Raw genomic sequence first — 55,567 nt, 5'->3', positions numbered from 1 at the left:
CTCACGGACGACGGCGCCTGGTTCACCAACTCCAAGTACAACGAGCTGTACCTGGTCAAGGTCAGCCGCTGGGGTGAGGTACGCAAGAATGTCAGGACGCTGACCGTGCTGGGCGAGGCAGGAGCTGCCCTGGCGCCTGAGGACTTCGGCATGAACGGCATTGCGTCGGCCAGGGACGGCCGGGTGCTGATCGTCGCCCACAGCAAGAACCAGGCCCTCTACACAGTGCATTCAAGGAGCGGGGAAAGCAACAGGATCAAGGGACCGAACCTCCAGTTCGTGGACGGGATCCTGGTGAAGCGCCACACGGTATGGGCAGTCCAGAACATGTCCAACCAGATCAGCCGGCTGGAGCTCGCCGATGACCTGTCCTCGTTCACGGTCAAGGACGTCATCACCAGCACGCACTTCGACGTCCCCACAACTGTTGCCAGGTTTGGGGACACCCTGGCCGCGGTCAATGCCCAGTTCGGTCGGCCGGCCAGCCCGCATGAGGTGGTCCTGGTCCCGGCCTGGGGCTAGATCCAACACAAACCGGCTGCCAGCAGACGCGCGTTCGCGGGGCTGCTGGCAGCCGGTTTCCGTGTCCGGATACAGGGCTAGACGGTCCGCGTTGCTTTGGCCAGGTTGTCCTTGAGCTCCTGGGCGTTTTGCCGCACCACATAGGCCGGGCGGTCCCGCTCAACCCGCCAGCTGTCCTCCAGCAGGCCGATGTTCACGGTGTCGAAGCCGAACTCGTCGTACAGGCGGGTCACCAGTTCGGCGGCTTCCGGGTAGTCGCTGGCTGTTGCCAGGGCACGCCGGTCCTCGCTTCCGGTGGGGGTCCCGTCCGTGGTGATGTCGGAAGCCATGATGTGGTTGAAGCCCTTGGCCACCTTGGACTCCGGCAGGTGTTCCTGCAGCAGCCCGGACGTGGTGGCTTCGCCGTTGTCCAGGGCGGGGATCCGGCCGTCCCGCTCCCAGTAGTAATTGTTGGTGTCGATCACGATTTTGCCAGCCAGCGGCTCCACCGGAATGTCCTTGTAGTTCTTCAGCGGGACGGTGACCACGGCGAAGTCGCCGGCCGCTGCTGCCTCTGCGGGAGTGGCGGCACGGGCCTTGGGGCCGAGTTCTGCCACCAGGTCCGCCAGCGTCTCCGGCCCGCGGGAGTTGCTGATGACGACGTCGTAGCCCAGTTCCACCGCCTTCCGGGCGACTTGGCTTCCAATATGTCCTGCACCGATGATTCCGATTGTTGTCATGTGGGCGGCAACCACGGCCCCTCCGAAGATATTTCTGGCCGTTTCGGGGAATAAAGGGGCGGCCCGGCAGCTACTTTCCCAGGTAGCGGCCGGGGCGGTGGTTCAGGGCGACGATGAGGTTCAAAAGGGTGGCGCCGGCCGCGGACAGCAAAACCATCAGCGGTGGCACCAGTGCCAGGGCGGCCAGCACGATGGCCACGTCCAGCACCATCTGCACATACCCGGCACGCCACTTCAGTTTGTCCTGCAGCAGCAGGGCCAAAATATTGAACCCGCCCAGGCTGGACTTGTGCCGGAAGATGATCAGCAGTCCGACGCCGGCCAGCAGGTTTCCGCCCAGCACCCCATACACGGGATCGATGTCCAGCGCGCCGAGCGCCGCCGGATGCATGCTGGCCATGACGGAGACCAGGGCAACGGAGGCCCCGGTCCGCAGCGCAAAGTTCCAGCCCTTCTTCCACACCGCCAGGCCGAAGAACGGCAGGTTCACCGCCATGAAGATGACGCCGAAGGGCAGCGGAATGGTGTAGCTGAGCAGCAGGGCCAGGCCGGCGGTCCCGCCGGTGACGGCTTCACTGGATTTGAGCAGGTACAGGCCCAGCGACGCAGCGAACGTGCCGGTGAGGATGCCCAGGACGTCCTCAGCCAGGGAATGGCGGACGGCCGACGGCGGCGCGGCGTGTGCCGCCGTCGTCCCTTCTTCCCGCGTGGCGGGGACAGCGGTGGTTACGGTCGAGGTGCTCACTGGGCGGCAAACCTCCCGCGGTCCGCAAGGACGGCGAGCACCCGGTCATTCGTTTCCCTGTCCGCCAGGGTGATCCGGACGCCGTCGCCCGCGTAGCCGCGGACCAGGATGTCTGCCGCGGTAAGGGCGTCCAACAGCTGCTCCCGCAGCTCGTCGGAGGCGCGGAGCCAGTAGAAGTTGGCCTGGCTGTCCGGGACGTTCCAGCCCAAGCCGCGGAGCGCTGCGATGACGCGGGTGCGTTCCTCGGCCACCGCGCTGGTGCGGGCCAGAATCTCGTCACTGGCCGCCAGTGATGCGACGGCGGCGGCTGCGGCCATCCGGTTGACGCCGAAGGGGATGGCGGTGCGGCGGAGGCCGTCGGCCACGGAAGGCCGGGCAATGGCATAGCCGATCCGCAGACCGGCGAGTCCGTAGGCCTTCGAGAAGGTCCGCAGGATGCACAGGTTGGGATACCGCCGGTAGAACTCCAGGGAGTCCACACCGGGCCCGCGCTGGTATTCGATGTAGGCCTCGTCCAGGACCACCAGGACCCGCGGCGGAACGGCCCGCAGGAATTCCTCGAGCGCATCGGCTTCGATGGAGACGCCCGTGGGGTTGTTGGGGGAGCAGAGGATCACCAGCCGGGTGCGGTCCGTGATGGCGGCGGCCATGGCGGCAAGGTCGTGCTGCTCGTTGTCCAGCAGCGGTACGGGGACGGGCGCTGCGCCGGCCACGGTAACCAGGATGGGGTAGGCCTCGAAGGACCGCCACGCAAAAACAACCTCGTCTCCGTGGTCACAGACCGCGGAGATGATCTGCTGCAGAACCCCAGAGCTGCCCGGCCCCGCCGCAATTTCGTCGGCTGACACCGCGTGGTGGCGGGCGATCGCTTCGCGGGCATCCACTGCTCCCATGCTGGGGTAGCGGTGCATCCGGGCAGCCTCTGCCGAGATGACGTCGACGACGGACGGCAGGGGAGCGAAATGGCTCTCATTCGAGGCCAGGGCAGCGGTCAGTGCCGACTCTGCGCTCTTGCCGGCAACATACGCGGGAAGGCTGGCGACGGCGGCGCGGAGTCCGGGCGCTGCCGCTTCGGGGAGGGTGCTGGTCATACAGGCATCGTGTGACACGGCGTGGAGTCTGCGCAACACAGCCGTTCCCGGCAGGACAGATCCGGGCTTCCGGATGGACTGAGGTGGCAAAATGCTCAGTATGCACCTCATTGATGCTCTTGATGCCGAGATCCTCCTCACACTTGACCGGGATCCGCAGGCCACGGTCCTGTCCCTGTCTCGAACACTCGGCGTGGCACGCAACACCGTCCATGCCCGGCTCCGGCGGCTGGTCAGCGACGGCAGCCTGGCTCCGTTCAGCCAACGGGTCCGCACCGAGGCGCTGGGGCTCCCGCTGATCGCGTTCATTTCGATTTCGATCAGCCAGTCCTCAAGTGACGAGGCGGTGGCGGCGCTGCGCACCATCCCGGAAATCATCGAGATGCATGCCACCACGGGCGACGCCGACCTGCTCGCGAAGGTGGCCGCGAAGGACCCGGCCGATCTGCACAGGGTCACCAACAGCATGCTGGCGATTGCCGGCGTCGTCCGCACCAGCACGGCCATGTCGCTGGTGGAAGTGATGCCCACCCGGACCCTGCCGCTGCTGCAGGCGGCGGCAGCGAAGGCACAGTAAATAGAACAAATTCTCCCATTTAGTACCGGAAAGTCCTTGACCGCGTCCAAGGGCCGCTGATAAACCTAAAGGGCAGAAAGCGTTTTCCACGCCCCTTGAACTCCCCAGTAGATCAGCCTTGGAGGACTTTAGGGCCTGAGTGAAACGTTCCAAACTGTCGTGCGGCAGACTCAGCTGCCGCCGCATCAAAGGAGATGTTCTTTGCCTTATCCCTCGAAATGCTCCCTCCGATCCAGGGCCAGCAGGGCCTGGAAAGCTGCACCCCTTGCCGCTGCCGCCTCCCTGACCGCAGCCACGCTCGCCTTCACCGGGGTTCCCCTGGCCCAGGCAAACCCCAGCCTTCCGGCTGCCTCCGGCAAGGCCGACCTCAAGCGCCAGGTGGAGAACCTGGACCGGGCGCCGGTAGCCGTGTTGACGGACCAGGGTGTCTCCCTGGGCTGGCGCATGCTGGGCCTGGACCAGGACAGCGTCGGGTTCCACGTGATCCGCGACGGCGTCCAGCTCACCGAAGAGCCCATCCGTAACACCACAACGTACGTTGACCCGGCAGGAACCGCAGCCTCGAAGTACGTCATCAAGACCGTGGGCAACGGCAACGGGCAGGACAAGCTCAGCCCCGAATTCACGCCGCTGGCGCAAAACTACCTGTCCATCAAGCTGGACAAGCCGGCCGACGGCGTCAGCAAGGATGGAAAGCCGTACACCTACACCGCCAATGACGCCACCACGGCGGACCTGGACGGCGACGGCAGCTACGAGATCATCCAGCTCTGGAACCCGTCCAACGCGCAGGACAACTCGAAGTCCGGCTACACGGGCAACGTCTACGTTGACGCCTACAAGATGGACGGCACGAAGCTCTGGCGCATCGACCTCGGGCACAACATCCGCGCCGGCGCCCACTACACGCAGCTGCTGGCCTACGACTTCGACGGCGACGGCAAGGCCGAGGTCTCCTTCAAGACCGCGGACGGCACCAAGGACGCTGCGGGCACCGTCATCGGCGACGCCGCGGCGGACCACCGCAACAGCGGCGGCTACATCCTGTCCGGCCCCGAGTACCTCACCGTTTTCAACGGTGCCACCGGAACGATCATGGACACTGTGCCCTACGACCCGCCGCGCGGTACCGTGTCCGCCTGGGGCGACGGCTACGGCAACCGCGTGGACCGTTTCCTCGCGGCCGTGGCCTACCTCGACGGCGAGAAGCCCTCCCTGATGTTCAGCCGCGGCTACTACACCCGCACCGTCCTGGTCACCTACGACCTGGTGGACGGCAAGCTGGTCAAGCGCTGGACGTTCGACTCCGACGCCGCGGGCAGCGAGTACAAGGGCCAGGGCAACCACAACCTCTCCGTGGCGGACGTGGACCAGGACGGCAAGGACGAGTTCGTTTTCGGTTCCATGACCATCGACGACAACGGCGCCCCGCTGTACAACACCAAGCTGGGCCACGGCGACGCCATCCACACCAGCGACCTGGACCCCTCCCGGCCCGGCCTGGAGACCTTCGCCGTGCACGAAAGCATGAGCCAGAGCGGCAACCGCGGCGCCACCTTCCGCGACTCGGCCACCGGCGAGGTGCTCTGGAGCATCCCGGCCACCCGCGACACCGGCCGCGGCGCAGCCGGGGACATCGATCCCCGCCATGCCGGAGCTGAAGGCTGGGCAGTGGGCGGCGACGCCGCCTGGAACTCGCCCGTGGGCCAGCTGCGTTCGGCCAATGGTGAACTCATTGCCAATAAGATTCCTGCCGCCAACTTCCTGGCCTGGTGGGATGGCGACCTGCTCCGCGAAATTGTGGACCACGACTTCGACGCCGTTGCCGGCGTGGGCGTGCCCACCATCTCCAAGTGGAACTGGGAAACCGAGTCCAGCGACAGGCTGCTGACGGCCACCGGCGCCCGCACCAACAACCACACCAAGGGCAACCCCTCACTCCAGGCGGACCTGCTGGGTGACTGGCGCGAGGAGCTTGCCTTCCCGTCGTGGGACAGCACGGAACTGCGGATCTACACCAGCACCTCACCAACCGAGGTCCGGCTCCGCACCCTCATGCATGATCCGGTGTACCGCACCGCCGTGGCCCGGGAAAACGTGGCGTACAACCAGCCGCCGCACCCGAGCTTCTTCATCGGCGAGGGCATGGAAACGCCGGCCATGCCGTCCGTGACCTATGCAGGCACGGACAAGTAAGGAAAGCAGGAACGGCAAAGCGCCGCCCGCCTCGGGAAAGAGGCGGACGGCGCTTTTGCTGTGCGGCTACCGCGGCTCAGCCCGGTCAGTGCTGGCCGAGGTTGCCGCCCACCGGCGGCAGCCCGCCGTCGGGACGGCGGTCCTGCTCGCGGCGCTCGCCGGCGCTGAGGTTCTCGCCTTCCAGCGTCTCGTCGGATTCGCCGGTGGTGTCCACCAGCCCATTGGTCTGGTCGAAGGCGTGCCCGATCCTGTCATCGCCCAGGTCGGCGACCGAACCGGTGGAGCCGGCTGCCGCCGTCGTACCCGTTGTTGTGGTGCCGGTGACGGTGGTGTCGGTGGTCAGCGGCGTGACGGTGGCCGGCTCCCCGGGAGCCACGGAAGTTACCGTTTCGTCGGCAGCTGCAGGTTCGCCCTTGTTGCCGCCGGCGGCCATGGCTGCTGCTGCGCCCGCTGCTGCGGCAACGCCCAGCCCGGCTGCCACCTTGCCCGAGACGCCTGCCTTGCCGGAGTCCCCGCGGGATGCCGCGGCATCCTCAACGCCGGGCGTGCCAAAGGTGGCGCCGGGGTTGACCGTGCCGCGCCAGGCGCCGCTGGCGTACCCTTCATCCTCAATGAACTCCTTGAACCGCTTCAGGTCTGCTTCGGCCTGCCGGTCCACTACGTTGAGCTTGTCGCCCACCTTCTCAATAAGTCCTTCGGGCTCGTACTCGAGCGTCAGCTGGATGGAGGTCTGGCCGCCGCCGATGTCCTCGAACTCGACAACGCCCGCGTTCGTGGCGCCTTCCGTAGCTGCCCAGGCAACCTTGCGGTCCGGTACCTGCTCAAGGATCTTCGCTTCCCACTGCCGGCGGACGCCGCCGATTTCGGCAACCCATTCCAGCCGGTCGTCACTGAGCTGGGTGACGCTCTTGACGCCGCCCATGAAATGCGGGAATTCCTCGAACTGGGTCCACTGGTTATAGGCCGTGCTCACCGGTACGTTCACCAGAATGCGTTTTTCCACCTTCGTGCTCATAACGTCTCCTTTACTTGTCACCGGGAACTGATGAGTCGATAAAAATCATCAGCATGCTTACCAACATACCTTTTGGGCGCGTTGGTTTCCAGAGCATGGGAAAGACGACGGCGGCGGTGCCTTCCGAGGTGAGGTTCCGGTGAGTGCCGCTAGGGTGAGCCGGTGAAGGGCGGGATGTAGCCTCCGCCCTCGCGCCGGTACCGGCGTTCACCGGAACTGTATTTCTCTCCGTCGGCCGTCTCGTCCGACTCTCCTTCCAGGTCGACCAAGCCGCCGGTCTGGTCGAAGGGGTGCTCAAACCGGTTGTAGGGCCGGGGCGCTGCCTGAGCCTCTCCGGCGCTTGTCTCCGGAGCGGCACCGGCGCCCGCGGCGGTACCCGCAGTGCCCGGAATAGATTCGCCCCAGGCTCCGGTGGCGTGGCCCTCGTGCTCGATGAATTCCTTGAACTTCTTCAGGTCGTGTTCCGCCTGCCGGCCCACCACGTGGAGCAGGTCGCCAACCTTTTCCACCACGCCTGCCGGCTGGTACTCCAGCGTGAGTGCCAGTTCGGTCCTGTTCGCGCCGGCATCCCGGAATTCGACTTTTCCCGAGTTGGTTGCTCCTTCGGTGGATGCCCAGGCCACCCTGCTGTCCGGGACCTGCTCAAGGATCTTCGCTTCCCATTCCCGGCGGACCCCGGCGATGTGCGCCACCCACCGGATGCGGTCGCCGCTGAGCTGCGTCACCCTCTCCACGCCGCCCATAAAATGCGGGAAATCCTCGAACTGGGTCCACTGGTTGTAGGCGGTGCTGACCGGTACATCGACCACAATCCGCTTCTCCACTTTCGTGCTCATCATGTCTCCTTCGACTGAACCGAATTGATGAGAAAATTGAGGTCATCAGTAGCTTCACGATAGACCCGCCGGTACCCCCAAACCAGCCCGACGGCGGCACCTGGCGGGGTGCCGCCGTCGGGTCCGCGCCGGGGGTTGCGAAGGGGTGTGTCAGTGCAAGCGCCAGGGTCAGCTCGCCGATCGGGCAGGCTTGGCGGCTTGGACCGTGCTGGGGCCCGCCGTCGTCTTCCGGAGGACCAGATGCGGAGTTCTAACGGTGCTCGCGGGCGGCTCGTTGCCCTCTATCCGGTCCACGGCCCGGTCAACCGCAGCAGCGGCGAGGAGCGGTGCGTCCTGGCTGACGGATGAGAGTTGGACATAGCTGAGCTGGGCGAACTGGCTGTCGTCGTAGCCGAGGACGGACACGTCCTTGGGGACGTCCATGCCCGCGGCCCGGAGACCCTCGATAATGCCAAGGGCACACCTGTCGTTGAAGGCGACGACGGCGGACGGCAGGTCCTTTTGGAGCAGGCTGGCGGCCTGGATGCCGTCCTCTTCATGCGGACCGCCAGGCAAGGTGGCCGGTTCCAGGCCGTGGCGCAGCATTTCGGTGCGGAAAGCGGCCCTGCGCTGCTCTGAGGAAACGGCAGCTCCGCCGTCCACATGGACGATGCTGTGGTGTCCCAGGCCGATAAGGTGCTCAACTGCCAGCCGAATGCCTGCATGGTCGTCACTGCTCACGGAATCCACGGACTTTCCGGCGTCGGCGCGGAGAAGGCTCACCACCGGCACCTGGCGGGCATACAGCGCAAGTTCCTCAGCGCTGAGCGTGGGGGCGATCAGGAGCAAGGCCTCAGATCCAACGTCCAGGAGCGATTCGATGGCCCTCGCTTCGGGCCTCCCGGTGGCGACGGCGCTCAAAGCGATTTCATAACCCTTGGCGGCTGCTTCGGCGTAGGCGGCGTCAACAAGTTCGGCATGGAAGGGCTGGGAGCTGGAGAAGGTTAGGCCGAGGAGTTTTGTGCGGCTGCTGCGCAGCAGCCTTGCCCGGGAATCCGCCCGATATCCCAGTTCCCGTGCCGCTTCCAGTACTTTTTGCCGCGTTGATTCCGAGGCGCCCGGAGCACCGCGCATCACGATGGAGACCAGGGCCCGGGAGACGCCGGCGGCGCTGGCTACGTCCATCAGGGTGGGGCGGCGGTGCTGTTCCGTCATAATTCCTCCTCCAAGGAATCAGTCTATAGAACGATCTAGACATGACGCGCATCACATGCCACTATGAACGGACTAGAACGATCTAGAGAAGAATTCCAGGAGTTGTAATGAGCTATCTTGAGCACCCGGTCAGCGAAGACCGCCCGGTCCGCCTGGGCCTGATCGGAGCGGGGTGGATTGGCAGTTTCCACGCCGAGTCCATCGCGCAGCGGATTTCGGGCGCCCGCCTCGAAGCAATCGCCGATCCGGCCCTTTCCGCGGTTGAGGCTCTGGCCTCCCGCCTGCGGGTCACCAGGATCAGTGCGGACCCAGCAGATGTGATCAAGGATCCCGATATCGACGCTGTCCTGATCGCTGCACCGGCACGGTTCCACTCGGAGCTGATCGCAGCCGCCGCGCGGGCAGGCAAGCATGCTTTCTGTGAGAAGCCAGGTGGGAGGACGGTGGAGGAGCTGGACGAAGCCCTGGACGCAGCTGAAGCCTCCGGAGTCCTTGTCCAGTTCGGTTTCAACCGCCGCTACGCCGCCGATTTCGCCGCCGCCCGCAAGCTCATCGATGATGGCACGGTGGGTACTCCGCAGCTGATGCGCTCGTTGACCCGCGATCCAGGCAGCAAGGACGGAATTCCGAATCCGGAGCGGACCCCGCCGGGCACCATTTTCCTGGAAACCCTGATTCATGACTTCGACACGTTGAACTGGCTGAACCCGGGCGCCGTGCCGGTCCGCGTCCATGCGGTGGCCGATGCGCTTGTTGCCCCGGAAGCGAAGGCAGGCGGATTCCTTGATACGGCGGTGGTGACGGTGACGTACAGCAACGGTGCCATCGCGGTGGCCGAGGCCAACTTCAACGCACTCTACGGCTATGACGTCCGCGGCGAAGTGTTTGGGTCCGCGGGCATGGTTACAGCGGGAGGACCGCAGGCCACCAGCACCACCAGCTACACCTCGGCCGGCATCAACTCCACCACCGTCCGCCTGAACGTGGATCTGTTCCACGACGCATACACAGCCGAACTCGCCCACTTCGTGGACGCGGTCAAGGCGCACCGCGACGGCCTCCAGGCCCCGGCCACCGCGGGTCCGGGCGGCATCGACGCCCGGAACGCCTTGGCCGTAGCACTGGCCGCTGTCCGCTCGGCGGAAACGGGACTGCCGGTGGATGTTTCCTCCATCGCCGACCTCCGTGCTGCTGAACCCGGGCTCCACCTGGTGGGGGAGACGGCGTGAGCCTCCGCCTGGCAGTATGCGCCGAAATGGTCTACGGAGCGCTGCCCCTCATCGAACGGGTGGAGAGGATCCACACACAGGGCTTTGACGTGGAGCTCTGGGACACCCGGGCCCGGGATATCAGCGCCCTCGCAGCAACGGGCGCCCGCTTCTCCTCCATGAGCGGGTACTTCGGCGGGAGCCTCATTGATCCGGACGGCGCGGACGAGGTCCTGGCCTCTGCTGAGAAACTGATACCTGTGGCACAAGAACTTGGCGTCGAGCGGATGGTGGTGCACCCGGCAGAACTCGGCGAGGGCGGGCAGGCTGTCAACCCCACCCACCGGTCCACCGGCCAGATGTGGCTGACCGGCCTGCGCACCCTTGAACGGCTGGCCGTTCTGGGGGAGAAGCACGGTGTGACCTTTGCACTCGAAAATCTGAACACGGTTGTGGACCACCCCGGCATCCCGCTCGCCCGCGCCAAAGACACGCTGGCGCTGGTTTCGGCCGTTGACCATCCCAACATCAGGATGATGCTGGATCTGTACCATGCACAGATCGGTGAGGGGAACCTGATAGAACTCGTCACGGCCTCGCTGCCATGGATCGGGGAGGTCCAGGTGGCCGACGTCCCGGGACGGTTCGAGCCGGGAACGGGGGAAATCAACTACCGCGCCGTTGCCGCCGCCCTGCGGAAAAGCGGCTACGACGGAGTGGTGGGCCTCGAAGCCGGAGCTTCCGGCGGGCCGGGCATTGAGGCAGGGGACGCGGCCCTCGAAGCCTTCCGCGCAGCTTTCGACAACTGACCGGCACGCGTCCACCCATCCCTAACGCAACCAGTCCGATCGCTGCCCGATGAGGCCGGCGAACGGACCCAACTCAGGAATCAAAGGAGATTCGCCATGAAGAAAAAGACCCTGCGGCAGCTGGCTGTGGCCGCCGCCGTCGTACCCCTTATCGCGTTGAGCGCATGCTCCAGCCAGGGTGGAAGGCCAGCCGATACCGGCGGCGGGGCCGGCGGCGGCCAGATTGCTTCGACTGCCCGGATCAAAGTCGCAATGGTCACCCATGCGCCCGCCGGTGACACCTTCTGGGACATCGTGCGGAAAGGCGCCGAAGAGGCTGCTGCCAAGGACAATGTGGAGCTTCTCTACACGTCCGATGCCGAAGGCGGCCGGCAGGCACAGCTGATCCAACAGGCTATCGACCAGAAAGTCGACGGCATCGCCGTCACCCTGGCTAAACCCGACGCCCTCAGGGAGGTGCTGAAGAAGGCCACCGACGCCGGCATCCCGGTGGTCAGCCTCAACTCCGGTGCGGACGTGTGGAAGCAGTTCGGGGCCTTCACCCACTACGGTTCCAACGAAAATATTGCCGGCAACGCCGTGGGTGAACGCCTCGCCAAGGACGGCATCAAGCACCCCATCTGCGTCATCCAGGAACAAGGCAACGTCGCACTGGAAGCCCGCTGCCAGGGTGTGAAGGAAAAGGTCCCCGGGACCGAGAACCTGTACGTCACGGGAACGGACATGAGCAGCGTCTCGTCGACCGTGACGGCGAAGCTGCAGGCCACCGCTGATGCCGATGCCGTGATTGGCCTGGCGGCGCCCGTCACCCTGACCATCGTCAAGGCCGTCGAGTCCGCGGGGAGCAAGGCCAAGGTCGCTTCCTTCGACATGAACGCCGAGCTTGGCAAGGCCATCACCGACGGCAAGGTTGCCCTCACCGTGGACCAGCAGCCGTGGCTGCAGGGTTACGGCGCCATCGACGCTCTGTGGCAGGTAAAGCGGGGCGGCTTCCACATCGGCGGCGGCCTTCCCGTCCTGACCGGGCCGTCGATCATCGACAAAGACTCGGCCGCCCAGGTACTTGAGTACGCCCAGCAGGGCATCCGCTAAATGACCACGCGCAGGCCAGGGCCAGCAGCCCCGGCCTGCCTTCAGGAGACCCAGATGACCCAGACCATAGCCTCGACCCGCCTTCCGGCAGCCGATGAGCGCGTTGCCAAGCGCAACCCGTTCCAGAAGCTGCTGGGCCGCCCCGAAGTCGGTGCCCTCGTAGGTGCCGCCGTATTGTTCGTTTTCTTTGCCGCCGCCGCGCCGGTGTTCCTGCAGCCTGCTTCCTTCGCTACCGTCCTCTACGGGAGCTCCACGATCGGAATCATGGCCGTGGGCGTCTCGCTGCTCATGATCGGCGGGGAGTTCGATCTCTCCACCGGCGTGGCAGTCATCAGCTCAGCGCTGACCGCTTCTCTCTTCAGCTGGTACTTCACCACCAATGTCTGGGTGGGGGTGGTCCTGGCCCTGATCGTGTCCCTGTCCGTGGGGTTCATCAACGGCTGGCTTCTGATCAAGACCAAGCTGCCGAGCTTCATCATCACCTTGGCCAGTTTCCTCATGCTCACCGGCCTGAACCTCGGACTGACCCGGATCATCGGCGGCGGCGTCTCCTCCCCGTCCATCTCCACCATGGACGGCTTCGACTCCGCCCGCGCCATCTTCGCCTCCTCCCTGAAGATCGGTGGGGTGGACGTCAACATCACCGTTTTCATCTGGATCGCCTTGGTAGCGGTCGCCTCCTGGGTGCTTCTGCGCACCAAGGTGGGGAACTGGATCTTCGCCGCAGGCGGTGACGCGAATGCTGCCCGGGCCGTTGGCGTGCCTGTCACCAAGACCAAGATCGGCCTGTTCATGGCGGTGGGGTTCTGCGCCTGGATCCTGGGCATGCACAACCTTTTCGCCTTCGACGCCGTGCAGTCCGGCGAGGGCATCGGCAATGAATTCCTCTACATCATCGCTGCAGTGATCGGTGGCTGCCTGCTGACCGGCGGCTACGGCTCGGCTGTTGGAGGTGCGATCGGCGCCTTTATCTTCGGCATGGCCAACAAAGGCATCGTGTACGCACAATGGAATCCGGACTGGTTCAAGTTCTTCCTGGGCCTGATGCTGCTGCTGGCCACCATCGTCAACCTCGTGGTCAAGCGCCGCGCAGAACAGAAGTAGGAAGGCAAAGCAATGAGTGCCAGCCAGATTGACCAGCGGACCCTGCTTCGGAACGAGACGGACCCCTTGACCCATACCCCCGTGCACCTGCTCTCGCTGGACAAGGTGGGCAAGAACTACGGCAACATCCTTGCGCTGAGCGACGTCACCATGGCCGTGGACAACGGCCGGGTCACCTGCGTCCTGGGCGACAACGGTGCCGGCAAATCGACCTTGATCAAAATCATCGCCGGCCTGCACCAGCACGACGCCGGGGTGGTCAAAATCATGGGGGAGGAACGAAAGTTCAACTCGCCCCGTGACGCCCTGGACGTGGGCATCGCAACCGTGTACCAGGACCTGGCCGTGGTGCCCCTGATGCCCATTTGGCGGAACTTCTTCCTCGGCTCGGAGCTCACCAGCGGTTTCGGTCCGTTCAAGAGCCTGGATGTCCAGAAGATGAAGGACATCACAAAGCATGAGCTCGCCGAGATGGGCATTGATCTGAGGGATGTGGAGCAGCCCATCGGCCAGCTCTCCGGTGGTGAGCGCCAATGTGTCGCAATCGCCCGCGCGGTGTACTTCGGCGCCAAAGTCCTGATATTGGACGAGCCGACGGCGGCCCTTGGGGTCAAGCAGTCAGGCGTCGTACTGCGCTACATCCTTCAGGCCCGCGACCGAGGCCTGGGAGTCGTCTTTATCACCCACAACCCGCATCACGCCTTCCCGGTGGGCGACCGGTTCCTGCTGCTCAAGCGCGGCAAATCGATCGGCTACTACGAGAAGAAGGACATCACGCTCGAAGAGCTCACCGCCCAGATGGCCGGCGGCGCGGAGCTTGCCGAACTCGCACACGAACTCGAGCAGCTCGGCGGGCACCCCGACGTGGTCGCCGAGGTCGAGTCCGAAATGGGAGGAAAGGGCGACAAGTAACCCACGGAACGGGTGGCCGGACTGCCAGCCGGGGGTGTGCCGGTCACCCGGCCTAATCGGTGGCCGCGGGAGTCTCAGGCACGTCCGCACCTTCGGCCGGATCCTGGGTGTGGACCCGGATGTCTGTGGGGTCAGCGTCCGGATCGCCCTCGGCAGGGGCCTCGTTATGGACGCGCTGGTCCTGCAGTGGATTTTCGGTCATGGCTGCTCTGCTCCTCCGGAGGGTGCGGTGGACATGTGGGGACTGCGATAGTGATCATTGAGCGCTTCCGGAAAGGGCCTGTCAAGAACCTTCCGTCCGCTCTGGCCGGGGCCGTTCTTCTGTGCTGGACTGGTGATGCACTGAGCACCAACCGCCGCCGCTGGTTCGGTACAGCGGCGGCACCTTTTCCAGACGAACATGGACGGCCGGCGTGACCGGCCAGTGGAAGGAAACACTCATGGCACCGTTCAAGATCGGATACTTCGTGGGGAGCCTGGCTACCGGCTCCATCAACCGTGTTCTCTCCCAGGCGTTGATCAAACTCGCTCCGGAGGACCTGGAGTTCACGGAAATCCCCATCAAGGACCTCCCCTTGTACAGCTACGACTACGACGCCGACTTCCCGCCCGAGGGCCGCGCCCTCAAGGAGGCCATCGAAGGGTCCGACGGCATCCTGTTCGTGTCCCCGGAGTACAACCGGTCCATCCCCGGCGCACTCAAGAACGCGATCGACTGGGGCTCCCGGCCCTGGGGCAGCAACTCGTTCGCCCGCAAGCCCACCGGCATCATCGGTGCCTCCGTGGGCAGCATCGGTACTGCGGTGATGCAGTCCTCGTTCCGCAGCGTCCTCAGCTTCCTGGATGCCCCGCAGCTAAATGCTCCGGAAGCCTACATCCATTACAACGCCGACGTGTTCGGTGAGGGCGGCGAGGTCAAGGACGAAGGGACCGCCAAGTTCCTGCGCCACTACATGGACGAGTACGGGGCCTTCGTGGCCCGCGTCCTGGCTGCCAACGCACCCGGCCACATCGGCGACCTCGAGCACGACTCCGCCAAGCTGACGCGCTAGCTTCCGCGCAATCCCGGGACATGCAGATGCCCGCCGTCCCAGCGACGGCGGGCATCGGTCTTTCGACTGGTGTCCTCAGTCCAGCGGCAGGGTAACGGTCACGCTGGTGCCCTGCCCCGGCGAGGAGCAGATGTCCACGCTGCCGCCGGCTTCGTGGACGGCCACGGACATCAGCCGAAGACCGTAGCCGTGGTGGCGCCCGCAGGTGGCGAGCCTGCTGTCAAAGCCCGAGCCGTCGTCGGCCACCACAAGGCGGATGCCGTGGTCCACCGCGGCAAGCTGGACGGTAAGCTGCGATGCTTCCGAGTACTTGTAGGCGTTGCTGAGCGCCTCGCGGGCGGACTGGTAAAGCAGGGACGCGCAGTCCGCCGGAATCTCGATGCCCCAGTGCGGAGTATCCCAGCGGACCGCGGTCCCTTGCTGACGGAGGGGCACGGTGAGCCGGTCGATGCAGCCGGCAAGCCCCAGTGTGTAGAAGTCGAGCGGATGCTGATCCGTGAGCACGCCTCCTACGGCGGTTACTTCATCAAAGGCTAATTCGTTTCCCATGACGTCCTGCTCCCCACAAGCTGTTGGTCCTTATGCGTCCAGCATGGACCTGCAACTGCGGGGGTCAGCAAAGTTTTAATCAAGATCGCATCAATTCTGGGTGCGGCATCCGGTCCTGCTGGTTGTGCTGCTTTACGGGCAAGGAACGACGGCGGAGCGCCGGCTTCCAGCCGCACCCCGCCGTCGATTTTTGCCTGCTTAGTCGCTGCCGGCCGGGAGGCCCTGCCGGGCCAGGTCCTCCACCACCAGGCGGGCCAGTTCGGTGGCGCCGGCGCGGTTGGGGTGCAGCGTATCGCCGGCCATGAACAGGGCGAGGGTTGCCTCCGGACCGATCTCCGTAAAGTAGGCCGAAGCCAGGACATTCAGGTCCACCAGGTGTACGCCCTCCTCCTGCGCCAGGGCCACGGTGGAGTTCCGGTACCAGCGGTTAGCGGAGGTGTGCACGCCGTCCACAAAGTCGGTGGCGCGGCCCTGCGGGGTCACCAGCACCGGAGTGGCTCCGGTGGCCGCCACCTGCCGCACCATGTCCCGCATAATCTCCTTGAACTCCGCCTCGGTGGTGGCGTTCTTGGCGGCGGTATCATTGATGCCCATTTCCAGCAGGAACAGATCGCCGGGCTTGATGTACTGCAGGATGGCCTCGAGCTGTCCGTCATTGCGGAAACCGCGGGCGATCTGGCCGCCCGTGGCCATGTTCCGGACATCGAACTTTTCCGGATCCACGTACTGCGGCAGCATCTGGCCCCAGCCGCCCTGCACGCTGGATTCCAGAGGGTAGTAGCTGGCCACGGTGGAATCGCCGCCCACCCAGATGGTCGGATCCATCTCCGCGTGGCGGGACACCTTCTCAATCTCCAGCGCGCTGAGGGTGAAGGCAGTTCCCACCTTGCCCTCGGTAACCAGGAGGTTGAGCTGGCCGTCCAGGACCGGGAGTTCGAAGGAGGCAGCGGCACCGTTGCCGGTCAGGTTCATCTCCTGGAACACGCCTTCGGCGGCGATACTGGCCCTGGAGGTGTCACCCAGCGTGACGCTCACCTTGTACAGGCCCTCCTTGAGGTCCACATTGAACGTGTTGGCGCTCTTGGTGCCGAACTGGAGGAAACGCACGGCGTCGCTTCCCGCTCCGGTGCCCTTGGCAGGCACGTCCACCATGTGCTCCGGCGTGCTGAAGCCGTAGCGGATTTCGGGGCTGTAGGCGTCCTTTGCGCTGACGCCGGTGTAGCCGTCTTCCACCGGGCCGTTGCCGAAGTCGAAGCGGTAGTTGCTGGGTTCAGCACTGGCTTCCGGGGCTGCCAGTGTCAGCCCGGCGCCGCTAAGCAGGACGGCCGCAGCCAGTCCGACGGCGGTGGTCCGCTTCGAGGTTTTGCCCGGCTGTGTGGGCATGGCGGCGCTGATGATCAAGGTCATCTCCTTTGATGGGGTGGGGGCTGCCCGGAGGGGCTCGGGAGCCGTTTTTGTAACGATTCATTGCGATGTATTACAGCATTTGTAACAGCGCCTGCTGTTCGGAGTCAAGAGATTTTGTGCGCTTTGTGATTGCTTTTGGTTGGTCATGTCATGCGCTGGCCAGTGCGGCTGGTGGCGCGGGAGTCTGCGGTTGTAATCCTGATCCGCGTGGCGGCTTTTTGCCCCGCCAATTTTTGTCCGGCATATTCGCGGGCGTATCGGAATCCGGAGTGTGGTGGAGCAATATTGGAATGAGTGTGCGCTGCGCCGCATTTTGTACGACGCTTTTGATGGCGCTCCTTGCAGCGGAATGAGGAGCAGGTGACGGTGCACAACCCGCGTGTGACCTGCGACTACGTCACCGGCCGAAGCCGATGCGGCCTCGAGAAGGCGAGCGAAAAATCGTAAAAGAAATGCCATATTTGCGAACCTCAAGAATCACTCAACCTGTGCCAAGGAAAGCAAATTTGCCCTATTTCATTGGGTAGGCTCAGGAGCGCATTCTGCAGACCTTACAAAAAAGCCATCCGGCGGGCTTGTGTCACCGAATGCACTATGAGTACGTCAATACGGGATGCGGGGCATGCATGGTGGAGCGCGGTGTTGCCGTGGTGGTCGAGGACGACGACGACATCAGGTCCGCCCTGACGGAGGTGCTGCAGCAGTCCGGGTTTGCCGTGCACTCGACATCCTCCGGCTGGGCTGGAGTCGAAGCGGTCCGTACCCACAATCCGGACATCGTCACCATGGACGTGGGGCTGCCGGACTTTGACGGCATCGAGGCGTCCCGGCGGATCAGGACGTTCAGCGACGCCTACCTCATCATTGTCACCGGCCGGGTGGACGAGGCCGACGCGCTGATGGGATTCGAGGCGGGTGCCGACGACTACCTCACCAAGCCGTTCCGGCCCCGGGAATTGCGTGCCCGGATTGCCGCGATGCTGCGCCGGCCCCGCACCCTGCAGGCCGCTCCCGCCGAGCGCCCGCAGGGCAGGCGCCGCCCCGGCCGTCGCCAACCCCGGCAGCTGTCCGAACATCCCCAGGCGGCCGCTGCCGTTCAGCAGCCGGACGACGGGCCGGACGTTGCAACGCCTCCGGACCGCTGCGACTTTGCCCACCGGGGGTTAACCCTTCATGAAGGTTCCCGCCAGGCCGCCATCGACGGAGTGCCGGTGGACCTAACCCGCACCCAGTTCGATCTCCTGCTGTTCCTGATGGAGGGCGGCCGGACGGTGCAGAGCAAGGCTGACCTGGTCCGGCGCCTGCGCAATGAGCCTTATGCCACCGGGTCCTTCGTCAGCGCCGGTGAGGAGCGTGCCGTGGAGGTGCACATCGGCAACCTCCGCAAGAGGCTGGGCGACAATTCCGGCCGCCCCCGCTGGGTGGAAACCGTCCGCGGGGTGGGCTACCGCATGACGCCGTAGTAGGACGGATCTCCACCCGTCCGTTCCGGCGTACCCTCGTACAGGAGCCGGAACCCTTCCGGCCCTGCGGAGGGGTGAAGGATGTCCTGGGAAACCGTCGCCGGAATCGTGGCAGGGGTGCTGCTGGCATACGCCGTGCTCCTGTTCCTCCTGTGGCTCTACGCACGCCGCCACCCGGAAACCGTCACCATGAAGGACGCGCTGCGGCTGCTCCCGGACCTGTTGCGGCTCATCCGCAGGCTGGCCGCGGACCCCACTGTCGCCGTCGGAATCCGCGTCCGGCTGGTGCTGCTCCTGGCCTACCTGCTCTCACCCATCGACCTGGTTCCGGACTTCATCCCGGTGATTGGCTACGCGGACGACGCCATCATCGTGGCGCTGGTGCTGCGCTCGGTCATCAAGCGCGCAGGTGCCGACGCCATCCGCAGGCACTGGCCCGGAAGCCCTGCAGGACTGGACGTCATCCTGAAAGCGGCCGGTCCGGTTGCGGGACCGCGGTAAATAAATACAAAACCTTCGGCGCCTTTCCAGCCGAGGGCTGTTAGCGTGGAGGCCCGGCCAATGAAGGAGGAGCGATGACCATCAACTCACCCGATTCCCTGCCTGAGGACGAGCCCCGCGAGGGTGCAGCAGGTACCGAAGGCAAGAACGACGGCGGGATCCCCAAGGGTGGCGATGGCATTGGCATCTCAGCCGATGCCGAGCCGAACACCTTCGAGCCCGAAGAGGACCCGGACGCCACCGAGGAGCCTTAGCCGGCGGATGCCGGCCAGGTGGCGGGGCTAGGACCTGCCGGATTTCCCTTCGAACCGCGGCCCGCTGGATTCGCGCGGAATCAGCGTGGGAATGGACTTCCGAACCCGCGGTTCCGAGCCCGGCTCCATGATGAGGTCGATGGCCGTCCTGGCGATCTGGTCCAGATGGACGTGGACCGAGGTCAGGGGAGTAGGGAGCCGTGACGCCAGTGGCGTGTCGTTGTAGCCCACCAGTGCCACATCGGTGCCGATCCTCAAATGATGCCGATGCGCCGCTGACATGATTCCCATGGCGATGTTGTCGTTCGCGGCGAATACGGCGGTGGGGCGGGCGGCCGCGTCCAGCAGGGCCTCGCCTGCTTCGAACCCGTTCTCAATGCCGTAGCCGCCCGCGATGACCCAGTCCTCGCGGGGAACGATGCCTGCCTCATTCAAAGCCCTGCGCGCTCCGGCCAGGCGTGCAATGCCGGTTGAGGTGAACGACGGGCCGGTAACGACGGCGATGTCCCGGTGCCCGAGGTCGATCAGGTGGCGGACGGCAAGGTAGCCGCCCACCTCGTCATCCCCCAGGGCCGAAGGACTTGCGCCGTCCGTACGGAGGACCAGCGCGTGCGCCACGTTGCGCTCGCGCAGCAGCCGCGGAAGCTCGTCGTCGAGCCGTGCCGTGGCAAGGATCAGCCCGTCAACGTTCCGGTCGAGCAGCGTCTCGGCAGCACGGCGTTCATCATTGGGATCGTCCCCGCTGGTGGCCACCATCGCGAAGTATCCGCGGGCGGCCGCGGCACGTTCGAGTTCCTCGAACATCAGCGCCATGACCGTGTCGCTGAGGCGGGGGACGAGGACGCCCAGGGTCCGCGTCTCGCCGCGGCGAAGGCTGGAGGCAAAGGAGTTCCTGCGGTAGCCCAGCTCTTCGGCAACTTTCCGGACATGCGCGGCGGCAGCGGAACGGGAAGCGGTCCGCTCATCCAGGGCGCGGCTGGCGGTGGAAATGCTCACGCCGCTGGCTGCGGCAACGTCCTTCAGCGTGACGATGGTGCCCGGCGTGGCCCGTTCCATGGCGGTTCTCCTCTTCCTTGGCGGTGTACAGACACTCTATTCCTGAAATCTGCAAACGTTCTCTTGACAGTGGCCTGTGACACGGCGCACAATGAAAACGTTCCCGCAAACGTTCTCATCCGAGAAGAAACATCGCGGGACTGCCGACCATCAAAGAAGAGAAGAAGGTAGCTGCAATGACACTCGATCTCCGCGGGCTCAGCCCCGCACCTGTCACCCCGTTCACCGAAGATGGCGCTGTCGACTTCGCTGCGATCCAGCGTCTGGGTTCGTGGCTCGGATCGATTGAGGGCGTGAAGAGCCTCGTCGTCCTGGGGCACGCCGGCGAAGGCACGTTCCTTACTGAAGAGGAGCAGCTGGACGTTATCCGTGCGTTCGTGGCCTCGACCGACGGCCGTGTACCGGTCGTGGCGGGCATCACGAAGGAAGGCAACAAGACCGCGGCCCTCGAGGCCAAGAAGGCCGTCGAGGCCGGCGCGTCAGCTGGTCTCGTCTACCCCTCGCACGGGTGGCTGCGCTTCGGCTACCAGAAGGGCGCCCCGCAGTCGCGCTACCAGGAGATCTATGAAGAGTCCGGCCTGCCGCTGATTCTCTTCCAGTACCCCGACAACACCAAGGCGACCTACGACCTCGAGACCCAGCTGGAGATCGCCGGCCAGGAGGGCGTCTTTGCCACGAAGAACGGTGTCCGGAACATGCGCCGGTGGTACACCGAGATCCCCGCGCTGCGCGCCGCGTATCCCGAGCTGCAGGTGCTGTCCTGCCATGACGAGTACCTGCTGCCGACGATGTTCGATGTTGATGGCCTGCTCGTCGGCTACGGCAACATCGCCCCCGAACTGCTCGTCGAACTGATCGAGGCCGGCAAGGCGCAGGACTACCCGCGTGCACACGCAATTCATGAGCGGCTGCTTCCGGTGACCAAGAACGTTTACCACCGCGGTTCCCATATGGAGGGCACCGTCGCCTTGAAGTGGGGCCTCGTGAACCGCGGCATCCTGGACCACGCCACAGTCCGCACCCCGCTCCTGCCCCTGCCCGAAGGCGCCGAAACCGAAATCGCGGAAGCCTTCGCCGCCGCAAACATCGGCAAGGTCACCACCACCGCTGCCGTCTGACCCCACCCATCACGGGTCCTCACGGGCGGCGGGCCCCTTTGGCCCGCCGCCCGTGCCCCAGCTTTTACTCTCCATCCCGGGCCAACGCACGCCCCCAGCAATGTCGCTGTATAAGGAGGACTCGCAGATGCGCGAGCACAATAGGACCATCACCCATCCCGGATCGACGGAACAGAAGATGGCTGCACCGCACGTACACCCCGCACCGGCAGGAACCGGAAAGCGCCGGACGTTCCTGGGCTACCTTGCCCTCATGGGCCCGGCCTTCGTCGTCGGAGCGTGGCAATTCGGACCCGGCAACCTGACCACCGCAGTCCAGGCCGGCAGCCGCTTCGACTACAGCCTCGTCTGGGTCATTGCGGTCTCCACCATCCTGATGATTTTCTTCACTGACATGAGCGTCAGGCTCGGCATCGCCACTCCCACCTCCCTGATCACCTCCATCAAGGAACACCTCGGCAACTGGGTGGGCGTCCTGGCAGGATTCGGCGTCTTCGGCATCACGCTGATGTTCTCCGTCGGCAACGCCGTCGGATCCGGCCTGGGACTATCGCTCATTTTCGGCGGATCCCCGGTCCTCTGGACGGTCGTCTGCACCGCCGCCGTCGCCTTCGTCCTGGCTTTCAAGAACGTCTACGGGATCGTCGAAAAAGCCCTCCTGGTCATTGTCGTCCTCATGGGCATCGCCTTCATCGCCAGCACCGTGGTGGCACAGCCCGACTGGTATCGCTCCCTTGAAGGCATGGTCCCCACCCTTCCGGCCGGAAGCGAAATCCTCATCGTCGCGCTCGTGGGCACCAACTTCTCCATCAACGCCGCCTTCTACACCTCCTACGGCATCAAGGAACACCGCCGCACCCGTGCCGACTACCGCGACATCACACTCGTCGACACCATCCCCGGCATCGTCGCCCCCGGCATCATGACGGCCCTGGTCATCATGGTCGCCGCGGCAGTCCTCGGCAAAACCGGAGCCGAAGCCGGAACCATCAACGCCCTCGCCTCCATCTTCACGCCCCTGGCAGGCCCGGTCGGTGCAATGCTCTTCGCCCTCGGCCTCTCCGGAGCAGCGTTCTCGTCAATGATCGCCAACGCCACCGCCGGCGGCACCATGCTCTCCGACGCCATGGGACGGGGCGCCAAGGCAGGATCAGTCGCCGCCCGGATCGTCACCGGCATGATCCTCGCCTTCGGCCTGATCATCACCCTGTCCTTCCAGTCCTCACCGGTGGCCCTGATCGTCATCGCCCAATCCCTGACCGTACTCATCGCCCCCATGCTGGGCCTCCTGATCGTCATCATGGCCAACAGGCGCTCCGTCATGGGCGATCTCCGCAACAAGTGGTGGCACAACCTCTTTGGAGCCATCGGCCTCATCGCCATCATCGCCTCCTCCATCAGGCTCATCACCACCCTGATCGGCTAGAAGACCAACCACCCCGACCCGGAGTAGTGCCCAGCCGTATGAAGGCGGGGCACTACTCAAGGTTTAATCAAGATTTGCGCAAGCCGACCGAAACGGTCTGGAACCGAGATTACTGGCGGGTAAATTTCTACCTGTTTCCACGTTATTTCCCCCAACACGGAAGCAAAGGAAGCCCCCGCGCTGGAGCCCGACTCGCGTGGGGGCTTCCGCCCAAACGGAGAAGCCCGGTTTACTGATCCTGCTTACGTCGCACCATCTCGTTGATCCAGCTGGGCGCGAACGGGGACGTGCAGCCCGCAGGGGTCGGGTAGTCCTTGAGGACCTGGAGGCGCTCGCCGATATCCAACGCACGGGCGCGGTGCCCGGCGTGCTCAATCCCGATCTGCGCCAGGCACATGTTCATGGCCCACTGCAGCCGATCGGGCGCGCCCTGCATTTCCGCCTCGATGATGTCCAGCAGGCCGCCAAGGTCGAGGCCCTCGGGCTTCTTCACCACGCGTTCGCTGGTGAGGGCCCAGCCGGCGCTGGCCACTATCGGATCCGGATCGGGGAACCAGGCCTGCCGCAGTTCTTCGGCGTGCGGGCCCTTCTTCACCACGTAGTTCACCAGCCAGTCCTGCACCTTGGGGGACCGCGCCTCGCGCAGCATGGCGTCCAGTTCGCCAGGTTCGAACGCCTTCGGCCGGCATACCAGCAGTGCCAGCAGCCTGGCCGCCGTGTCACCGGTCGCCCACAGCTGGCGTGACAGGTCATGCTGGATCTTCAGCCGCTTGGCGATGGCGCGCAGCTTGGCCAGGTTCACGCCGTGGTCGTCACCGTGCTTTTGTTCACCTCGCGCGCCCTGGGGTCCTCGAGCGCGGCGAGCTCGGCCATCAGCTCAGCCACCTGCGGGTCGGTCAGTGTCTCGGCCACTTCGGTCTCCTGTCCATTGCGTCTAGGGCCAGCCTAAGCCCTACCCGAAATGTTCGGCGGTGGTGCCGGCGGACGCCCCCGCGCGCCTCAGCCGCAGCTCCGCCCACAGTGTGAGCGCTCCGTAGGACACGAGGGCGAGCAGCACGAGGGTCACGAAGGCCCACGCGGCAGGCCGCTCCCAGTGCACGTCGGAACGTCCGACGGCGACCGAGGCCAGGATGAATACGAGGCTTACCAGCTGGGCGGCAAAGAGGACGCGGTAGCTGCTCCACCGGCGGTCCACCACCATGGGCGCATTCACGAATCCGGTAAGGCTGAGGACCGCACCCAGCGTCCGGGCGGTCAGCGGAGTGAGGTCCCAGCCCCAGCTCTGAATGAACAGCGCCGGGAACAGGAACATCACCAGGCCCGTCAGGGTGACCACACCGCCCACCCCCACCAGCGCCCGGGCAACGTGGTCCGGGATCAGCACATCGCGCGGCCCGGGCACCCGGGGATCCGCGCGGCGCTGGGCGAGGGCGGCTGCGGCCACGAGGAACGGCGTGGACGCGTAGAGCGCCGCCCAGGCGAAAAACGAGAGGTTCCGCGTAAACAGCCCCTCATGCAGTGCGGTGGCGATGCCCAGCAGTGACGCAAAGACGAGGACGGGCAGGAATCCCCGCCGCACGCGGTGCCACTGGCCCGTCCGGAGGACGGCGGCGAAGAAGATGATCCCGCCGATATACGCCGAGCCCAGGATCATTCCGGTGAGGGGCGGCCTGATGGGCCAGGCGAACAGCTCCGCGATGCGGCCCGGAAGGAAGACGAGGATGGTGGCGGCGATCAGGAGGAACGGCAGGATGAAGGCCGCCAGCCACCGCACCGGGCGCAGCACACGGTCGGTTCCTGCGACCGACTCACGCGTGGGCATTGGCGAGCACCTCCGTCAGCGGCAGGGAACGGCCGCGGGAGGCGCCGTCGTCGAACGTTCCGCCCAGCCCGCCCGAACGCAGGGCCTCAACCACGGGTCCGTGGAAGCTGGCGACGGCAGGATTGAACAGGCCCGTCCGCTGGCGCAGCGCCTCCGCGGCGCCGGCCAGCTCGCCCGCGCGGGCCACGTCGCCGTGCCTCGCCGCGACGGCCACCAGTCCTTCGAGGCCGTACGCGATGCCTTCGTCGTGGCTGAGGCCCGCCGAGATCTCCAGGCCGCGCACGAAATCCTGCGCGGCGCCGTCGACGTCGTCCTGCAGCATGCGTGCCCAGCCCCGGTGGTGCAGGGCGATGGCGATGCCGAGGGGTTCGCCCTCCTCGCCTGCCAGCGCGAGGCTTTCCTCAAAGCGCGACGCCGCCGCCTCACCTTGCCCGGCGACGAGCAGCACGCGTCCCATGGTGACGAGGGACATCGCCTCGCCCCAGCGGTCCTTGCCGGCGCGGAAGCGGTCCAGGCTGCGTTCCAGGTCGCCGATGGCCCCCTGGACGTCCGGAACCGGAGCGGCGAGCCGCGCCAGCGCGGCGGATACCAGCGCGAGCGCTTCCCCTGCGGCATCGCCGGACTGGGCGAAGAGCTGCGCGCTGCAGGTGAGGCCGCCCACGAGGTCCACGTCCTGCTGCTGCCAGAAGGCGACGGCCCGGGTGAAATACAGGGCGATGGCCTCGGCGCGGCTGGAGAGGGATTCACCCCGTGCCGCCGCTTCCTCCAGCAGCCGCGTCATCCAGAGGCGGACCTGGCCCAGCAGCCCGCCGAGCCAGAGGTAAAGGTAGAGGGACCAGGCGAGTTCGGCGGCGCGGTCCCACTGCCCTTGGGCGGTGAGCCACCTGACTGCCGAGGCGAGGTCCGCCCGCTGGAGGGTGAGGTCGGCGAGCCAGCGGCCCTGGTCACCGGTGCGCAGCCCGTGCGCGGCTCCTTGGGCGAGGCCGAAGAAGTACTGCGCGTGGCCGTCGCGGGCGGCGTCCCACTCGTCCTTGGTGCTGAGGGAGGCGGCGAACGAGCGGACGGTGGCCAGGAGGGTGAAGACGCTCTCGCCGCCGATGTCGCGCTGGCTCACCAGGCTGGACTCCACCAGGGCGTCGAGGGCATCGAGGGCTCCCTCGCCCACCAGGGCCTCGGCCGCCGGCAGGGTGAACGGGCCCGTGAAGACGGCGAGCCGGGCCAGGGCGGCGCGGGCGGACGCCGGCAGGAGGTCCACGCTCCATAGGATGGTTCCGGTCAGGGTCCGCTGGCGTTCCGGCAAGTCCCGGGCGCCGCCGGACAGCAGGCCCAGGCCGGTGCCGAGCCGCTGCAGGATGGATTCCGGGGTGAGGGTGCGGATGCGGGCTGCTGCGAGTTCGAGGGCGAGCGGAACGCCGTCGAGGGCGCGGCAGATCCCGAGCACCGCCTCGCAGTTGGCGGGGGTCAGCCCGAAGTCGGGCCGCACCGCGCGGGCGCGTTCAACGAACAGCGCCACGGACGGGATGCCGGCGGCTGTCTCGGGTGTGGGCCGGGCGTCCTCCGCGGGCACCTCGAGCGGCGCCACCTCGAATGTGCGCTCGGGGCGCACGCGCAGGGGAGAGCGGCTGGTGACCAGGAGCGTGAGTTCCGGCAGCGCCGAGACCAGCTTCATAACGACGGCGGTGGCGTCCAGCACGTGCTCCATGTTGTCGAGCACCAGCAGCAGCCGGCGGCCCTCCAGCGCCGTGACCAGTTTGTCCTCCAGCGGCCCGTCGCCGGCGTCGCGGACGCCGAGCTCGTGGGCGATGGCCGCCGGAACGAACTCCGCCGACCGGACGGATTCGAGCATGACAAAAACGACGTCGGCCCCCTCCTTGGCGATTTCGGCGGCGACTTCGATGGCGAGCCGTGATTTGCCGATCCCGCCGGGGCCTACCAGCGTCACGAGCCTTACGTCGGGGCGATCCAGCAGTTCACGGACGGTGGCGATGGCTCCGCCGCGCCCCACGATGGCGCTGTACGGCGCAGGCACGCGCCCGCCGTCGTAATGCTGTGCCGGCGGTTCCTCCGTCGCCGGGCGGCTGGCGGCAAACCGCTCAGCGAGGAGGACGGCGAGGTCGGCGCGGACCAGGTCGCCGAGTTCCTGCGGGTCGCCGTACCTCTTGTAGGAGGCGTCGTCGTCGTTCCTGATGCGGTCCAGCAGCCCGTCCAGGCGAGGCTCGCGCGTGACGCCGTCCTTAACGTAGATCAGCTTGGGCATGCCGGCGGACAAGGCGTACTCGTCCTCGAGCCCGGACACCTCCTCGCCCGGCGCCACCCAGCCGTAACTGCCGCCGTAGATGCCGACGAACACGTCGCTTTGGGCGAGGTAGGAGCGGTACAGGGAACGCGGCGGGTGGGGGCGGGCGCCGAGCTCGAACATGACCGGCGCCAGGTGCAGTGATTCGACGGCCTCGCGGACGGCGCGGCGCTCCGGCTCGAGCTCCCGCAGGGTGGAACTGACGAAAACCCTGATGCGCTGGTCGGGTGTGCGGATCGACACCGCAGGTGCGTCCATCTACGCAGTTTGGACCCTGGCGGCGGGTCGCGTCCACAACTTTCGGCCCTGGCGTGCCCCCTTCAGCCCTAGTGTGCCGCGCCGAGCTCGATCAGCAGGACCCCGCCGATGATGAGGCCGAGCCCGAGCATCATGACGGGGGTGATGGCCTCCTTGAAGAAGACCCGGCTGGCCAGTGCGGTCAGTGCCACGCCGGCGGCCGCCCAGATGCCGTAGGCGACGCCGAGGCTCATGCCCTGGTCCAGGGTCAGGGTGAGGAGGGTGAAGGCAAGGAAGTACCCGACGGCGACAGGGATGTACCAGCGGCGCTTGCCGGTGGAGGCGACGCGCAGGAAGAGGGTGGCGGTGACCTCGGTGAGGATCGCTCCTGCGAGAAGCAGCCACATCATGAGCGGGCCATTTCTTTCTCGGGTTCTTGTGCCGGTTCTTTGTGTGACCCCAGTTCCACGCAGAGCACGCCGGCAATGACCATGGCGACGCCGACCATCATCACCGGGGTCAGTGCCTCGCCAAAGATGAGGGCGGCCAGCAGGACCGTGAGCGTGACTCCCAGCGCGGCCCAGATGCCGTAGGCGACGCCGAGTCCCAGGCCTTTGCGGAGGACTGCTGCGAGGAAACCGAACGACGCGGTGTATCCGGCAACAACCACAATGAAGAAGACAGGATTATCCAGCGCCGCTTTCAGCGAGAGGGATGCCGTCACCTCACTCAGGATCGCGCCGGCGAGAAGAATCCACTTCATGTAAACAGTCCTTGATGATCGGTTGGGGCTTGGTCCCCTGTTGGGAACACCGCTGATGGCGCTGGTGTTCCCGGGCTTCCCACCCGGCCTGCCCCTTGGGAAGCCCGGGGCGCTGGTTACGCCTGGGGGACCAGTTCGGAGCCCGCGATGGCGGAGCTGCCGAGGTCACTGCCCGTGAGGGCCTGCCGGGTGTTCAGTGCGTTGGTCCACGTATCAGTATCGGCCACCGCTGCCCAGTTCGAGTTCAGCAGGGTGAGGCGTGTGCACGGTCTTTGCGTCGGCGAAGCCTGCGTCGTTGGCGAGGTTGATGGCGCCGGTGGCGTCGGAGAGAACCTCTGTGGTGAAGCCAAGGAACTCTGCCTCCACGGCGGAGGCGAGCACGCAGTTGTTGGTCATGTAACCGGCCAAGGTGACAGTGTCGACGTCGTGCTGCCGCAGCCAGTCGGCGAGGTCCGTGCCGGCGTAGACGGAGCCGTACTGCTTGACCAGGGACTTCCAGTCGGCGGTTTTGCGGCGCTCAATCTCAGGGTGCAGCTCGAAGCCTGGCGTGCCGGGCGCGAAAACCGGAGCACCTTCACCTGCGGTGTGCTGGATGACGGCAACGGGAATGCCCGCGGCGGTGGCGGCGTCTATTGCACGCGCGATAGCGGGCAGGGATTCCTGGTGCGGCGGGTACTGGATTTCGAGGGGGCCGCTGAAGTACTGCTGCTGTACGTCGATGAGGATGAGGGCGCGGCGGGGGGTGCTCATGTTTATGGTTCTCCCTGATGGTTCTGTGGGCTGCCTTGTGGCGGCTTTTCCAGTCTTCCCGTTGCCGGCCCCCGCCAACAGTGGCACGAAGGCGAATGTACGATGGATTTGGGCCAATGTAGCGGAAGGGGCAGTTGTGAGGATTGCGGTGTACGCATTCGATGGCGCGACGATGTTCCACCTTGCGGTTCCGCAGATGGTCTTTGATGAGGTGGCCAGGCAGGGTCTTGCCGATTGGAGGACTGTTCTTTTTACTGACCAGGAGGGCGGGATTACCACTGCCGAGGGCTACGGGCTGGGCGAGGTGAAGGGGCCCGCGGCCGCGGACGAGGCGGATGTGGTGGTGGTTCCGTCATGGTTCGACGACGGGCGCGTCCCCAGCGATTCGCTGCGGCAGGTGCTCCAAGGGGCGCACGGGCGAGGGGCGCCGATTTTGGGGTTGTGCCTTGGCGCGATCCCCGTCGCCGACGCGGGGTTGCTGGCGGGGCGTGGGGCGGTCACCCATTGGCAGGCCTTTGATTCCCTTGCTGTGCGGCACCCCGATGTGCCGCTCGACCGGTCCGTGCTCTATATCGACCACGGTGACGTCCTCACCTCCGCCGGCACCGCCTCGGCCTTGGACGCCTGCCTGCACCTGGTGCGCGCCCGGCTCGGGGCGGAAGCGGCGAACCAGGTGGCACGCAGCCTGGTCATCGCTCCGCACCGGGAAGGCGGACAGGCGCAGTACATCGAGCAACCGGTGCCGGAGCGCTCCACGGATGATCCCATCTCGCGCCTGCTCGAATGGGCTCTGGGCCGGCTCGGTGAACCGCTGACCACTGACCGGCTTGCCGCGCAGGCACACCTGAGCCGCCGCACCTTTGTCCGCGCCTTCCGGGCAGCAACGGGGACAACCCCGGCCGCCTGGATCCGCGCTCGCCGCCTTGATGCCGCCCGGCGGCTTTTGGAGACCACGGACCTGTCGATAGACCAGATCTCCGCCGACTGCGGGTTCGGTAACGCCGTGACCCTGCGCCAAAACTTCGCGGCTGCCTTTTCCACCACGCCGACGGAATACCGGCGGCGGTTTGATGCTCGGGTTGGGTGACGGCTCGGGCGGACGCGTGCCCGAAGCTGTCAGGATGAGGCTTAGGACTTCCGTGAAGGGCTGTCTGGTAATAACCGATTAGGTTGTGAATAGCGGCGATAAGTGGCGCCGAATTTGCAGCGCTCCATGTCGCAACATGGGGGCGGAACGAGGAGCAGTAGCCGAGTCGCTTTACTGGCAACCACAGGACTGTCTCACAGCTAGCTGCGGGATGGTTTGAAAGCTGCCGTGGGCTCCGATGACCCGAAGGGCTTCTTCGGCGATTTTAGGGGCAGGAGACGTGCAGTCGGTTACCTGCTAGCTTCCCCACCAGTTTCCGCTTCTTTTGCGGCGGCTTTAGGGCCAGAATTGGAACCGTTAGCAATGGATTCAAATCGGGAGTTGGCCATGATCCAGGCCCTGCTGTGCAAGCTGAATCTCCGGCATCACTGGCACGTTGAACATGCCGAGGACGGAGGCTTGTACACGCGTTGCTTGCGCTGCGGTAAGGATGGTGACAGTGGCGACGGCGCCCGAAACGGCTGGGCCCTGACGAGGTGGTGGTAAGTCTGCCACCTTCGCCCGTCGGTGGAGACAGACAGTCAGGAATGGCACTCGATCGGGCAGGAGACAGTACTTAAAATTGAATCGCTGGGACTAGTGCGCCGAGGAGCCCTTGACCGGGGGCGGCGTAGTGAGCGGCCCGCCCCCTTCAGCCCTTTCATTTATCTGGCGGCGTCATGAAAACGTCCTTCTTTCCTTTTCTTAGCGCAGTGGCCGCAATGGCGCTGGCACTGGGCGGGTGCACTTACTCCGAACCCGCACCCGGGCCGGCATCCTTCGGCAGCGCGGCACCGCCCACCAAGTCGATCGATAACACCATGCGTGCGTTTGTGGACCAGGGCTCCGTCGCCGTGGTGGCGGACGTCAGGTGGCCGGGAGGATCATGGTCCCGGGCCTATGGCGTCCGGAACCTGGACTCGAAGGAATCGGCGACGCCCAATGACCAGGTATTCGTCGCGAGTATCACGAAGTCCATGACCGCCGTCTCGGTCATGAAGCTGGTGGAAGACGGCCTCATCGGCTTGGATGATCCGGTGAATGCTATCCTGGACACTTTCACCTCTGTCCTCAAGCCGCCTGGACCCGTTACCGTCCGACAGCTTCTGGGCACACCTCGGGGATGCGTTCCTTTCAGGAGGTCACCGAGAAAACCGCCGCCGATGTCCCACGCGTTATCGCAGAAAACATCACGACCCAGCGAGCCCTGGAACTGACAGCACAATTGCCGTGGGAGGCCCGGGACGTGGGCTCTTTCCGCTATTCCGATTCCGCTTATATGGCCTTGGGACAGCTCGTGGAGAAGTTGCGGGGCCGCCCGTTTACCGAGGTGCTGCGCCAGGACGTGATCGATCCGCTGAAACTGGAAGACACAGCCCTCGATCAGGCCGCAGCCGCTGAACCCGGAGTGATCCGCGGCTACATCACCTACGGCGGAGAACGCCTTGATGTCACTGAAGCACCGGGAGTGCTCGGGTCGCCTGCTTACGGAGCAATTTCCACAATGTCCGATATCAACGACTTCTACGCTGCGCTGTTCCGCGGAGACCTGGTGTCCAAAGACTCACTCCACGAAATGACCAGAACCGAGGCCTTCCCGCTGTACGGCCTCGGGCTCTGGAAGTGGAACCAAGGCTGCGACGATAACCACCGGTTCGGCGGTACTGGCGGGTTCTGGACCTACCGCACCGCGTCAGTCGCGAGCACCGACGGCCAGTACCAGGCGACCATGACCTTGGTTCCGCCACCGATACCCACACCCCTCGAGGATCCGGAAACCGATGACAAATACAACCTGTGGGGTGATCAGATGGTCTCCGCCCTCCAAGAGACCCTGGACCGACTCTGCCCATAAGCCGGCGCCCATCGACAGCTACGGTTGGCCGGCTTGTCTGCAGACTCCTTCGGCCCCTTAGAGCGCATGAGTTGCGATTAGCGTCCTTGGCGCCGGGCGCAATGTCTGCAGTTGGACCTAGTCATGCGAAGCCATAGCGGTATGGCCTACGTTCTCGTCTCAAATCGGCCATGGATGTGTGGCGGGCTGAGCAGGACATCGGCGTCAACAGGCCCGCCGTCATCGTCCGGCACCGGTCCTAGCCAGTTTTATTTGCTCGCGTGGTAGCCAGTGCCGTTTTTGGCGTAAACGGCACGGTCTAGCATTTTGCAGACATCACGCGCGTCTTCTACGCGGTTTCGTGTCACCTCTGCGGATACGACCGGCACAGCAGGGTCCTGCGAGAACTGTACATCGCCGACGAATTTTCCTTCTTTGAAGTAAAGGAAGGTGGGCAGTCCGGCCTGGACCAGAGCAGCTGATTCCACCTCGGTGGGAGCGTATAGCAGCGAAGGCCCGTGCATGACAAGATGCAGTTTGAGGCCGTCTTTCGACCATGTCTCAGTAGTGCGTCCGGATATGTCCAGCTCATCAATGAAGGCACCATCTTCGCGTGTGATGTCAAGGGTTATGCCGCCGCGGTACCTAATGAGGAGGCCCCCGTCATCGGTAGGTTCCGCTTTGTACTGGACTTCGCGCACATCACCGTAAGCGAGAGTCACCTTTGACCCACAGGCCGGCACTACTTCGGTGGTGTAGAAATCATTTGGGGCAGACACGTATTTGCCGTGCGTGTCCTCCGGTGGCCAAGGGCCTACAGCCGCTGGTTCTTCCGGGTGGGCAGCTGCCGGGATAACTGAACCGGTCAACATGGCGAGAGCACATGCCAGAGGCGCGTAGAGTAATTTGAAGGTTTTCACTATGTTTCTGTTCCTGGTTTCGAATAGCCTGTATCGACGCCCGGTGGGTGGGTGGCATCGTTATAAACTTTTAGGATGCATGCTCGCACAATCCGAAGCATAACTTTCAGAAAATGGGGGGCATGGTTTAACACGAGGAAATGTGTTCTTAGCGGCCCGATGTCGGCACTAGAAGCAAGGCGTCAGGCAAATAATGGTTATGGCACCCGGAGGCGGAACGTTCGGGACGAGCCCTGACTGCGGCCAAGGAGCCGGCGCCGGCCGGCCTTACCGGCTCAATGAAGTCATGCTATTCCTCGCGGGAGCTAGAGGTCCACAATTGAACTCCCCCTTTTTTAGAGCCTTTTGTCACCTCTTCTTTTTTAGATTGTCCCAGCTAACCGCCCCTGCATCCCGGGGTACGAATCGAACGGGACCCTGAAGTCGATTGTGCGCCTTTCCAGGGAGGGGACCTGCTCGGCGAACGTGCCTCGTTCACAGCCCGGGTCAGGGCAGCGCCAGATCCGCTGGCGCCACGCCAACTGCACCCGTACTGATCCCGGGATGTCGTTCAGGACCCGCAGGCGCCGGCCCCGGCTCCAGGCCACAACCCCGCAAGCGGGACAGCCCATCAGGATCCACGGCGTGGAGACGGTCACGGTCATCAACTCCCCGTCACGCTCGACGGCTTCGACATGGAGGTCTTTCAGGCCGAGCAGTACATCGCAGCGGGTGCAAGGATCGGTGGTGGGCGCGGCAACGCACCCCGTAGTGTTGGACATCGTCGGGGTCCTCGTGATGGATCAGCATGCTTGGTCGCTACTGATCCTCGAGGATCCCGACACCTATCCTGCGCTTACCACGCCGTGGCACTCGCTCCCCGCCCAATGTCCCAAGAGCCCTTAATGCCGCGGTCGGCCAGCCAACTGCGGTCGGCCAGCCAACTGCCGTTGGCCTTGGACGTGTACCCCTTATCAGCCAAGACGCGGTCCGGGCGGGTACGGAATCTTCCCCTTCCAGGCCGTGGGACCCGGATCTCCTCGAGGGTGGCGGCCATCATGGTCGTGTCATTGATGTTGCCGGCGGTAAGGACGGCTTTGCCGTCGGTCGCCATGTAGCAGCTTGGACGTCAGCCCACCGCGGAAACGCCCGATCGCGTGGTCCGGCGGTTCGATGCCGAGTTTCATGTAATTCGAGGGGACCCCCTGTGAAGCGTGGAAGGGTCGCTCCGTGCTGGTGGACGCGCACGATCGTGGAATCGATCGAGGCGACCCAGTCAAGATCGCCCAAGGCCTCCGCTCGGGTCTGGACGTGTTCGAGAACTTTCGTCCACGTGCCATCTTTGGCCCAGCGGTCGAAGATCTTGAACACGGTGTTCCAGTTCCCGAAGTGCTGGGGTAGGTCCCGCCATGGCGCCCCGGTTCGGAACTTCCATGCAGTCCCATCCACGATCAGGCGGCGGTTCGCGACTGGGCGCCCGTTGCCCTTCCAGGCTGGAAACAGGGGTCTGATCACAGACCACACCTCGTCAGACAGCAGAAAGCGATCGCTCATCACACCAGCCAACGCCAACAAGCCCTCAAAGGGGTTTAGCAACACGCCCTAGCGGGACCCCGAAAGCCATCTGGCCGCCCAACGACAAACTGATTAGTGTCGCTCTCTCAGGCGTCACCGACCCTGACGGCGACGCCGTTGCGTTCACCGCCGCCGGCGTAACCAAGGATGAGCCCAGTGGCTACGGCAGGGACTCGAGGCTCGAAAATCCAAGCGGTTCCGCATTTTCATCCCGATGCCACGCCGAGAGCCATTGACCCCTAGAGGTGCGGTGCTTCAGGGACCACAGGTAACACGGGCTGGTCGCACACCCACACGTGTCCACTTTTCTCGACCGGACTTTGAGGATTCGAGTCACATGGTTCGAAGGCGCTGGTTTGGTTGCTCGAAGTTTTGCGTTCGCGGCGGGAGCGATAAGCGCTTTGACGATCGGTTCCCGATCGCCGCAGTGCCTGGCCATAGACCTTGGCGAAAGTGGTATCGCGCCACCAGTAACACCACGGTGACGGTGCCTGAACTAGGTTGGTCCGGCGTTATTTTCGACGCAAAAACCTGATGCGGAAACGGTCAAAACAATGTGGAGTATTTGGAGTGCCGGGTTGCTGACCGGCTTGGCACTGATTCTCGCCATTGGAGTGCAAAACGCCTTCGTACTGCGCCAAGGCCTCCGCCAAGAGCACGTCGGCACCGTGGTCCTGCTCTGCATTGCCAGCGATGCCATACTGATCCTAAGCGGCACCCTGGGCCTAGGGCTCTTGGTCTCAAATGTACCTGCAGCACTGGTAATGCTGAAGTGGGGTGGAGTTGCCTATCTTTTATGGTGGGCAGCCCGGTCTTTTGCAGCGGCACTAAAACCAGCATCGTTAACCGCTGTGGCTCCCCAATCCCGCGGACCAGTAATTGCCACGACCCTCGCCGTGACCTACCTAAACCCGCACGTCTATCTTGACACCGTGGTGGTCCTGGGCGGCCTGGCCAACCAGCACGGCCCTGATGACCGCTGGGTCTTTGCAACCGGCGCGGTGGCAGGAAGCGTCGTATGGTTTTGCGCTTTGGGGTACGGCGCCCGGGCCCTCGCCGGGTTACTCAGCAACACCAGCACCTGGCGGGCAGTAGACGTGGCCACCGGCCTGGTGATGACCGCTTTCGCCATCAACCTGAGCCTAAACTGAACGGGAAAGCTGGAGTGCTAGTCCTCTTTTAGCCAGGTCATCGCTTCGTCCATTAAGGTGAAGAACCGGGTGGGGCACGCATGGTGGTGCCGGGAGGTGTAAAAGCTGGCTATGACTTCGTCAACAGGGCTGGTGCCGACGAGGGCCATCCGCGCGAGCGGCCACGGGGCTGAGAAAATCTCCGTGGCACGTCGATCGATCCACTTCATGCTGGCCATTTCAACCAGCATTGGAAGGGTGCGCCCTGAACTTAGCTCAGCTGCGTGGCTCTTAAGAGCGATCGCTTCGGCTTCAGTGACCACTGCTCCGGGTCTCCACCGCACATGCAAAATATCCTGGCTGGAAAGCTCAATAGTCACAATGTCGCTTTGTCGCCCCCTCAGTTCCACATTTGTCTCCTCAGAACCCCGTACGCGAACCGCGTCAGTGAAATCAGCGGCAAAAGCCTAATCGTACGTTCCTTCGGGCCACCTTTTCATGACCCACCTGCAGTGGGCCCGCGTTGAGCCGTTGCTGCCCAGCTCCGACGGACAACGCGGGCGTCCGTTCCGGAACCACCGTCAGGTCGTGGAGGGCATCGCGTACCGGTATCGGTGCGGGATCGCCTGGCGGGACCTGCCGGAGCAGTTCGGTCCATGGCAGACGGTGTGGAAACGCCACCGCCGTTTTGCAGCGGACGGGATTTGGGACCGGATCCACGCCGTCCTGCTGTCCGAGGCTGACGCCGCCGGTGAGATCGACTGGACGGTGTCGGTGGGCTCGACGATCAACCGCGCCCACCAGCACGGGACGAACCTTCCCCGCAGCACAGGGGGACGTCCCGAATTACAAGAAACTCTGGGCCGAACCTGAGGATCACGCCGTCGGACGGTCCCGGGGCGGACTGGGCACCAAGATCCACCACGCGTGCGACGGGAAAGGCCGGCCGCTGGCCTTCATCATTGGACCAGGTCAAGGTTCAGACTCACGCATGTTCCCACACGTCATGGACGCAATAAAGGTTCCACGCCCCGGCATGGGACGGGCAAGGACCCGCCCCGACGCGGTGATGGGTGACAAGGCCTACTCCTCCAAAGCCAACCGCTCACTCTTGCGGGCCCGGAAAATTAAGGCAGTCATACCCGAACCTCGGGATCAGATCGCTAACCGCAAACGCAAAGGCGCCCGCGGTGGCCGGCCGGTGGACTTCGACAGCGAGGCCTACAAAGGCCGCTCCGTCGTCGAGCAGTCCTTCAACATTTTCAAGCAATGGCGCAGCATCGCCACCCGATACGACAAACTCGCCATCACCTACCGCTCCGGGGTCGCCCTCTACTCGGTCCTGATCTGGCTACGCCAATAAGGAGACACGCCCTAGGGGGGTGGGTTGCACGCTAGTCTAAGAACGAATTGAAAGCTCAGTGCCGCAACCGCCGGCCCTCGTAGGCTGGTGGAACGCGCGGGACTACGGGCGGGGATGGCTCTAAAGCCGAGTAGTGAAAGTATTTGGGGGAATTGTGTTGGATTTGAAGCAGGGGTCTTCGCCTCGCTACACCTTGAAGGATGACGGAGAGTTCCTGCGCCTGCAGTGGACACCCGGGGTCTCGATAGAAGCCGATGACATCCGCTCGACAATCGCCGCTGTCACTGCTGCATCCCCCCAGGGCAAGCGTCCGTTACTGGTGCACATTGGGCCGCTGGAGAGGATTACCCCGGAAGCGAAGCAGTTGCTCCTCGATGACACGTGTTCGGCTCGCACCGCCGTGGTTGGGGTTGACGATGTTGGCAGGGTGATCACTGCCTTCAACTACAGATCCGCCACACTCAGCCGGTACTTTGAACAGGAATCCGAGGCCATCACCTGGCTCACGGACGACATCCACTCGGGCGAGGCTTCCGGCCGCAATGGAGCCTAGCCGGCACAATATCCCGCTGTCTTCAAACTACCTCTGACAAATACAGCGATCGCACCGTGGAGACCAAGTTCGTACGAGCGCGCCGTCGTAAAGCTTACTTTCCGGCATTTTTTCCCTGCGGGCAGAGTTCGAGTGCAAATCGGGTGTGTGTCCTGCCGTGCTGGGCTACCTAGCTTTTCCCAACGTTTGTGCCTAATTATGGAATCACGCTTTCACCGGCGCTAACGTGTCAGAACGCCCTGTCTGTTCGAGGACAGCTGATGCGTTCCTCAGCGTCGTTTCTGAGTACCTGCCTCAAGTCGTAGGTGCTCGAATGGAAAGTACCAGTGGACAAGTGAGTACTGAGTACTGTTGTTCATCCTTCCATCCACAAATGCAATGGGACCCAGGCAGTACTCAACTACTTGGGGGGGACCATCGTGGCTACATTGGAGATGGCGAAGAAGAGCGGCGGTCCGGGGCAGGTTCCCGCATCACAGCAGGCGCCGGTGCTGGCGATTTCGGTTTTTGGTCCGTTGACCATCCGCCGCGGGAGTATGGAGCTGGGCTCTAATGATCTTGGCGGGCCCAAACCCCGGCAGGTGCTGGAGATCCTTTTGTTGAACTTCGGCTCGGCGGTGTCCAAGACCCGCATCATGGACCTGCTGTGGGGTGACAATCATCCGTCGGTGGCGTTGCCCACCCTGGAAAGCTATGTCAGTGTCCTGCGGCGGCATTTGCAGCCGGGCACCGGGCGGAGCGGGCCGTTGCGGACGGTCACCGGCGGCTACGCGATCGACAGGTCGCTGGTGGACCTGGACCTGAACCGGTTCGACACACTGACCAAGCAGGCCAGCCAGGCCGATGCGCCGGCAGCGCTGGCACTGCTCACCGAAGCACTCGAGATCGCTTCGGCCCCGCTGCTGGGGGATGAGCTGCTGCCGGCCTGGGCCGAGGAGGAACGGGCCCTTCACGCAGCCCGGGTCAGCCTGGCCCGGGTCCAGGCGGCCGAGACCGCCCTGGCCGTGGGGGACGTGGCCAAAGCGATAACGTGGGGCGGCGCGGCGGCCAAGGAAGACCCCCTGAACGAACGGGCCTGGACCGCCCTGATTCTGGGGCTGGAACGCAACGGCGAAAAAACCGAGGCGCTGCGGGCATACGACCGCTGCCGCCGGGTAATGGACGAAGAACTGGGCTGCGCGCCCAGCCCGGCGCTGAAGGAGGCACACGCCCGGCTCCTGACCAGCACCGCAGCCGCCCAGGGGCCAGCAGAAGCCCGTCCCTCCATCCACGTGGTGGCCGGCAGCCGCGACGCTGCACCGCAGCTGACCAAGCAGGAAACCGAACGGCTGCGGATCCTGATCGTTGATGACCACACCACCTTTTCGGACCTGCTGGCCGGGGCACTGGACCGGGAACCGGACCTGAAAAGTGTGGGGGCGGCGAAGTCGGTGGAGTCCGCGGTGACCATGTTCCGCGAGCTGCAGCCCGACGTCGTCATTATGGACCTTTACCTGACGGACGGCTCCGGCCTCAAGGCCGCCGAACACATCCTGTCGGAAGCCTCGGAAGCCCGGATCGTGATGCTCACCGGCAACCCCTCGCAGGACGCGCTGCGTGAGGCTGCCTCGATGGGTATTTGCGGGTTCCTCCCCAAAGACGGAGCCCTGGGAGTCATGCTTGACACCCTGCGGCACGCCCACCCCGGCAACATGATCGTCCACCCAGCCCTCTTCGCGAGATGGGGTGGTGCCGCCTAGTGCATCCCGAAATCTACCCAGTCAAAGAAACGGACTGGAGGATCAACAGGTCTGGACCGATGCTTCACATCCGGTGTCCTCCCCGTCCAGGGCCGTGGTATCCGCGCGGCCCTAGTCGCTGATCTGCTCCCGGAATACCTCCATACCGCTGAAACAGTGCAAGCGCAGGACCGATGTTGACACAGCCAAAGATAACCCGCAGTTCACACATGGCTCAGTTTCCCCGTCACGTGGCAGGAACCGCTCTACGCCCACGGTTCAGTCTCTCCTGTCCGAAGAGACCAGGCGGTTGTCCCATCCTATGTGTCCACCTTTGATCTAAGCCCACGCCAAAAGACATCCACGATCCCTCGCTGCCGGTCAGCCCGCCATTACCGCAATGCCGTCCATGGATGAGCGGGATCTCAGAGTCACTTGCCATGGCCATGATCGAGGACGGGCACACCGCTGGAGAAGGGGTCAGTGACGGCCCGCACCGACCCCGGCAGGAGAACTAACAGGAGCGGCCGGCGCAATCTGAGGTACGAGGCCCGTTGTCGGCCACTGATCGCGTGTGGCGTCAGATCAGGCAGGATTGAAGTTCATGAGCCACTGCATGGCTTCTGTCCGTGAGGTGAAGAAGCGTTTTGGACGGGCTGTCTTGTTCATGGCCAGGACGAAGTTGGCGATGACTTTGTCTACCGGTGAAGCGCCCAGCAGTGCTACGTGTGATGCCTGGCAGGGCCGGGCGAAAACAGCGCGGGCCCCGCGGGTCACCTCAGATGTTGTGGCCATGTCCACCAGCAGCGGGCGTTCAGTTTGACCGCATACCTCGTTCACCATGAGCATCGCTGCCTCGGCATCACTTGAATGGATGATCGCGTTGCGTGCCCACTTCAGCTGAAGGATCCCGTGTTCGTCCAAAAACAGTTCGGCTTTGCCTGATCCTTCAGACGCCGTCACGAGTACCCCCAAGGCTCCGTTCGTTCACACCCTACTGTAGACCGATTGGATAAGGCTCCGGTCGCTTGCGATGCCGCGGCTGGGTAAACATATGGGAGGCACCCCAGGGCCATGATTGAAGGCTCAACAATTGCGGTTTAGACTTGTGGGCAAGCACGCCTTTGGGGAGGTTGTATGAAACGCGTTGAATTTATTGATCCGTTCGCTGCTGAAGCCCGGGCCTCGGACACTACCTCCGCGAGTCTCAATCCGGATCCCGCCGGACCGGGCACTCCGCCGGCGCGGCGCCAAAAAAGGCCAGCTGGACCAGCTCATAGTCGCGAGCATGAGGTGCGGCGACTCATCAGGGATCTTGAGGCGCTGGCATCCAGAGACAGGTCGAGGGGGAATTGACTGGTTGCGTGCCGCAGCCTCTGCCTCAAGATTCCCGCAATTTGTCGTATTGATGGAGTAATTCTGTTTTCTGCTGGTCCGGTGCGGACTATCGTCTTTTTCAGGGCGGATGGTGCCCTTGTTTTCACGGGGGCGGGGGGCACTGGCAATGTACACAGCATCACCCGGAGTGAAGAGTTTCGGAAGCCGGCTGACGGTCGGGATAGAAGGCTCCTTCGGTGTGTTGCATTACGCGGTGCTGGCATTCCATACATTGGACAATGCGACCGGCGAAAGAGCGGACACCCGGCAAGGCCTGCTGGCGCCGCTTGAGCTGCTGGGACGCGGGTTCAGACCTGCCCGCACGGCGGATCTTGAAGACATGGTGCTCAAAGCACGGCTGGCCGGCGGCAGCGTCCGGTGCCGCGCCTCTGCCGAGGGGTTGATCCTGGTGCTGGTCGATAACACTTTGGTGTGGTCGCGGCAATACGACCCCAGGGACCCGGATACTGTCCTTTGGCTTGAAGCTGCCCGAACTGGAGACGTGACCATCCTCAGCGGTGGCGGCTTTCACGCACCCTATGCCGGGGGCGGTCACAGCGCAAACGATGAACCGTTAATGATGGCGAAGGTCCCCGCGGAGTGGGCACGCTGACGGCCGGGCTTCCCTGTGCCAGCCGCGGGTGCGAGTACGTCACCCCACCGCCGTGCCGTGGCTGACAGCCGCTTGTTGGCTTGGCTTGCGCCAGAGGGAGCTGCTCGGCTTCGGGGGACAGCAGGGCGGCAGGTTCATTCCGGCTCCGCCCTGCAGGCCTTGCCGCCCAGGACGACTTTGAGCGACCGTTTCCAAGCGCGGCGAGGTCCGGGTGGAGTGCGTGACCGGCGACAAGCAGCCGTGGGTATCAAAGCCGGCGATCGACCGGTAATTCCATGGCAGGACGGGCCTACACGAGGTCGGGTATCGCCGGGGTGAACCGGCGGAAGTCCCGGGATAAGTACAGGGCGATGGCTGCGGCGTTGGAGCTGCTTACGGTCACAGCCAAAGTCTTATGCCCGGCCTCGTGCAGGGCCTGCATGGCGTAACTGAGGAGCGTTTCAGCCAAATGCTGCCGGCGGTGGTCAGGATGGGTGAAAAGCTCTGCGATGAAAGCGGTTGGAGGTTTGTCGCTTCGGAAAGTACGTTTGACCGTAAGGATGGCGGCGCTGATGCGACCTTCTGGATCATGGGTCAGCAGGGAAGCCTGGCCGATCAAGGCACCCCGGGTCCCTTTAAGGATCGCACTCATCCTGGAGGCAGCCTCATCCGTATCCTGCCCGAGGGTTCTGCTTGGGTAGGCACGCTTATAAAGGTCGGCGAGTTCTGGCAGGTCCGCAGCCACGATGACGCGGGGCGCGGTAACAAACGGATCGAGGACCCGGGGTTCAATGAGCGCTGCGAGCGAGATCAAAGAGTCCATGACCTTACATTGCCTTCCACACTTGTGCCGGGGAGAAACTCCTAGCACCAGTGTGAGTCACGTGAACCTTTCCGAAAAGGAGCTCTCTACCCCAGAGATCTGCGTCGTGTCTGCCCTTCGGACCGGCAGCGAGAACCAGGGGCTCGGAGCACAGGGACGAAATTCCCGGTCTTCCCAAAGCCAGCCTCCTTCCGCAAGGTGGGTTCTCCCTGCAATTGGCATTGAACTCGGTCCGAACAAGTCAGCTGGGGTGGCGGCGAAGTGAGCCAGATTGAGCGGTTCTTCCCCCCCCCAATCGCTGTTGTCCAGAAGGAGCCTGACAAATCGTGCTTGCAGACGACTCCAGCGCCAGCAAAAAGGAGTACAAGCCAACTGTGCCCCTCTAGCGCCGCCGCCCAGCTACAAGATCCTGCGCAGAGTCTCCTTCAACGCTTCGCTCTTGTCGTTTTCGGGTGACGCCAGCCAGGAGCAACCTCGTTCAGTTGTGCTTCCCTGTCGGGATGCAGTTTGCCCTTCCGGTAGGCATGCCGCTGAATTGCAAGCCATTTCCCGAGCGCATACTCCTCCGGAAAAACGTCCGGGCTGACCACGGGATTTCTTCCGTGTTTGCGCACATGCTGCCCGAGCTGCTGCAACCGGGTGCTCCAAGCACTTTGGTTCCGCACGGAGCGGCGGTCACCGCCGAGAGTGACAACGTTCCAGCCCGGCAGGCCCTGCTCCAGCCGCATCCGCCTTTCGGGCAGCAACAGACCATTGCGCAGGCTTGTCCGCTGATTCCTGAGCCAGTAAAACAAAGCCCGCTCATTGGCTCTTTCGGCATGCTGCGAGGGAGCACGCCCGTGCTCCCTGACAAACCGCACATAGTCACTGAACTGCTCATCCCAGCCCGGACGCGCCCCCGGGCGCTTCCCTCCGGCGGAATCCGCTATTCTTGCCAGCCCGCTCATACCTGCACAGTACCCACCCCTGACATCATGCACGCACGATGCCAGCCAAATACACGTGCGCTGCTTGAGCCGCCCAACAAAGCGAGTCCGCCGGTGAAAAAGCGAGCGGCACGGTTTCTGCTTTTGTCCCCTACAGTTGGGACTGCTAGTTAGAAGGACAGCAACGAACGCAACGCCTCTCTGCTGGACATCACGCCCGGAAAATAAGCCTACTTACTACTTGCGGGTACGTCCAGCAGCTTGGCATTTCCGGTCAGGCCCGCGCGGCCGGAGGACGGAAACGACTGTCTCGTCAGCCAGTTGCAGGAACAGCCTGCGGCCAGGACCTCCCACAAGTGCGGGAGGCGCGCGACGATGCAGTCAACGGCTGCCGGAACCCTCAGAGACAGGCCATCACGTCGGGGCACGACACCCCTGCACTGCAACTCCCGCAAGCATGGTTCGGCACGCTCGATTTGCGTAGGGATGGAGCAGCACCAGCTGGTGTTCAGCCCCTACGGTTCCTCGCACCCGAGGCCTGTCTCACTGGCTGGCCCACTGCTGGTTGCCTCGCTGAGAAAGTCATCGACATAGCCCGCAATCCTCGTTACGCCTTTGTTGAGATAGTTCCGCCGGCACCTGCGCAAGGGATGTACACCGCAGCCGGTCGACTATTTTTTCAAGCTGCCCCGGTCCGCCGCCCGGTCAATTAGCCACAGGTAAAGCTCCAGCCCGCTTCGATTAGAGCGGCAATCGAACCAGTCACCGGCTCCTATGGACCCTGGAATGCCGGGGGGCGGTCTCCTACTCCTTTGCTTTGTCGGTTTCCTAGGGCCTGGATTTGCCGCGTCATAGGTGGTTCCTCTCGGATCTTGCCGCTAACGGGTTTAGCATCGTGCCATGTCGAATGCGTGGAAAGAATTCAAAGCCTTTGCCATGGGCGGCAATATGTTTGATCTCGCCCTGGGCTTCATCATCGGCACGGCCTTCGCAGCACTCGTGGACAGCCTCGCCAACGATATCCTGTTGCAGTTTGTCGCGGCCATCTTCGGGGCGCCGGACTTCAGTCAGATGAGCTTCACGGTGAATGACGCCGAAATCAGATACGGAAGCTTTATCACCGTGCTGATCCGTTTTTTGCTGCTTGCTCTGGTGCTGTTCGGAATCGTCAAGCTTCTAAAGCGCTTTGGCATGGGCAACTTTCGGGCCCAGGGCCAACAGGAATGCCCGTACTGCAAGGAGTTCGTGGCCATTGACGCCATCAAATGCAAGTACTGCACCGCCGATATCGACCCGGGGCAACTGGAGGAAGAAGACATCGAGCTGCTGAAGAAGCGGGAAGGCTGGCAAAACCCCAACGACGGCATCGCCTGACCCCGCCCCAATCCCGGCCTGGGGAGGGACAGGGCCGGCCGTGACGGAAGCACGGGGCGGCCTTCGCGCCCGAGCCCTTCCCACTTTACGGGGCAGCTGTTCTCGTTTTCGCAAGGGCAGGGGGAGAAGCTGCAGCAGACCCCGTGGCAGGCGCTCCCCGGCCAGCTGTGAAGTCTGTGAGGAATCGGGGTGGCTGGTCTGGGGTTTGCTGACAGAGTAGGTGCAGGCGTCACCTGCCTTATGCGCGGTTGACGAAAGCCGCTGGACTTCCCGGGACTGCGGTGCCACTATGGCCGCAGAGGCCGCCGCCGCTGTGACGGAAGGGCTCCGAGCCGGACGATGGAGGGACCATGACGGGGACCGTCGATCAGATCCTGGAGCAGTACCACCGCGCGCTTGACGCCGTGGTCTCCGGTAACTCCGGACCAATGAAAGAGCTGATTTCCAGGCGGAACGAGGCCACGCTCGCCAACCCGCTCGGCCCGCCTGTCAGGGGCTGGGAAAACGTCGAGAAAACGATGGATCATGCGATTTCCCACTTCCGCGAGGGCGAGCCAACCCGGTTCGAGCGGATCTCAGACTTCATCGGCACCGAGCTGGCCTACATCGTCGAACTGGAACGCACACGGGTAAAGATCGTGGGGTCCGACAAGCTGGTACCAATAGCCCTCAGGGTGACAACGATTTTCCACCTGGAAGACGGAGCCTGGAAAGTTCTCCACCGGCACGCCGATCCCATAACTGCCCCCAAATCGATCGAATCCATCATCCAGTAACGCGGGAAGGAAACTTGGCCGTTGGGTCCCCCTGGCTCAAAGACGCCCAGATCCCGTAGGTCCCACAGGAAAGCCGCTCTTCCGCCTTTTTGATTTGGCACGAGGTGCGGCTCGGCGGAGGGCAGGGTTGACGGTGGCCTGGCGGGGTGTCGGTACTGGTAGGCCGTCTCCTTGCTTCGCCACGATGAGGCCGAGGAAGTTAGCTACCGGTCCATCGAATGGCCCGGCTCCTTACGGGGTGTCCTGCCCGAGGGTTCTACGCCCGGCAGGATGTAACCGTTCGGGGGGGGGGGGGGGGCAGGGTGCCGCTCAGTTGCCTGTTCAGCGGAACCTCGCCCGAGCGATCGTGAGTTCTCAATCGCAAGTTAGGAAGGCGGCGTCGTACGAAGGCACTTGCAGACCCGGGCACCAGGACGAGGCACACCTATATCCGGCCCAGCTCAAAACGAGTGCCTTCCATCGGAAGTGAGCCACTAGCTACCCTGTTCGCATGGAACCAGCGCTGGCCTCATGGGCCGAGTTCAATGTAGCAATTGCCGGAGCTGGTGCAGCGCTGGGCGGACTTCTCATCGTGGCACTTTCAGTGAACATTAAGCAGATTGCAGAGTCACGGGGCCTCGCCGCCCGCGCTGGCGGCGCAATTTCCGCCCTGATCCTCGGGGTTGTCCTGGCCTGTGCGGCCCTGATCCCAGACCAGCCGCTCGAGGCGTTCGGGATCGAAGTTCTGGTCGGGACCCTCGTAGCAGGCGGCGTAGCCGTCCTCGCCGCCCGGGCCATTCTTCATGATGACAGACCTCGTACCCACTGATGGGACATTCAGCACGTCGTGTCCTTCGTGCTGCCCCTCGTCATCTACGCTATCGGCGGCGTCTTGCTCGTATCAGCAGCACCGACCGGTCTATTCGTAGTAGCTCTAGCCACGATCGTGGCACTAATTGGTGCAGTCACCTTCTCCTGGGTCGCTTTGGTTGAAATTCTGCGCTGATCAGGGTCTCGACTCCTGATACCCGACTTCTGAACAGCAGTGCTCTGAAAAGGTCTTAACCGACCCGCCAGGGGCTTTAGGGCCTGGCCACGTAACTTGCGAGAATTGCCCCCGGTGGTGGGCAGCGGCAGAACACGGTCAAAGGTGTGCCGACGAATCCTCAGGACTTCGTGTTTGGCATGAACGGGAGGTTGAGGAACAGCACTAAAGCAACCCGACCGCACGGAGAAGCCGTTTTAAGCAATTGCCCTGCGTCAACTGGCCCAGGAGTTTCACCAGCGCCCTGAAAGGGCCCGTGCCCGGTGCGGTACCGTGCTCAAGCCCTAGCAGCTTAGGCAACTAGTGAGTCCGTGGAGGCCGAGGCACTGGCGGACGCCGACGGCTACGCGCATGCCGTCACCGTTTCGCTGCCGTGGGAAAGGCATTCTGCACCCGCATGGCGGTCAGTGGATAGGGCCTTGACATACTCACCCGACTCGACGTCGCGTTACCTCGAGACAAAGCTCGCGCCAGAAGCCGCGGACGCCGTCTGTAGCTACCCAATCCCCCGGGCCCAGCAAACCCACCTTGGTCACGCCATCGCTGAGCAACCCTTGGCCGGGAAGTGAATTCATAAAATCTACTCAGTTTTGATATTCTCGTGCCCCGGTTATGCGGCGGCCTGCAATGCATATGAGGACGCCTGTTACCAGGCCAGATGTAACAGGGAAATGGCCGGCATCTGGCCCGCCCTTCCACGGTTTTCCCTTGAAGGACGCTAGCGGCCGGTGGGCGTAGTCTTCAAGAAGAACATCTGTCCCCGGCAGAGCGGGAAGGCAAGTGACTGGCGAGGATATGGCCCAGTACAACCTGTTGGGGGCTGGGCCATATCCTTCGCCCCCGCTCTGATCCAGATTCGGGTTTCAGGTGTGCCGCGGACGGCCAACTAGCAAGAGACACTAAGCGGCCACCGCTGAAACGCAAGACCAGTAGCCACCACTGTTGGACGCTTAGTCCTGCGCCTTTCCTGCCTCACGTTTGCCACCTGTTGCCTCATTGCAATACCTCCGGGAAGACTAATACGTTGCCTCAAATGAAAACCTCCGCTTCCGCGTGATCGTTGCCTCGTTGCAGAGGCTCCGGAGAGGGCTTTGGGTTCCAGGCCCGGTTTACGGGTCTGATTGGAGCTGGTTTCTTGGCCAGTGCAAGGGTTTCCAGTTCGGCTGTGAGAGCCATGATTTGGCGGGAGAGAGCTCCGGGTTTGATGCGTTTGAAGGCGGCGTTCATTCGTATGACCGGGCTCTGACGCATCCGTGGATGGCGCACGGCTCGTTGGTGGGGCGTGGCTGGCGCATCGTGTTTCTTGGTGACTTTGGCGCCGTAGCGCTGCTTGGAAACCAGCTTTTGCTGTGGCAGCAAGTAGTTGGTGAAGACACGATCCAGCTCCCAGATCTCGTTGAGCTTTTCCAACTCGCCAGCGGTGTCGTAGCGCAGGTAGCCGACCAATTCACGGACCCGTGCCCAGTTCTTTTGCTCCACATGGGCGCCGTCATTTTTGTTTCCCGGCCGGGAGCGGGTGAAGGTGATCTGGCGGGCGTGGCAATAGGCCAGCAGGTGCTCATTAATGAATTCCGAGCCGTTGTCCGAATCGATGCCGAGGATGGGAAACGGGAACACCGCAGTGACGTGTTCAAGGGCTTCGAAGACCCACTTGGCGGCCTTGTTCCGCACGGACCTGTTCACCGTCCATCCGGTGCAAATGTCCGTCACGGTGAGCGTGAAGCAGGACTCCCCAAAGCTGTTGCCGCCCTCGTGACCGACCAGGTCGATCTCGACAAAGCCCGGCACTGCATCATCCCACTCGGCCCAGGTCCGGACCGGGGTCTGGGATTTGAGCAGGGTGCCCGGCTTGGTGTGGGACCGTCCCCGCAGGGTCAGCTTTGACCGTTCCCCCGCAAGTTTCCGGTCGATGGTCGCCGCGCTCATCCGCATCAGCAACGCTGCTTGTTCATCTGTGATGTCGAGCTCGCCGTCGCGGCGCAGCAGCGGCACCAGAACCGGCAGCATCGGGGCCAGAAGCTTGCCGGCAGGTGCACGCAATACCGCCCAGCACTTGCCCAGCGCCGGCAACAAATCAGGGCCATACACCGGGTCCCTGCCCGGCCGGGGTTTGACGACCTTCAGGACCAGCGCATCCCGCAGCGCCGCCCGGGCATAGTCGCGGTGCCAACCGGTCAACTCGACCAGCTCGTCCAGGATCCGGGACTTCCCTGCACGATCCACGCCCCGGTAGGCGAGGGCATTCTTCTTCGTCACAGCTTGCCGCTGGGCCATCGTTAGCTCCATGAAAACGGGCATAGCCCCCATCCGGTGCCGCTCCCGAGAACCACGCCGCTACGCGGAGGTTTTCAAATGAGGCAACGAATCGGTCTACGCGGAGGTTTTCAATGAGCCAACGCGGCCCATTGACTTGAGGAAAACACGGAAGTACTGTCTCTGACAGGCGCCCCGATGTATCCCCCAATAGCATCGGGGCGCTCCCTATGATGCCGTCCTATCCTTCTACCGTGCCGGAAAGTACCGTGGGGCATCCACACCGCACGGCGTCTCATCCGGTGAAGGACAGGTCGCACTGTTTGGCGCTTCCCCCGCAGACAAAGCCATCGACAACTTGGTCGCGGCAAGGAACAAGACACCTTCAACCGTCCAGACGATGGATTCTGCAGCCTGCAGTGTGCGACCATGGCGGGCACTTTAGATAGCAATATGTTGACCGAATCGCATGGAAGCAATTCAGGTTATCCACAGCCGCTATAAGAATTGCCGGAGGCTGACCGGCCTTCTCGTTCAACCGCGACCAAAATCGGCGTATGTTCCAGGGACCAGGAAACGAGTCCCGCTCCCATTAGCCGGTCGTAACTGGTTTGTTGAAACCGTGTATTTTGCCGGATGATGTGCAGCGGCGGGTGTTCTCTGTCCTTGTTGGGGGAGGTCCTTGTGTCTTCGCCCGGGAGTACTTGCCATGGGGAGTGGGGCTGGCTCCCGGTCTCAGCACGTCTGGAGTCAGCCCCGCTTAGCGTTGACGGGGTGGACAAGGTCGTCCGGCCTTTTTGCCCGCATTGGCATGCGCTTGGCCCGACGACATGCTCAGGACAGGGTGCCGGGTGGAATGACAGACTTAGAGGGGGCGTGTCGGGCTGCTGAAATGACGCCTCGTCCGGCGCGCACCTGTTATCTCTGTCGAGCCAGCCCGCATGAAGTTTTCTTACTGCCCGTCGCCATCGTAGCGGGGCAGGTTTTCAAGGCGTCGTCGTGCCAGTTCAATAGCAGTGGTGCTGATGAGTTGCACGTCACCGGGCCTCTTCGAAGGGCTGCGCAGCTCACCACTGTTGAGCATCCCCAAATTTGGTTGATGTCGATTTCTAGTGCTTTGGATGCCTGTTCAAGGGTGAGGTAACGGTGATAGCGGCGGGTCATGTCTTACTCCGGGGGACGTCGAAAATAGGAGGGGCATAAGTGCGGGGCGCAGCGCGGTCGGCCCGCATCGTTGGTGGGGAAGCGCGCTTCGACGCCTTTCACAGCCCGGGCGAGGGCAAAGAGTTCGTGCGGGGGACTGCTGGATCTCGTACAAGAAGGCATGGAAGTTGGGCGTCCACCCTTATTTTTGGTCCCTTCGCCGTGCTTGCCGCTGGTGCTCCTCAAGCTTGGCTTCCGAGGCTCGCCGGCGGTTCTTCTGCTGCTGGACCTTATACAGAGGCTTGAAGACGCCGGCCACATACCCGGCACAGCGTTAATAGTTCAGGGCGGGTGGTGCCCCTTCCAGCACGCCAAACCAAGGAGCCGATAATAAAGATTCTGTCAAGCTACTCGCGGAGGTATTGGCGGAGCCCGGGGATTGCGAAGTCGACTTTGCCGTAGCCGGCGGACTCGATCAGGCCCGCAGCGATGAGCCTATTCCGGTACTTGGATACGACGTTGGGCTTGGCTTTGAGGATTGCGCCGATCTGACCGGCGGCAGAGGGCCCGTCCTGGCCGGCTATCGCCTCAAGGAACTCGCGGTTTCTGTCCGAGACGTCTGACAGTGCTGATTCGACGACCACCAACGTGTTCCGTCATTGGGCCGCAGCGATTCCACGCTGAACGTTGGTCTGGTCGAGTTTCCATCCTGCCTTGTCGGCTTCGAGGCAGAGGTAGTAGGCGACCAGTCGGATCAGGAAGGGATACCCCCCCCGTGGCTTCGGCGGCCTTTTGGATGAGCTTGGGGGAGATGCCGATGCCTCCCTGGCTGAAGAGCTCGCTGTACGATGCGGGAGGTATCAGCTCCTCATCAAAGCCCTGCTGGATGCGGCCACAGACTGAGCTTCCTACTTCATGGACACAGAGGCGCTTTCAGTCCCGCCACCCGCCGACGCCACCTGCTGGAAAGGTAACGGAGGGCATCCCGGACAACTTCAAGCAGTCGCTGTTCTGGGCCTGTCTCAGAAAGAAGTCAAGACGAACACGAAAGCTCGTCCGATTGGTGTGCCCTCACTAGACGGTTCCTTACCGCATGGCAGTTTAGCCAGGGCGGGGCCTGCGGCGCCTGTCACGAGCGGGAGTCGAGGTAGTGCAGAATCGCCCGGGCCGTTTCCTCCGGGGCACTGACGTGGGGGCAGTGCCCGGTGGCCTCAAGCTGCATGAGGGTGCTGCGTTCCAGATTCTTGTGCAGGTAGGCGCCCACTTCCGGCGGGGCGAGGCGATCGTCGGAGCACTGCAGAATCAGGCAGTTGGTGCGCAACTTTTTCAGTTCTGGGCGGGTGTCGGAAAAGAAGGTTACCTCGGCGAAGTGGCGTGCGATGGCGGGATTTGTCCGGCAGAAGCTGGCACGCAGGTCCTCCGCTAATTCCGGCTCCTGCGGGTTACCCATGACCATGGGCGCCAGGGCCGCTGCCCAGGCGAAATAGTTGCTGTCCAGGGATGCCAGCAGGCCCTCGATGTCTTCCCGGGAAAACCCGCCCACGTACCCGTCGTACGGGTCATCCGTATGACGGGGCGAAGGAGCAAGCAGGACAAGGTGGGAGAAACGGTTGGGGTCCCGCACTGCGGCGATCACGGCGATCATTGTGCTGACGCTGTGGCCCACCAGGATGACGTCCTCAAGTTCGAGGGCGGCACAGATCTCAAGCAGGTCCGACGCGTACCCGTCCAGGGACCCGTACTTCTCCCAGTCATAGGCGCTGATGTCGGAGTTTCCCGCACCAACATGATCAAAGAGCACCAGCCGGTAATCATCAACGAAGTAGGGCAGCAGCTTCCGCCACATAGCCTGATCGCAGCCAAAACCGTGGGCAAACATCATTACGGGCCCATCATCCCGGCCGGTTATGGTGACATTGTTCCGGCCGATTACCGCAGCAACTGCTTCGATCACATTCTCACTGACGCTCGTCTAGGGTGGTGTCCTGCCCCAGATTATCCACGGGAAATAAAGAATCCTAGGGATTCTCCCACTATGACCTTCAAGGTGACGTCGATTCAAAACAGGGGGCCGTGTATTAGCTTGGAGTTGCCGCTGTGAAAGGCTGCTGTTATGGACACCTCATCTCGGGAACATGACCTGGTTCTTTACGGAGCGACGGGTTTCGTTGGCCGACTGATCGCCGGCTACCTCGCGGAGCATGCACCGGCCGGTATGCGAGTCGGACTCGCGGGCCGGTCCAGGTCCAGGCTCGCGGCGGTTCGGTCGCAGTTGCCGGTCGCGGCGCACGGATGGGACCTCATCGAAGCCGAACTCGGAGGACGCGGACTCTATCGCCGCCCTGGCCGCGAACACGCGTGTGCTCTTCACGACCGTCGGTCCATATGCGAAACACGGACTACCCGTCGTCGACGCCTGCGCGCGGGCCGGTACGCACTACGCTGACCTCACCGGTGAGGTGTCCTTCGTCCGGGAGGCGATCGATCATTACGACGCTTTGGCCAGGACGAGCGGGGCCCGGATCGTGCACTCCTGCGGCTACGACTCCGTGCCGTCCGACCTCGCTGTACTGATGCTTCATCAGGCGGCAGAAGCCGATGGTGCTGGCGGTCTGGTCGAAGTCCAACTCGTTGCTACAGCCAAGGCTGGCATCAGCGGAGGAACGCTCGAATCGATGCGCGGGCAGCTCGACGCAATGCGGCTGAGCCCTGCCCTGCGATCATTGGCCGCGGACCCCTACGCTCTGAGCCCGGACCGCACACGGGAACCGACGACACAACAGCCTCCTGACTCCGGACCTGTGCGCCGTTCCGATGACGGCACCTGGACCGCGCCCTTCATCATGGCCCCGTTCAACACCCGGATAGTGCGCCGCAGCAACGCCTTGCAGGGCTGGGCCTACGGCCGCTCCCTTCAGTACGGCGAGGTGATGGGGGTGGCCCGGGGACCGGCGGGAGCGGTCATCGCCAGGGCAATGGCACTTGGGCTGCGGGCATTCACGGGCGCGATGGCGTTCCCGCCGACCCGGAGGGTGCTCGACCGCTTTCTTCCGGCACCGGGTGCGGGTCCGGGCACCAGTACGCAGCGCACGGGCTGGTTCCGCTCCCAGGTGACCGCCCGCACCGAGGGCGGGCACCGATACCAGGCGGTTGCTGCTGGCCCCGGTGATCCCGGCTATGCCGCCACCGCGGTGATGGCAGGCGAGACTGCACTCGCTCTTGCCCTCGACGGTGACCGGCTGCCCGCCGCGAAAGGGTCGCTGACACCGGCCACTGCACTCGGCAACGTGCTCATACAGCGACTCCGCGCGGCCGGCCACACTTACCAGGTCACCAAACTCGCCTGAACCCAGGTCCTGCACGTGAGCCGATAACGGGGCAATCCCAAGGGGCCCAGAAAGCAGCCTCTTTCATTCGTCCAGGGCGATGGTCATCTCGACGTCGTCCGGAAGGTTTAGTCCGGGAGCCGCGGGCTCTGGTGGTGGCTAGTGTGCTGCGCCCAGCTCGACGAGCAGGACACTGCCACCAGCGGTCATGTACGTCCCACCGCTGCCCGCTTGAGTGCCCGTACCGCGACGATGCCGCCCAGGCCTGCCAGGACCCAGGGCCCGCCCACCATCAGGGGGTCAATCCACATGTGGTTCACGTCGGCGCGCTTTTTTCCGAAGCGGGAGCCCATGCCGTGGCGGGAGAACTCGCTGAGCACTCCGGTCTCGGTGACGGGGTTGTCCGGCCGCAGGGTGGCGAACGATCGCAGATGGCTTTCCCACGCGTCCACCCTGTCCGCCGCGACGAGCAGCAGCCAGTGCGCTGCCCGGCCCTCGCTGTACTTGTAGGCGTACTTCCGGATGGCCCCCGACGCCCCCTTCGGAGGGGTGGAGGTGCCGAAAACGGGGGGAAGGAATGCGTGTTCGACGGACCGCTCCCGGGGCCATTTCTCGGGCTGGCGTTCAGGGAAATCCCAGTGGGCGCCGGTATCAATGCCTGGCTGCTCACGGGGATAGGAGGGCCTGTCCGCCGGGTTGAGGTCCGCACCCCATCCCGGGATCCGGGCCCGCAGGTCCTCAACGGATTCCTTCAGCGCGGGCTTGCCGGCGGTGTAGGGCGTTGGTATCTCAGCCATGGTGGTTTTCCTTTCAGACCGCGCTGGGAACGATGAGGGGCTTAATACATTCATCGAGCTTCGCGGAGAAGATGTGGTATCCCTCGGCGATGTGTTCCAGCGGGATGCGGTGGGTGATGATGTCGCTGGGCTTGAGGTACCCGTTCCGGATGTGTTCGAAGAGCCGCGGCCATTGCCGTTTGACCGGGCACTGGTTCATCCGCAGCGTCAGGCCCTTGTTCACTGCGTCGCCGAATTTCACGGCACTGAAGATGGGGCCGTAGGCGCCCACCACGGACACGGTGCCGCCCTTGCGGACGGAGTCGATGGCCCAGTTCAGGGCGATGGGGGAGCCGCCCTGCAGTTTCAGTTTGCTGCTGGTGACGTGCTGGAGGAAGTTGCCGTCCGCCTCGGCCCCCACCGCATCAATCACGACGTCGGCGCCCAGGTAGTCAGTGGCCTTCTTCAGGTGCACCACAATGTCGTCGTATTCCGCGAAGTTGTACGTTTCAGCGTGGGCGAAGATGCGGGCTTTCTCGAGCCGGTATTCCAGGTGGTCGATCACAATCACCCGGCCTGCGCCCATCAGCCACGCGGACTTCGCGGCGAACAGGCCCACCGGCCCGGCACCGAACACCACCACGGTGTCGCCTTCCACGATGTCACCCAGTTGGGCGCCGAAGTAGCCGGTGGGCAAGGCATCGGTGAGCAGCACGGCGTCGTCTTCGTCCATCCAGTCGGGGATCAAGCCTGGCCCCACATCGGCGAACGGTACCCGCACGTACTCGGACTGGCCGCCGTCGTAACCTCCGCAGGTGTGGGAGTAGCCGTAGATGCCACCCACTGCCGTCGCGTTCGGGTTGACGTTGTGGCAGTTGGAGTACAGCCCGCGGGCACAGAAGTAGCAGGACCCGCAGTAGATGTTGAAAGGCACCATCACCCGGTCCCCGGCAGCCAGGTTCTGCACCGAAGGGCCAACCTGCTCCACCACGCCGATAAATTCGTGCCCGAAGGTCATGCCCACCCGGGTGTCGGGCATCATGCCGTGGTAAAGGTGCAGGTCCGACCCACAAATCGCAGCCCTCGTCACACGCACGATCGCATCATTAGGATGCTCGATCACCGGCATGTCCTTTTCTTCCACTCGCACCTTGTAGGGCCCGCGGTACACCATCGACCGCATCACTACCACCTCCGGGAAATAGTTTGTACAGTCATCGGAATTCTCCTGTCTGGGCTTTCTCAGGCTTCGCTCTTTTGTTTTATCCCCTGCAGGGCGCCGCCCAGTAGCGGTAATTTCCGGGCGTAGCAAAGCTAGGGCCTGCGGGACCGCGGTCCGGAAAAAAGGGGGGTGGCACCCGAAACGCGTATTGGAGCTGGCAGGAACTGATCGAGCCTTAATGCTAAGCAACCTTAGTAAGTGTGTCGAGGGGCCATCCCCAAAATTTCTCCCCCCAAAAAAGATTTTGCCAGTCCTATACACAGGACTGGCAGAATCCAGGCTTTCGTGCGGGGCAGTAGGCTAGGGGTGGGCAATGCCGATGTAGCGCCACCGCGGCACGCTAAAGACGCGACGAGGGCCAGCGCCCCCACGATGGACGAAAACGATGGCGGGATCTTGGTTCCGTACCGTTCCTGCTGAGCATTTTTCTTGTCGTCGCTGCCGTGATTTTCGCTGGCAACAACGCTGCAGGCTACATGGCCACTGGCGGTTTCATCCCCAGCTACGCGTCCGGCCCCGCTGTAACTCACGAGCGCACTGACGTGCTCCTCTCCGTCACTTACGGTGCCGGCATCCGGCTCGTCTTCACCTACCTTGCCAGCTACCTCTCGGACAGGATTGGCCGCAGGAACACCTACTTCCTGGGATCCGGCGCCCAGCTGCTGCCTGCTCTTCTGGATGATCAACACCGGGTCCCTGCCAATGCTCTACCTTGGGATGACCATCTTTACCGTTGGACTGGGACTGGCCTATGGCCCACAGGCGGCCCTGTACTCGGAGATGTTCCCTGCCTCGGTGCGCTTCTCTGGCGTCTCCATCTCCTACGCCTTGGGTGCGATCCTCGGCGGCGCCTTTGCTCCGACCAGAGCCACAGCCCGGGTCCAGGCCACAGGCGGAACAGACGCCGTCTCGCTGTATTTCGTGGGGATGACACTTGTCTCCCTTGTGTAAGCGGCAACTTTAAACTGACCGGAGACGGCAAAACTGATTGACCGTTCGCGGCAGTGGTTTTGACCATTGGCGGCAAGCATTTTTGGACAGCA

56 protein-coding genes and 1 pseudogene (1 of these 57 cut by a window edge) are annotated in these 55,567 nt (G+C 63.8%); 26 read left to right on the top strand and 31 right to left on the bottom strand.

Annotation, left to right across the window (positions count from 1 at the left end):
* Positions 1-522: the 3' portion of a YncE family protein gene (locus AC5RWA_RS09785; RefSeq protein WP_494057462.1), read on the top strand. Its footprint begins 417 nt before the window's first position; the window shows 522 of its 939 coding nt (coding positions 418-939); its start codon lies beyond the left edge, outside the window; its stop codon occupies positions 520-522.
* A 77-nt stretch (positions 523-599) separates the two neighbouring features.
* Here AC5RWA_RS09785 and AC5RWA_RS09780 read toward each other — a convergent pair whose 3' ends face one another.
* From AC5RWA_RS09780 to hisC, 3 genes are all read right to left on the bottom strand, one after another.
* Positions 600-1,241, bottom strand: coding sequence for an NADPH-dependent F420 reductase (locus AC5RWA_RS09780; protein ID WP_494057461.1), 642 nt, complete (start codon positions 1,239-1,241; stop codon positions 600-602).
* Between the two features lie 70 nt (positions 1,242-1,311).
* Positions 1,312-1,986, bottom strand: a complete 675-nt coding sequence (locus AC5RWA_RS09775) for a YitT family protein (protein ID WP_494057460.1) — start codon at positions 1,984-1,986, stop codon at positions 1,312-1,314.
* The gene (gene hisC / locus AC5RWA_RS09770) at positions 1,983-3,077 is read right to left on the bottom strand and encodes a histidinol-phosphate transaminase (RefSeq protein WP_494057459.1); all 1,095 of its coding nucleotides are present in this window, start codon (positions 3,075-3,077) and stop codon (positions 1,983-1,985) included. The genes AC5RWA_RS09775 and hisC overlap by 4 nt, the downstream gene beginning before the upstream one ends.
* 91 nt (positions 3,078-3,168) lie before the next feature.
* Here hisC and AC5RWA_RS09765 point away from each other — a divergent pair, with 91 nt between their 5' ends.
* Complete coding sequence (locus AC5RWA_RS09765) at positions 3,169-3,654, top strand: Lrp/AsnC family transcriptional regulator (RefSeq protein ID WP_494057458.1); 486 nt, start codon at positions 3,169-3,171, stop codon at positions 3,652-3,654.
* A 201-nt stretch (positions 3,655-3,855) separates the two neighbouring features.
* On the top strand, positions 3,856-5,850 hold the full coding sequence (locus AC5RWA_RS09760) for a rhamnogalacturonan lyase (protein WP_494057457.1): 1,995 nt from the start codon (positions 3,856-3,858) through the stop codon (positions 5,848-5,850).
* A gap of 85 nt (positions 5,851-5,935) precedes the next feature.
* On the opposite strand, the gene AC5RWA_RS09755 is transcribed toward AC5RWA_RS09760, so the two are convergent.
* From AC5RWA_RS09755 to AC5RWA_RS09745, 3 genes are all read right to left on the bottom strand, one after another.
* Positions 5,936-6,865, bottom strand: a complete 930-nt coding sequence (locus AC5RWA_RS09755; protein ID WP_494057456.1) for an SRPBCC family protein — start codon at positions 6,863-6,865, stop codon at positions 5,936-5,938.
* A 149-nt stretch (positions 6,866-7,014) separates the two neighbouring features.
* Positions 7,015-7,701 carry an SRPBCC family protein gene (locus AC5RWA_RS09750; protein ID WP_494057455.1) on the bottom strand — a complete coding sequence of 229 codons (687 nt, stop codon included), beginning with the start codon at positions 7,699-7,701 and terminating at the stop codon, positions 7,015-7,017.
* Between the two features lie 168 nt (positions 7,702-7,869).
* Positions 7,870-8,895: a LacI family DNA-binding transcriptional regulator gene (locus tag AC5RWA_RS09745; protein WP_494057454.1), complete on the bottom strand. Its 1,026-nt coding sequence runs from the start codon at positions 8,893-8,895 to the stop codon at positions 7,870-7,872.
* A 107-nt stretch (positions 8,896-9,002) separates the two neighbouring features.
* Between AC5RWA_RS09745 and AC5RWA_RS09740 the strand changes: the two genes are divergently transcribed.
* From AC5RWA_RS09740 to AC5RWA_RS09720, 5 genes are all read left to right on the top strand, one after another.
* On the top strand, positions 9,003-10,124 hold the full coding sequence (locus AC5RWA_RS09740; protein ID WP_494057453.1) for a Gfo/Idh/MocA family oxidoreductase: 1,122 nt from the start codon (positions 9,003-9,005) through the stop codon (positions 10,122-10,124).
* The gene (locus AC5RWA_RS09735; protein WP_494057452.1) at positions 10,121-10,912 is read left to right on the top strand and encodes a TIM barrel protein; all 792 of its coding nucleotides are present in this window, start codon (positions 10,121-10,123) and stop codon (positions 10,910-10,912) included. The genes AC5RWA_RS09740 and AC5RWA_RS09735 overlap by 4 nt, the downstream gene beginning before the upstream one ends.
* Positions 10,913-11,008: 96 nt before the next feature.
* On the top strand, positions 11,009-12,004 hold the full coding sequence (locus AC5RWA_RS09730) for a substrate-binding domain-containing protein (RefSeq protein ID WP_494057451.1): 996 nt from the start codon (positions 11,009-11,011) through the stop codon (positions 12,002-12,004).
* 54 nt (positions 12,005-12,058) lie between these two features.
* A complete protein-coding gene (locus AC5RWA_RS09725; protein ID WP_494057450.1) occupies positions 12,059-13,108 on the top strand; it encodes an ABC transporter permease in 1,050 nt (349 codons plus the stop codon).
* 12 nt (positions 13,109-13,120) lie between these two features.
* The gene (locus AC5RWA_RS09720) at positions 13,121-14,020 is read left to right on the top strand and encodes an ATP-binding cassette domain-containing protein (RefSeq protein ID WP_494057449.1); all 900 of its coding nucleotides are present in this window, start codon (positions 13,121-13,123) and stop codon (positions 14,018-14,020) included.
* Positions 14,021-14,072: 52 nt separating this feature from the next.
* On the opposite strand, the gene AC5RWA_RS09715 is transcribed toward AC5RWA_RS09720, so the two are convergent.
* Entirely contained in the window at positions 14,073-14,222 is a 150-nt protein-coding gene (locus AC5RWA_RS09715; protein WP_494057448.1) for a hypothetical protein, read from the bottom strand.
* Between the two features lie 238 nt (positions 14,223-14,460).
* Here AC5RWA_RS09715 and AC5RWA_RS09710 point away from each other — a divergent pair, with 238 nt between their 5' ends.
* Complete coding sequence (locus AC5RWA_RS09710; RefSeq protein WP_079595196.1) at positions 14,461-15,072, top strand: NADPH-dependent FMN reductase; 612 nt, start codon at positions 14,461-14,463, stop codon at positions 15,070-15,072.
* A 75-nt stretch (positions 15,073-15,147) separates the two neighbouring features.
* Here the strand turns inward: AC5RWA_RS09710 and AC5RWA_RS09705 are convergent, their stop codons facing one another.
* The gene (locus AC5RWA_RS09705; RefSeq protein ID WP_115523711.1) at positions 15,148-15,621 is read right to left on the bottom strand and encodes a sensor histidine kinase; all 474 of its coding nucleotides are present in this window, start codon (positions 15,619-15,621) and stop codon (positions 15,148-15,150) included.
* 198 nt (positions 15,622-15,819) lie between these two features.
* Positions 15,820-17,022 (bottom strand): rhamnogalacturonan acetylesterase, encoded by a 1,203-nt coding sequence (locus AC5RWA_RS09700; RefSeq protein WP_494057447.1) that lies wholly within the window; start codon positions 17,020-17,022, stop codon positions 15,820-15,822.
* Between the two features lie 632 nt (positions 17,023-17,654).
* On the opposite strand from AC5RWA_RS09700, the gene AC5RWA_RS09695 reads away from it, so the two are divergent.
* From AC5RWA_RS09695 to AC5RWA_RS09685, 3 genes are all read left to right on the top strand, one after another.
* The gene (locus tag AC5RWA_RS09695) at positions 17,655-18,491 is read left to right on the top strand and encodes a response regulator transcription factor (RefSeq protein ID WP_115523712.1); all 837 of its coding nucleotides are present in this window, start codon (positions 17,655-17,657) and stop codon (positions 18,489-18,491) included.
* Between the two features lie 81 nt (positions 18,492-18,572).
* The gene (locus AC5RWA_RS09690; RefSeq protein ID WP_494057446.1) at positions 18,573-18,992 is read left to right on the top strand and encodes a YkvA family protein; all 420 of its coding nucleotides are present in this window, start codon (positions 18,573-18,575) and stop codon (positions 18,990-18,992) included.
* A 74-nt stretch (positions 18,993-19,066) separates the two neighbouring features.
* Positions 19,067-19,246, top strand: a complete 180-nt coding sequence (locus AC5RWA_RS09685; protein ID WP_079595192.1) for a hypothetical protein — start codon at positions 19,067-19,069, stop codon at positions 19,244-19,246.
* A gap of 27 nt (positions 19,247-19,273) precedes the next feature.
* On the opposite strand, the gene AC5RWA_RS09680 is transcribed toward AC5RWA_RS09685, so the two are convergent.
* The gene (locus tag AC5RWA_RS09680; RefSeq protein ID WP_476245760.1) at positions 19,274-20,302 is read right to left on the bottom strand and encodes a LacI family DNA-binding transcriptional regulator; all 1,029 of its coding nucleotides are present in this window, start codon (positions 20,300-20,302) and stop codon (positions 19,274-19,276) included.
* 176 nt (positions 20,303-20,478) lie between these two features.
* On the opposite strand from AC5RWA_RS09680, the gene AC5RWA_RS09675 reads away from it, so the two are divergent.
* Together AC5RWA_RS09675 and AC5RWA_RS09670 are read left to right on the top strand one after the other, a co-directional pair.
* Positions 20,479-21,420: a dihydrodipicolinate synthase family protein gene (locus AC5RWA_RS09675; protein WP_115523716.1), complete on the top strand. Its 942-nt coding sequence runs from the start codon at positions 20,479-20,481 to the stop codon at positions 21,418-21,420.
* A gap of 127 nt (positions 21,421-21,547) precedes the next feature.
* Positions 21,548-22,846: an Nramp family divalent metal transporter gene (locus tag AC5RWA_RS09670; protein WP_176156717.1), complete on the top strand. Its 1,299-nt coding sequence runs from the start codon at positions 21,548-21,550 to the stop codon at positions 22,844-22,846.
* Between the two features lie 229 nt (positions 22,847-23,075).
* Here the strand turns inward: AC5RWA_RS09670 and AC5RWA_RS09665 are convergent.
* The 6 genes and pseudogenes from AC5RWA_RS09665 to AC5RWA_RS09640 all read right to left on the bottom strand — a co-directional run bounded on the left by AC5RWA_RS09665 (position 23,076) and on the right by AC5RWA_RS09640 (position 28,714).
* Positions 23,076-23,719, bottom strand: a pseudogene (locus AC5RWA_RS09665) (DNA alkylation repair protein).
* Positions 23,720-23,798: 79 nt separating this feature from the next.
* Positions 23,799-24,668, bottom strand: coding sequence for a hypothetical protein (locus AC5RWA_RS09660; protein ID WP_494057445.1), 870 nt, complete (start codon positions 24,666-24,668; stop codon positions 23,799-23,801).
* A complete protein-coding gene (locus AC5RWA_RS09655; RefSeq protein WP_494057444.1) occupies positions 24,655-27,222 on the bottom strand; it encodes a DUF4062 domain-containing protein in 2,568 nt (855 codons plus the stop codon). The genes AC5RWA_RS09660 and AC5RWA_RS09655 overlap by 14 nt, the downstream gene beginning before the upstream one ends.
* A gap of 68 nt (positions 27,223-27,290) precedes the next feature.
* Positions 27,291-27,611, bottom strand: a complete 321-nt coding sequence (locus AC5RWA_RS09650) for a DMT family transporter (protein ID WP_104443410.1) — start codon at positions 27,609-27,611, stop codon at positions 27,291-27,293.
* On the bottom strand, positions 27,608-27,964 hold the full coding sequence (locus AC5RWA_RS09645) for a DMT family transporter (RefSeq protein WP_494057443.1): 357 nt from the start codon (positions 27,962-27,964) through the stop codon (positions 27,608-27,610). Before AC5RWA_RS09645 ends, AC5RWA_RS09650 begins: the two co-directional genes overlap by 4 nt.
* Before the next feature lie 213 nt (positions 27,965-28,177).
* Entirely contained in the window at positions 28,178-28,714 is a 537-nt protein-coding gene (locus AC5RWA_RS09640) for an isochorismatase family protein (protein WP_494057442.1), read from the bottom strand.
* Between the two features lie 148 nt (positions 28,715-28,862).
* Here AC5RWA_RS09640 and AC5RWA_RS09635 point away from each other — a divergent pair, with 148 nt between their 5' ends.
* The 3 genes from AC5RWA_RS09635 (at position 28,863) to AC5RWA_RS09625 (ending at position 31,695) form a co-directional block, all read left to right on the top strand.
* Positions 28,863-29,801 (top strand): GlxA family transcriptional regulator, encoded by a 939-nt coding sequence (locus AC5RWA_RS09635; protein ID WP_494057441.1) that lies wholly within the window; start codon positions 28,863-28,865, stop codon positions 29,799-29,801.
* Between the two features lie 719 nt (positions 29,802-30,520).
* A complete protein-coding gene (locus AC5RWA_RS09630; protein WP_494057440.1) occupies positions 30,521-31,057 on the top strand; it encodes a serine hydrolase domain-containing protein in 537 nt (178 codons plus the stop codon).
* Positions 30,964-31,695, top strand: coding sequence for a serine hydrolase domain-containing protein (locus AC5RWA_RS09625; protein WP_494057439.1), 732 nt, complete (start codon positions 30,964-30,966; stop codon positions 31,693-31,695). The genes AC5RWA_RS09630 and AC5RWA_RS09625 overlap by 94 nt, the downstream gene beginning before the upstream one ends.
* Before the next feature lie 248 nt (positions 31,696-31,943).
* Here AC5RWA_RS09625 and AC5RWA_RS09620 read toward each other — a convergent pair whose 3' ends face one another.
* The 4 genes from AC5RWA_RS09620 to AC5RWA_RS09605 form a co-directional block, all read right to left on the bottom strand.
* Positions 31,944-32,594 (bottom strand): hypothetical protein, encoded by a 651-nt coding sequence (locus AC5RWA_RS09620; RefSeq protein WP_494057438.1) that lies wholly within the window; start codon positions 32,592-32,594, stop codon positions 31,944-31,946.
* A 362-nt stretch (positions 32,595-32,956) separates the two neighbouring features.
* Positions 32,957-33,355 (bottom strand): hypothetical protein, encoded by a 399-nt coding sequence (locus AC5RWA_RS09615; RefSeq protein WP_494057437.1) that lies wholly within the window; start codon positions 33,353-33,355, stop codon positions 32,957-32,959.
* Positions 33,356-33,429: 74 nt separating this feature from the next.
* Complete coding sequence (locus tag AC5RWA_RS09610; protein WP_494057436.1) at positions 33,430-33,687, bottom strand: transposase; 258 nt, start codon at positions 33,685-33,687, stop codon at positions 33,430-33,432.
* Positions 33,630-34,127 (bottom strand): transposase, encoded by a 498-nt coding sequence (locus tag AC5RWA_RS09605; RefSeq protein WP_494057435.1) that lies wholly within the window; start codon positions 34,125-34,127, stop codon positions 33,630-33,632. The genes AC5RWA_RS09610 and AC5RWA_RS09605 overlap by 58 nt, the downstream gene beginning before the upstream one ends.
* Before the next feature lie 575 nt (positions 34,128-34,702).
* Here AC5RWA_RS09605 and AC5RWA_RS09600 point away from each other — a divergent pair.
* Positions 34,703-35,299 carry a LysE/ArgO family amino acid transporter gene (locus AC5RWA_RS09600; RefSeq protein ID WP_494057434.1) on the top strand — a complete coding sequence of 199 codons (597 nt, stop codon included), beginning with the start codon at positions 34,703-34,705 and terminating at the stop codon, positions 35,297-35,299.
* A 17-nt stretch (positions 35,300-35,316) separates the two neighbouring features.
* On the opposite strand, the gene AC5RWA_RS09595 is transcribed toward AC5RWA_RS09600, so the two are convergent.
* Positions 35,317-35,658 carry a DUF7793 family protein gene (locus AC5RWA_RS09595; RefSeq protein WP_494057433.1) on the bottom strand — a complete coding sequence of 114 codons (342 nt, stop codon included), beginning with the start codon at positions 35,656-35,658 and terminating at the stop codon, positions 35,317-35,319.
* Positions 35,659-35,776: 118 nt separating this feature from the next.
* Between AC5RWA_RS09595 and AC5RWA_RS09590 the strand changes: the two genes are divergently transcribed.
* The 3 genes from AC5RWA_RS09590 to AC5RWA_RS09580 all read left to right on the top strand — a co-directional run bounded on the left by AC5RWA_RS09590 (position 35,777) and on the right by AC5RWA_RS09580 (position 38,933).
* Positions 35,777-36,641, top strand: a protein-coding gene (locus AC5RWA_RS09590) for an IS5 family transposase (RefSeq protein ID WP_494057432.1) whose coding sequence is annotated in 2 segments (ribosomal slippage) — positions 35,777-36,118 and positions 36,120-36,641 — 864 coding nt in all. Because the reading frame shifts where the segments join, the coding sequence is not laid out codon by codon here.
* Positions 36,642-36,834: 193 nt separating this feature from the next.
* Entirely contained in the window at positions 36,835-37,194 is a 360-nt protein-coding gene (locus tag AC5RWA_RS09585; protein ID WP_494057431.1) for a hypothetical protein, read from the top strand.
* A gap of 419 nt (positions 37,195-37,613) precedes the next feature.
* Positions 37,614-38,933, top strand: coding sequence for a BTAD domain-containing putative transcriptional regulator (locus tag AC5RWA_RS09580; protein WP_494057430.1), 1,320 nt, complete (start codon positions 37,614-37,616; stop codon positions 38,931-38,933).
* Positions 38,934-39,497: 564 nt separating this feature from the next.
* On the opposite strand, the gene AC5RWA_RS09575 is transcribed toward AC5RWA_RS09580, so the two are convergent.
* The gene (locus AC5RWA_RS09575) at positions 39,498-39,875 is read right to left on the bottom strand and encodes a DUF7793 family protein (protein ID WP_494057429.1); all 378 of its coding nucleotides are present in this window, start codon (positions 39,873-39,875) and stop codon (positions 39,498-39,500) included.
* Between the two features lie 562 nt (positions 39,876-40,437).
* On the opposite strand from AC5RWA_RS09575, the gene AC5RWA_RS09570 reads away from it, so the two are divergent.
* A complete protein-coding gene (locus tag AC5RWA_RS09570) occupies positions 40,438-40,902 on the top strand; it encodes a hypothetical protein (RefSeq protein WP_494057428.1) in 465 nt (154 codons plus the stop codon).
* A gap of 289 nt (positions 40,903-41,191) precedes the next feature.
* Here AC5RWA_RS09570 and AC5RWA_RS09565 read toward each other — a convergent pair whose 3' ends face one another.
* On the bottom strand, positions 41,192-41,704 hold the full coding sequence (locus AC5RWA_RS09565) for a GNAT family N-acetyltransferase (RefSeq protein ID WP_494057427.1): 513 nt from the start codon (positions 41,702-41,704) through the stop codon (positions 41,192-41,194).
* A gap of 425 nt (positions 41,705-42,129) precedes the next feature.
* Complete coding sequence (locus tag AC5RWA_RS09560) at positions 42,130-42,651, bottom strand: helicase associated domain-containing protein (protein WP_494057426.1); 522 nt, start codon at positions 42,649-42,651, stop codon at positions 42,130-42,132.
* An 879-nt stretch (positions 42,652-43,530) separates the two neighbouring features.
* Between AC5RWA_RS09560 and mscL the strand changes: the two genes are divergently transcribed.
* Both mscL and AC5RWA_RS09550 read left to right on the top strand, forming a co-directional pair.
* A complete protein-coding gene (gene mscL, locus AC5RWA_RS09555; RefSeq protein WP_494057425.1) occupies positions 43,531-44,004 on the top strand; it encodes a large conductance mechanosensitive channel protein MscL in 474 nt (157 codons plus the stop codon).
* A gap of 350 nt (positions 44,005-44,354) precedes the next feature.
* Positions 44,355-44,780, top strand: coding sequence for a YybH family protein (locus AC5RWA_RS09550; protein ID WP_494057424.1), 426 nt, complete (start codon positions 44,355-44,357; stop codon positions 44,778-44,780).
* Positions 44,781-45,387: 607 nt separating this feature from the next.
* Here the strand turns inward: AC5RWA_RS09550 and AC5RWA_RS09545 are convergent.
* From AC5RWA_RS09545 to AC5RWA_RS09525, 5 genes are all read right to left on the bottom strand, one after another.
* Entirely contained in the window at positions 45,388-45,564 is a 177-nt protein-coding gene (locus tag AC5RWA_RS09545; protein ID WP_494057423.1) for a hypothetical protein, read from the bottom strand.
* 1,269 nt (positions 45,565-46,833) lie between these two features.
* Positions 46,834-48,078, bottom strand: coding sequence for a DDE-type integrase/transposase/recombinase (locus AC5RWA_RS09540; RefSeq protein ID WP_494057422.1), 1,245 nt, complete (start codon positions 48,076-48,078; stop codon positions 46,834-46,836).
* 1,529 nt (positions 48,079-49,607) lie between these two features.
* Entirely contained in the window at positions 49,608-49,844 is a 237-nt protein-coding gene (locus AC5RWA_RS09535) for a DUF8462 domain-containing protein (RefSeq protein WP_494057421.1), read from the bottom strand.
* A 485-nt stretch (positions 49,845-50,329) separates the two neighbouring features.
* Positions 50,330-51,154 (bottom strand): alpha/beta fold hydrolase, encoded by an 825-nt coding sequence (locus AC5RWA_RS09530; protein ID WP_494057420.1) that lies wholly within the window; start codon positions 51,152-51,154, stop codon positions 50,330-50,332.
* 168 nt (positions 51,155-51,322) lie between these two features.
* Entirely contained in the window at positions 51,323-51,571 is a 249-nt protein-coding gene (locus AC5RWA_RS09525) for a hypothetical protein (protein ID WP_494057419.1), read from the bottom strand.
* Here AC5RWA_RS09525 and AC5RWA_RS09520 point away from each other — a divergent pair.
* Positions 51,561-52,547, top strand: a complete 987-nt coding sequence (locus AC5RWA_RS09520) for a saccharopine dehydrogenase family protein (RefSeq protein ID WP_494057418.1) — start codon at positions 51,561-51,563, stop codon at positions 52,545-52,547. The two genes, AC5RWA_RS09525 and AC5RWA_RS09520, sit on opposite strands and share 11 nt — an antisense overlap.
* A gap of 185 nt (positions 52,548-52,732) precedes the next feature.
* Here AC5RWA_RS09520 and AC5RWA_RS09515 read toward each other — a convergent pair whose 3' ends face one another.
* Together AC5RWA_RS09515 and AC5RWA_RS09510 are read right to left on the bottom strand one after the other, a co-directional pair.
* Complete coding sequence (locus AC5RWA_RS09515; protein ID WP_494057417.1) at positions 52,733-53,323, bottom strand: hypothetical protein; 591 nt, start codon at positions 53,321-53,323, stop codon at positions 52,733-52,735.
* 13 nt (positions 53,324-53,336) lie between these two features.
* Positions 53,337-54,485, bottom strand: coding sequence for a zinc-dependent alcohol dehydrogenase (locus tag AC5RWA_RS09510; protein ID WP_494057416.1), 1,149 nt, complete (start codon positions 54,483-54,485; stop codon positions 53,337-53,339).
* A gap of 756 nt (positions 54,486-55,241) precedes the next feature.
* On the opposite strand from AC5RWA_RS09510, the gene AC5RWA_RS09505 reads away from it, so the two are divergent.
* The gene (locus tag AC5RWA_RS09505) at positions 55,242-55,475 is read left to right on the top strand and encodes a hypothetical protein (protein ID WP_494057415.1); all 234 of its coding nucleotides are present in this window, start codon (positions 55,242-55,244) and stop codon (positions 55,473-55,475) included.
* The last annotated feature ends 92 nt before the right edge of the window (positions 55,476-55,567 follow it).

It is taken from the genome of Arthrobacter sp. 210 2 (genome assembly GCF_059093025.1).
Note: the sequence above shows the minus strand (reverse complement) of the source record. Positions and strands in the feature narration are given on the sequence as shown.

Bases quoted from the DNA above. Each gene is read 5' to 3' on its own strand.
- AC5RWA_RS09780 (WP_494057461.1), bottom strand. From the start codon at position 1,241: ATGACAACAATCGGAATCATCGGTGCAGGACATATTGGAAGCCAAGTC.
- hisC (WP_494057459.1), bottom strand. From the start codon at position 3,077: ATGACCAGCACCCTCCCCGAAGCGGCAGCGCCCGGACTCCGCGCCGCC.
- AC5RWA_RS09765 (WP_494057458.1), top strand. From the start codon at position 3,169: ATGCTCAGTATGCACCTCATTGATGCTCTTGATGCCGAGATCCTCCTC.
- AC5RWA_RS09755 (WP_494057456.1), bottom strand. From the start codon at position 6,865: ATGAGCACGAAGGTGGAAAAACGCATTCTGGTGAACGTACCGGTGAGC.
- AC5RWA_RS09750 (WP_494057455.1), bottom strand. From the start codon at position 7,701: ATGAGCACGAAAGTGGAGAAGCGGATTGTGGTCGATGTACCGGTCAGC.
- AC5RWA_RS09745 (WP_494057454.1), bottom strand. From the start codon at position 8,895: ATGACGGAACAGCACCGCCGCCCCACCCTGATGGACGTAGCCAGCGCC.
- AC5RWA_RS09740 (WP_494057453.1), top strand. From the start codon at position 9,003: ATGAGCTATCTTGAGCACCCGGTCAGCGAAGACCGCCCGGTCCGCCTG.
- AC5RWA_RS09730 (WP_494057451.1), top strand. From the start codon at position 11,009: ATGAAGAAAAAGACCCTGCGGCAGCTGGCTGTGGCCGCCGCCGTCGTA.
- AC5RWA_RS09725 (WP_494057450.1), top strand. From the start codon at position 12,059: ATGACCCAGACCATAGCCTCGACCCGCCTTCCGGCAGCCGATGAGCGC.
- AC5RWA_RS09720 (WP_494057449.1), top strand. From the start codon at position 13,121: ATGAGTGCCAGCCAGATTGACCAGCGGACCCTGCTTCGGAACGAGACG.
- AC5RWA_RS09715 (WP_494057448.1), bottom strand. From the start codon at position 14,222: ATGACCGAAAATCCACTGCAGGACCAGCGCGTCCATAACGAGGCCCCT.
- AC5RWA_RS09710 (WP_079595196.1), top strand. From the start codon at position 14,461: ATGGCACCGTTCAAGATCGGATACTTCGTGGGGAGCCTGGCTACCGGC.
- AC5RWA_RS09705 (WP_115523711.1), bottom strand. From the start codon at position 15,621: ATGGGAAACGAATTAGCCTTTGATGAAGTAACCGCCGTAGGAGGCGTG.
- AC5RWA_RS09695 (WP_115523712.1), top strand. From the start codon at position 17,655: ATGGTGGAGCGCGGTGTTGCCGTGGTGGTCGAGGACGACGACGACATC.
- AC5RWA_RS09690 (WP_494057446.1), top strand. From the start codon at position 18,573: ATGTCCTGGGAAACCGTCGCCGGAATCGTGGCAGGGGTGCTGCTGGCA.
- AC5RWA_RS09685 (WP_079595192.1), top strand. From the start codon at position 19,067: ATGACCATCAACTCACCCGATTCCCTGCCTGAGGACGAGCCCCGCGAG.
- AC5RWA_RS09680 (WP_476245760.1), bottom strand. From the start codon at position 20,302: ATGGAACGGGCCACGCCGGGCACCATCGTCACGCTGAAGGACGTTGCC.
- AC5RWA_RS09675 (WP_115523716.1), top strand. From the start codon at position 20,479: ATGACACTCGATCTCCGCGGGCTCAGCCCCGCACCTGTCACCCCGTTC.
- AC5RWA_RS09670 (WP_176156717.1), top strand. From the start codon at position 21,548: ATGCGCGAGCACAATAGGACCATCACCCATCCCGGATCGACGGAACAG.
- AC5RWA_RS09660 (WP_494057445.1), bottom strand. From the start codon at position 24,668: ATGCCCACGCGTGAGTCGGTCGCAGGAACCGACCGTGTGCTGCGCCCG.
- AC5RWA_RS09655 (WP_494057444.1), bottom strand. From the start codon at position 27,222: ATGGACGCACCTGCGGTGTCGATCCGCACACCCGACCAGCGCATCAGG.
- AC5RWA_RS09650 (WP_104443410.1), bottom strand. From the start codon at position 27,611: ATGATGTGGCTGCTTCTCGCAGGAGCGATCCTCACCGAGGTCACCGCC.
- AC5RWA_RS09645 (WP_494057443.1), bottom strand. From the start codon at position 27,964: ATGAAGTGGATTCTTCTCGCCGGCGCGATCCTGAGTGAGGTGACGGCA.
- AC5RWA_RS09640 (WP_494057442.1), bottom strand. From the start codon at position 28,714: ATGAGCACCCCCCGCCGCGCCCTCATCCTCATCGACGTACAGCAGCAG.
- AC5RWA_RS09630 (WP_494057440.1), top strand. From the start codon at position 30,521: ATGAAAACGTCCTTCTTTCCTTTTCTTAGCGCAGTGGCCGCAATGGCG.
- AC5RWA_RS09625 (WP_494057439.1), top strand. From the start codon at position 30,964: ATGCGTTCCTTTCAGGAGGTCACCGAGAAAACCGCCGCCGATGTCCCA.
- AC5RWA_RS09615 (WP_494057437.1), bottom strand. From the start codon at position 33,355: ATGTCCAACACTACGGGGTGCGTTGCCGCGCCCACCACCGATCCTTGC.
- AC5RWA_RS09610 (WP_494057436.1), bottom strand. From the start codon at position 33,687: ATGGCGACCGACGGCAAAGCCGTCCTTACCGCCGGCAACATCAATGAC.
- AC5RWA_RS09605 (WP_494057435.1), bottom strand. From the start codon at position 34,127: ATGAGCGATCGCTTTCTGCTGTCTGACGAGGTGTGGTCTGTGATCAGA.
- AC5RWA_RS09600 (WP_494057434.1), top strand. From the start codon at position 34,703: ATGTGGAGTATTTGGAGTGCCGGGTTGCTGACCGGCTTGGCACTGATT.
- AC5RWA_RS09565 (WP_494057427.1), bottom strand. From the start codon at position 41,704: ATGGACTCTTTGATCTCGCTCGCAGCGCTCATTGAACCCCGGGTCCTC.
- AC5RWA_RS09560 (WP_494057426.1), bottom strand. From the start codon at position 42,651: ATGAGCGGGCTGGCAAGAATAGCGGATTCCGCCGGAGGGAAGCGCCCG.
- mscL (WP_494057425.1), top strand. From the start codon at position 43,531: ATGTCGAATGCGTGGAAAGAATTCAAAGCCTTTGCCATGGGCGGCAAT.
- AC5RWA_RS09550 (WP_494057424.1), top strand. From the start codon at position 44,355: ATGACGGGGACCGTCGATCAGATCCTGGAGCAGTACCACCGCGCGCTT.
- AC5RWA_RS09545 (WP_494057423.1), bottom strand. From the start codon at position 45,564: ATGAAGAATGGCCCGGGCGGCGAGGACGGCTACGCCGCCTGCTACGAG.
- AC5RWA_RS09540 (WP_494057422.1), bottom strand. From the start codon at position 48,078: ATGGCCCAGCGGCAAGCTGTGACGAAGAAGAATGCCCTCGCCTACCGG.
- AC5RWA_RS09515 (WP_494057417.1), bottom strand. From the start codon at position 53,323: ATGGCTGAGATACCAACGCCCTACACCGCCGGCAAGCCCGCGCTGAAG.
- AC5RWA_RS09510 (WP_494057416.1), bottom strand. From the start codon at position 54,485: ATGCGGTCGATGGTGTACCGCGGGCCCTACAAGGTGCGAGTGGAAGAA.
- AC5RWA_RS09505 (WP_494057415.1), top strand. From the start codon at position 55,242: ATGACCATCTTTACCGTTGGACTGGGACTGGCCTATGGCCCACAGGCG.